General features: G+C 47.5%; 50 protein-coding genes, 1 tRNA gene and 2 pseudogenes (1 of these 53 only partly in view). 16 read left to right on the forward strand and 37 right to left on the reverse strand.

The window, feature by feature from the left end; genetic code table 11:
* From TES5_RS15305 to TES5_RS00570, 15 genes are all read right to left on the reverse strand, one after another.
* A partial coding sequence (locus tag TES5_RS15305; RefSeq protein ID WP_198143274.1) for a hypothetical protein occupies positions 1-974 on the reverse strand: 974 nt, incomplete at its 3' end.
* An 835-nt stretch (positions 975-1809) separates the two neighbouring features.
* The gene (locus tag TES5_RS00505) at positions 1810-2988 is read right to left on the reverse strand and encodes a CapA family protein (RefSeq protein WP_068559305.1); all 1179 of its coding nucleotides are present in this window, start codon (positions 2986-2988) and stop codon (positions 1810-1812) included.
* A gap of 335 nt (positions 2989-3323) precedes the next feature.
* Entirely contained in the window at positions 3324-4451 is a 1128-nt protein-coding gene (gene nspC, locus TES5_RS00510) for a carboxynorspermidine decarboxylase (RefSeq protein ID WP_198143280.1), read from the reverse strand.
* Between the two features lie 21 nt (positions 4452-4472).
* On the reverse strand, positions 4473-5684 hold the full coding sequence (locus TES5_RS00515) for a saccharopine dehydrogenase family protein (RefSeq protein ID WP_068558668.1): 1212 nt from the start codon (positions 5682-5684) through the stop codon (positions 4473-4475).
* Between the two features lie 648 nt (positions 5685-6332).
* The gene (gene leuD / locus TES5_RS00520) at positions 6333-6920 is read right to left on the reverse strand and encodes a 3-isopropylmalate dehydratase small subunit (RefSeq protein ID WP_068558670.1); all 588 of its coding nucleotides are present in this window, start codon (positions 6918-6920) and stop codon (positions 6333-6335) included.
* Complete coding sequence (gene leuC / locus TES5_RS00525; protein WP_068558672.1) at positions 6907-8295, reverse strand: 3-isopropylmalate dehydratase large subunit; 1389 nt, start codon at positions 8293-8295, stop codon at positions 6907-6909. Before leuC ends, leuD begins: the two co-directional genes overlap by 14 nt.
* Before the next feature lie 15 nt (positions 8296-8310).
* Positions 8311-9357, reverse strand: a complete 1047-nt coding sequence (gene leuB, locus TES5_RS00530; protein WP_068558674.1) for a 3-isopropylmalate dehydrogenase — start codon at positions 9355-9357, stop codon at positions 8311-8313.
* Between the two features lie 18 nt (positions 9358-9375).
* Positions 9376-10932, reverse strand: coding sequence for a 2-isopropylmalate synthase (locus TES5_RS00535; protein WP_068559307.1), 1557 nt, complete (start codon positions 10930-10932; stop codon positions 9376-9378).
* A gap of 542 nt (positions 10933-11474) precedes the next feature.
* A complete protein-coding gene (locus TES5_RS00540) occupies positions 11475-12473 on the reverse strand; it encodes an ABC transporter substrate-binding protein (RefSeq protein ID WP_068559308.1) in 999 nt (332 codons plus the stop codon).
* A 270-nt stretch (positions 12474-12743) separates the two neighbouring features.
* A complete protein-coding gene (locus TES5_RS00545) occupies positions 12744-13319 on the reverse strand; it encodes an SOS response-associated peptidase (RefSeq protein ID WP_068558676.1) in 576 nt (191 codons plus the stop codon).
* A gap of 102 nt (positions 13320-13421) precedes the next feature.
* Positions 13422-14108 carry a DUF554 domain-containing protein gene (locus tag TES5_RS00550; RefSeq protein ID WP_198143275.1) on the reverse strand — a complete coding sequence of 229 codons (687 nt, stop codon included), beginning with the start codon at positions 14106-14108 and terminating at the stop codon, positions 13422-13424.
* A gap of 202 nt (positions 14109-14310) precedes the next feature.
* Positions 14311-14868 (reverse strand): NADPH-dependent FMN reductase, encoded by a 558-nt coding sequence (locus TES5_RS00555; protein ID WP_232309250.1) that lies wholly within the window; start codon positions 14866-14868, stop codon positions 14311-14313.
* Between the two features lie 303 nt (positions 14869-15171).
* Positions 15172-15699 (reverse strand): biotin transporter BioY, encoded by a 528-nt coding sequence (locus TES5_RS00560; protein ID WP_068558678.1) that lies wholly within the window; start codon positions 15697-15699, stop codon positions 15172-15174.
* 1 nt (position 15700) lies between these two features.
* A complete protein-coding gene (locus TES5_RS00565) occupies positions 15701-16693 on the reverse strand; it encodes a biotin--[acetyl-CoA-carboxylase] ligase (protein ID WP_068558680.1) in 993 nt (330 codons plus the stop codon).
* A gap of 137 nt (positions 16694-16830) precedes the next feature.
* A complete protein-coding gene (locus TES5_RS00570) occupies positions 16831-17661 on the reverse strand; it encodes an aminotransferase class IV (RefSeq protein WP_068559314.1) in 831 nt (276 codons plus the stop codon).
* Positions 17662-17898: 237 nt separating this feature from the next.
* On the opposite strand from TES5_RS00570, the gene TES5_RS00575 reads away from it, so the two are divergent.
* Positions 17899-18429: an HD domain-containing protein gene (locus tag TES5_RS00575; protein WP_068559317.1), complete on the forward strand. Its 531-nt coding sequence runs from the start codon at positions 17899-17901 to the stop codon at positions 18427-18429.
* A 191-nt stretch (positions 18430-18620) separates the two neighbouring features.
* On the opposite strand, the gene TES5_RS00580 is transcribed toward TES5_RS00575, so the two are convergent.
* Entirely contained in the window at positions 18621-19415 is a 795-nt protein-coding gene (locus tag TES5_RS00580) for a cell wall hydrolase (RefSeq protein WP_068558682.1), read from the reverse strand.
* Positions 19416-20034: 619 nt separating this feature from the next.
* Between TES5_RS00580 and TES5_RS00585 the strand changes: the two genes are divergently transcribed.
* Entirely contained in the window at positions 20035-20535 is a 501-nt protein-coding gene (locus TES5_RS00585) for a DUF305 domain-containing protein (RefSeq protein WP_255356027.1), read from the forward strand.
* Positions 20536-20722: 187 nt separating this feature from the next.
* Here the strand turns inward: TES5_RS00585 and TES5_RS00590 are convergent.
* The 6 genes and pseudogenes from TES5_RS00590 to TES5_RS00615 form a co-directional block, all read right to left on the reverse strand.
* Positions 20723-20793: transfer RNA gene (locus TES5_RS00590), tRNA-Gly, on the reverse strand.
* Positions 20794-20938: 145 nt separating this feature from the next.
* Positions 20939-21148 (reverse strand): heavy-metal-associated domain-containing protein, encoded by a 210-nt coding sequence (locus TES5_RS00595; protein WP_068558687.1) that lies wholly within the window; start codon positions 21146-21148, stop codon positions 20939-20941.
* Between the two features lie 34 nt (positions 21149-21182).
* Positions 21183-23647 (reverse strand): annotated as a pseudogene (locus TES5_RS00600) (heavy metal translocating P-type ATPase).
* On the reverse strand, positions 23637-24113 hold the full coding sequence (locus tag TES5_RS00605; protein WP_068558688.1) for a CopY/TcrY family copper transport repressor: 477 nt from the start codon (positions 24111-24113) through the stop codon (positions 23637-23639). The pseudogene TES5_RS00600 and the gene TES5_RS00605 overlap by 11 nt, the downstream one beginning before the upstream one ends.
* A gap of 163 nt (positions 24114-24276) precedes the next feature.
* A complete protein-coding gene (locus TES5_RS00610; RefSeq protein ID WP_068558690.1) occupies positions 24277-24867 on the reverse strand; it encodes an Ada metal-binding domain-containing protein in 591 nt (196 codons plus the stop codon).
* A 174-nt stretch (positions 24868-25041) separates the two neighbouring features.
* Positions 25042-25716, reverse strand: coding sequence for a deoxynucleoside kinase (locus TES5_RS00615; RefSeq protein WP_232309258.1), 675 nt, complete (start codon positions 25714-25716; stop codon positions 25042-25044).
* A gap of 238 nt (positions 25717-25954) precedes the next feature.
* Between TES5_RS00615 and TES5_RS00620 the strand changes: the two genes are divergently transcribed.
* Together TES5_RS00620 and TES5_RS00625 are read left to right on the forward strand one after the other, a co-directional pair.
* Positions 25955-26926: an aromatic acid exporter family protein gene (locus TES5_RS00620; protein ID WP_068558692.1), complete on the forward strand. Its 972-nt coding sequence runs from the start codon at positions 25955-25957 to the stop codon at positions 26924-26926.
* Positions 26927-27337: 411 nt separating this feature from the next.
* A complete protein-coding gene (locus tag TES5_RS00625; RefSeq protein WP_068558694.1) occupies positions 27338-28438 on the forward strand; it encodes a 5-methyltetrahydropteroyltriglutamate--homocysteine S-methyltransferase in 1101 nt (366 codons plus the stop codon).
* A gap of 272 nt (positions 28439-28710) precedes the next feature.
* Here the strand turns inward: TES5_RS00625 and TES5_RS00630 are convergent, their stop codons facing one another.
* The 3 genes from TES5_RS00630 to TES5_RS00640 form a co-directional block, all read right to left on the reverse strand.
* Complete coding sequence (locus TES5_RS00630; protein WP_178137778.1) at positions 28711-29625, reverse strand: patatin-like phospholipase family protein; 915 nt, start codon at positions 29623-29625, stop codon at positions 28711-28713.
* Between the two features lie 314 nt (positions 29626-29939).
* Complete coding sequence (locus tag TES5_RS00635; RefSeq protein ID WP_068558698.1) at positions 29940-30833, reverse strand: GRP family sugar transporter; 894 nt, start codon at positions 30831-30833, stop codon at positions 29940-29942.
* A 224-nt stretch (positions 30834-31057) separates the two neighbouring features.
* Complete coding sequence (locus TES5_RS00640; protein ID WP_068558700.1) at positions 31058-31558, reverse strand: GNAT family N-acetyltransferase; 501 nt, start codon at positions 31556-31558, stop codon at positions 31058-31060.
* Between the two features lie 213 nt (positions 31559-31771).
* Here TES5_RS00640 and TES5_RS00645 point away from each other — a divergent pair, with 213 nt between their 5' ends.
* The 7 genes and pseudogenes from TES5_RS00645 (at position 31772) to TES5_RS00680 (ending at position 39646) form a co-directional block, all read left to right on the forward strand.
* Positions 31772-32473 carry a response regulator transcription factor gene (locus TES5_RS00645; protein ID WP_068559323.1) on the forward strand — a complete coding sequence of 234 codons (702 nt, stop codon included), beginning with the start codon at positions 31772-31774 and terminating at the stop codon, positions 32471-32473.
* Positions 32470-33894, forward strand: coding sequence for a sensor histidine kinase (locus tag TES5_RS00650; protein WP_083546385.1), 1425 nt, complete (start codon positions 32470-32472; stop codon positions 33892-33894). Before TES5_RS00645 ends, TES5_RS00650 begins: the two co-directional genes overlap by 4 nt.
* Positions 33895-34327: 433 nt before the next feature.
* On the forward strand, positions 34328-35014 hold the full coding sequence (locus TES5_RS00655) for a polyphosphate polymerase domain-containing protein (RefSeq protein ID WP_068558705.1): 687 nt from the start codon (positions 34328-34330) through the stop codon (positions 35012-35014).
* Between the two features lie 175 nt (positions 35015-35189).
* Positions 35190-35864 carry a DUF4956 domain-containing protein gene (locus TES5_RS00660; protein WP_068558707.1) on the forward strand — a complete coding sequence of 225 codons (675 nt, stop codon included), beginning with the start codon at positions 35190-35192 and terminating at the stop codon, positions 35862-35864.
* Positions 35865-35984: 120 nt separating this feature from the next.
* Positions 35985-37796, forward strand: a pseudogene (locus tag TES5_RS15745) (carbohydrate-binding domain-containing protein).
* A gap of 32 nt (positions 37797-37828) precedes the next feature.
* Positions 37829-38797: a serine hydrolase gene (locus TES5_RS00675; protein WP_083546384.1), complete on the forward strand. Its 969-nt coding sequence runs from the start codon at positions 37829-37831 to the stop codon at positions 38795-38797.
* 252 nt (positions 38798-39049) lie between these two features.
* Positions 39050-39646, forward strand: a complete 597-nt coding sequence (locus TES5_RS00680) for a 50S ribosomal protein L25 (protein ID WP_068558715.1) — start codon at positions 39050-39052, stop codon at positions 39644-39646.
* 98 nt (positions 39647-39744) lie between these two features.
* On the opposite strand, the gene TES5_RS00685 is transcribed toward TES5_RS00680, so the two are convergent.
* The 5 genes from TES5_RS00685 to TES5_RS00705 all read right to left on the reverse strand — a co-directional run bounded on the left by TES5_RS00685 (position 39745) and on the right by TES5_RS00705 (position 43854).
* Positions 39745-40266 (reverse strand): NAD(+) diphosphatase, encoded by a 522-nt coding sequence (locus tag TES5_RS00685; RefSeq protein WP_068558717.1) that lies wholly within the window; start codon positions 40264-40266, stop codon positions 39745-39747.
* A 213-nt stretch (positions 40267-40479) separates the two neighbouring features.
* Positions 40480-40740 (reverse strand): hypothetical protein, encoded by a 261-nt coding sequence (locus TES5_RS00690; RefSeq protein ID WP_068558719.1) that lies wholly within the window; start codon positions 40738-40740, stop codon positions 40480-40482.
* Positions 40741-40758: 18 nt separating this feature from the next.
* Positions 40759-42888, reverse strand: coding sequence for a ferrous iron transport protein B (feoB, locus tag TES5_RS00695; RefSeq protein ID WP_068558721.1), 2130 nt, complete (start codon positions 42886-42888; stop codon positions 40759-40761).
* A complete protein-coding gene (locus TES5_RS00700) occupies positions 42888-43106 on the reverse strand; it encodes a FeoA family protein (RefSeq protein WP_369813478.1) in 219 nt (72 codons plus the stop codon). The genes feoB and TES5_RS00700 overlap by 1 nt, the downstream gene beginning before the upstream one ends.
* Positions 43107-43356: 250 nt before the next feature.
* Positions 43357-43854, reverse strand: a complete 498-nt coding sequence (locus TES5_RS00705; RefSeq protein WP_232309252.1) for an AI-2E family transporter — start codon at positions 43852-43854, stop codon at positions 43357-43359.
* A gap of 155 nt (positions 43855-44009) precedes the next feature.
* Between TES5_RS00705 and TES5_RS00710 the strand changes: the two genes are divergently transcribed.
* Positions 44010-45353: a hydroxymethylglutaryl-CoA reductase, degradative gene (locus tag TES5_RS00710; RefSeq protein WP_255356028.1), complete on the forward strand. Its 1344-nt coding sequence runs from the start codon at positions 44010-44012 to the stop codon at positions 45351-45353.
* Between the two features lie 278 nt (positions 45354-45631).
* Here the strand turns inward: TES5_RS00710 and TES5_RS00715 are convergent, their stop codons facing one another.
* Positions 45632-46804, reverse strand: coding sequence for a hydroxymethylglutaryl-CoA synthase (locus tag TES5_RS00715; protein ID WP_068558727.1), 1173 nt, complete (start codon positions 46802-46804; stop codon positions 45632-45634).
* 259 nt (positions 46805-47063) lie between these two features.
* On the opposite strand from TES5_RS00715, the gene TES5_RS00720 reads away from it, so the two are divergent.
* From TES5_RS00720 to TES5_RS00735, 4 genes are all read left to right on the forward strand, one after another.
* The gene (locus TES5_RS00720; protein WP_068558730.1) at positions 47064-48245 is read left to right on the forward strand and encodes an acetyl-CoA C-acetyltransferase; all 1182 of its coding nucleotides are present in this window, start codon (positions 47064-47066) and stop codon (positions 48243-48245) included.
* A gap of 186 nt (positions 48246-48431) precedes the next feature.
* A complete protein-coding gene (gene thrC, locus TES5_RS00725) occupies positions 48432-49919 on the forward strand; it encodes a threonine synthase (RefSeq protein WP_068558732.1) in 1488 nt (495 codons plus the stop codon).
* A gap of 324 nt (positions 49920-50243) precedes the next feature.
* Complete coding sequence (locus tag TES5_RS00730) at positions 50244-50687, forward strand: YaiI/YqxD family protein (RefSeq protein WP_068558734.1); 444 nt, start codon at positions 50244-50246, stop codon at positions 50685-50687.
* Positions 50688-50722: 35 nt separating this feature from the next.
* Positions 50723-51346, forward strand: coding sequence for an HD domain-containing protein (locus TES5_RS00735; RefSeq protein WP_068558736.1), 624 nt, complete (start codon positions 50723-50725; stop codon positions 51344-51346).
* Between the two features lie 96 nt (positions 51347-51442).
* Here TES5_RS00735 and TES5_RS00740 read toward each other — a convergent pair whose 3' ends face one another.
* From TES5_RS00740 to TES5_RS00765, 6 genes are all read right to left on the reverse strand, one after another.
* Positions 51443-52414, reverse strand: coding sequence for an ROK family glucokinase (locus tag TES5_RS00740; protein WP_068558738.1), 972 nt, complete (start codon positions 52412-52414; stop codon positions 51443-51445).
* A gap of 91 nt (positions 52415-52505) precedes the next feature.
* Complete coding sequence (locus tag TES5_RS00745; RefSeq protein ID WP_068558740.1) at positions 52506-53573, reverse strand: Gfo/Idh/MocA family protein; 1068 nt, start codon at positions 53571-53573, stop codon at positions 52506-52508.
* Between the two features lie 15 nt (positions 53574-53588).
* Positions 53589-54557: a sugar phosphate isomerase/epimerase family protein gene (locus TES5_RS00750; RefSeq protein WP_068558741.1), complete on the reverse strand. Its 969-nt coding sequence runs from the start codon at positions 54555-54557 to the stop codon at positions 53589-53591.
* A 52-nt stretch (positions 54558-54609) separates the two neighbouring features.
* On the reverse strand, positions 54610-55341 hold the full coding sequence (locus TES5_RS00755; RefSeq protein WP_068558743.1) for a ThuA domain-containing protein: 732 nt from the start codon (positions 55339-55341) through the stop codon (positions 54610-54612).
* Positions 55342-55356: 15 nt separating this feature from the next.
* A complete protein-coding gene (locus TES5_RS00760) occupies positions 55357-56463 on the reverse strand; it encodes a Gfo/Idh/MocA family protein (RefSeq protein WP_068558745.1) in 1107 nt (368 codons plus the stop codon).
* Positions 56464-56710: 247 nt separating this feature from the next.
* Positions 56711-57671, reverse strand: the 3' portion of a protein-coding gene (locus TES5_RS00765; protein WP_068558747.1) for a LacI family DNA-binding transcriptional regulator. The gene runs 53 nt beyond the window's last position; 961 of the gene's 1014 nt are visible here — the last part of the coding sequence; its start codon lies off the right edge, out of view; its stop codon occupies positions 56711-56713.

Raw genomic sequence — 57671 nt, forward strand, 5'->3', positions numbered from 1 at the left:
GCTGCTGCTTCCGCTTCCGCCTGCGCTGCTGCTTCCGCTTCCGCCTGAGCTGCTGCTTCCGCTTCCGCCTGAGCTGCTGCTTCCGCTTCCGCCTGGGCTGCTGCTTCCGCTTCCGCCTGAGCTGCTGCTTCCGCTTCCGCCTGAGCTGCTGCTTCCGCTTCCGCCTGAGCTGCTGCTTCCGCTTCCGCCTGGGCTGCTGCTTCCGCTTCCGCCTGAGCTGCTGCTTCCGCTTCCGCCTGAGCTGCTGCTTCCGCTTCCGCCTGAGCTGCTGCTTCCGCTTCCGCCTGGGCTGCTGCTTCCGCTTCCGCCTGAGCTGCTGCTTCCGCTTCCGCCTGAGCTGCTGCTTCCGCTTCCGCCTGGGCTGCTGCTTCCGCTTCCGCCTGAGCTGCTGCTTCCGCTTCCGCCTGGGCTGCTGCTTCCGCTGCTGCTTGGGCGATTGGATTGACGAGAGATAATGTTCTTACGTTACCAGACATGAAGATGTCCACTGCCCCGGATTCCTCTTCGCTGAGCGTTCCTGCCAGTATTTTGAGGGAAATTGTTTCAGAAGAATGGTCTGTAATATCAGTAGTGAATGACATGGTGAGTGTTTCTGCGGCGGTGCTGTATGTGTATCCTTTTAAAACTGTCACCGCACCGATATCCGTACGATTGATTTGTTGAACATTCGTACTAATATTATACGGTGTACCTAGGCCGCTGCTGTATTCAAGTTCGAGTTTCGGAGCCCGTTTGTCCTCAGAATCAAATTTCGTTACGGTCACAACCCAATCAACAGCCGTTCCTGATCCGTTGACCGTTCCAGTTGCGCTCGCAGTCCCATCATCCATAGGTAAGGCCATCTGGACTGTTCCGATTTCTGCGGCTAATACATCGATTGCGGTATAGGCTGACAAAAAGGATGGCATCACTGTCATCAATGTTATCAGCAAAAAAACAATTCTGTTGAGCAGTAAAAAATACTTTTTTCTCATATTCCTCCATCTCCTCTTTATTTCGAAAGTGACGGTACAAGTGGCTGACGCATTGGCTTGAAGCTGCTGTGAATCACGCAAGTCAACAAATCCAAGAGCTGCGAAGGACCGATACAATGAAAAACGACAAACGCTTTTACTCAAAACGGATCTATCGAGAACAGAGAATAATCAAAGGGTGGGATACAAACGTGGGATTTTCGGAGAATGCATCAGAGAAAAACGGATAGCTTAAACATTGCTGGTAGCCGAGCATTCAAATACATACATCAAAATAAAGATTTTGGCATGCTAAATCAGTTTGTTGAAAAAACTTACCTATTATTAGTTCAACTGCGATTCAAGCATTCAACCACCTGTATGTTCAAAGGTTTATCGGCGTTCAAAATAAGCTGATTACTCCGTGTTATTTTCCATAGGATCTATTATAAAAATGGGTAAGCGAAGAATAAGATCGGGTATGTCTTGCTGGATGATTTTTGAGAGGATGTCAAAAAAGAACGTAAGTTTACTGGAATTACTTTTGTGTAAATCGAGGAAATCTAGTTGTGAAAGTATTTGGGTGGTTTGCTCATTTGTTTGAGCGGAGGGTGTATTTTTGGTGGTACGCTGACATGATCACTGATATTTCAATCGGGAGTTTTTCTGAGGTGGATAGAATATCGCGATAGGATTTTCCATCTGCCTACAATATAGTATAAATAAGCGGTTTCGTCAATCATTAGTATGCAATTTTCGGAAGGCTTCGGTTTCATGTTTGTTTCTTTTCAAGAAATGCTTGCTGTACCGCTGATTACCGATGCCTTCAAAAAAATGCATTATTGTATTTTTTCCGTTACTCCAACATTTCTGCAGGAATGACGTTCTTCACGAGGGAAAGATAATTATTCGGCGTTATTTCCAGGTCCTCATAACCGTTCAACCCATGCTCCAAGGCTAACTCTTCCGAGTAATTTTCCAACTTGTAAATTTTAAAATCCCGCCGTGAGTTCTCAACATTTCGCGGATCTGCCACATAGTGCGAAACAGTAGGCTCGAATTGGACGTTTTCGATACTCATCGTCTCATCATCAGCAACGACAAAATCAAAAGTCACCATGCCTCCGAGCGTATTATAATCCGTCAGCGAGTGGGCAATAAAATTCCCCAGAGAATAGACCACAAGGGTTTTATTTTGATTTACGCCGGTCACCCACTCAATCGGTTGCAGAATGTGTGGGTGGGTGCCGATGACGACATCGACCTCCAGATCTGCAAACAATTGTGCATAAGTACGTTGCATCTCGTTGACTTCCTGCGTATTTTCGTCACCCCAGTGCGCCGAAACGATGACAGCATCGCTGACGCTTTTGGCATTGGCAACATCCTGGCGAATCTGCTCTTCGTCAAAATAGGCTACCCGATAAGAGGTGTCCGGCTCAATACCGTTCGTGCCGTAAGTATAGGTCAAAAAAGCGAACGTGACGCCTTCTCTTTCGATTGTCCGGATTTCATCCCGATCCGCTTGACTCTCATAAATACCTGTGTAGATGACATCCTCCACTTCATTCCATACTGCCAGGGAATTGAGGGCGCCTGGGTAATCATAATCCAAGGCATGGTTCGTTGCGCCGTTGACCAAATCAAAGCCTAGGTCTTTCATATCCTGGGCGATTTCGGGCGGCGTATTGAACGCTGGGTAGCCCGAATAAGGATAATCTCCCCCCGCGCTGATCGTTTCTTGATTCAGAAAAGCGATATCCGCCTCTTCAATATCCTCTGCCACATTTTCGTAGATGAACTTGAAGTCATAGGTTCCGTCCGGCAATTCCGCATCCCGGAAAATGGAATCATGGATCAGATTATCCCCGACTCCGATGAAGGAAATGACTTTTTCCTCCTCGTTTTCGGAAACTGTATCATTTTGTTCAGAAGCGGTGTCCACGGATGCAACTTCAGGAACCGTATCCGCTTCATCCGCGCACCCCCATAATCCCAGCACAGCCAACGACATCACAAACGTTACTTTTCTCATTTTGTTCCCCTTTTCCGAAGGATTTTTCGCGATATTCGACAATTTGATTATACCGGACCCTATCGTCTTTGTCACTTGAGGCAAATTCTTCTTAGTCCTATTGTTTTTTATGGATATGCATATTTTAGCTGGAAAACTACAGTGCAAAATGTCCCGTTCCTCCGGCGAGGCTTCTTTCGCCGGAGCAGAATGGTAATATTTGGTCTCTTCTCCGAGGAGGCTTCTGCCCACAGGAGGAGACCATCAGAATGTGGTCCTCAACTCCGGCCAAGCGCCCCACGCCGGAGAACAGCAAAAAAGCTGTCTCATGAGAGACAGCTCCACTATTCAAAATTCTACAGTCGTGATTTGAAATCTTCGTATCCGAAGGTCTTGATGACTTTCGTGCCGTCTTTGACCGTATGGGCTGCGATGGCCGGCAGTTGGATGCCGTTGAAGGTCGTGTTCTTGACCATCGAATAGATGGCCATATCCGTGAAAATCAGGCGATTGCCGGGCTGAAGCGGCTCATCGAAAGAATAATCCCCGATGACGTCCCCTGCCAAGCAAGTCTGTCCACCTAAACGGTACGTGTGCGCCTTATCACCGGCTTCACCGGAACCGATGATGAACGGGCGGTAAGGCATTTCCAATACGTCAGGCATGTGGCAAGTCGCGGATGTATCCAGAATGGCCAAATTCATTTGGTTATAGGTCGTCTCCAACACACTCGCAACAAGGAATCCCGCATTCAATGCGATCGCTTCGCCAGGCTCAAGATAGACCTGCACAGCATATTTTTCTTTGATATAGTTGACGATCTTCACCAATTTGGCGATATCGTAACCTTCTTTGGTGATGTGGTGCCCACCGCCGAAGTTCACCCATTTCATACCGTGCAGATATTTCCCGAATTTTTCCTCGAATGCGACCAAAGTCGCTTCCAAAGCATCGGAACCTTGTTCGCAAAGGGTGTGGAAATGCAGTCCGTCCAAAAGTTCGACTTGGCCTTCGTCGAAATTGACGGCTGTCGTTCCCAAACGCGAAAACGGGCTGGCCGGGTCATAAAGCGCATGATCCTGCGTCGAAAGTTCTGGATTGACGCGCAAGCCAATTTCGATCGGACGCGGGCTGTTCTTCACCATTTCGGCGTACAGCTTCACTTGGTTAGGGGAATTGAAGACGATGTGATCCACGATCGGGAGCAACGCCTCCATTTCTTCCTTCTTGAAAGCCGGCGCAAAGACATGCGTCTCTTTGCCGAATTCCTCAAAACCCAGTTGTGCCTCATGGACGGAGCTGGCTGTCGTGCCGTCCAGATACTCGGCGATCAAAGGGTAGAAATGATACATTGAAAAAGCCTTTTGAGCCAACAAGATCTTGCAACCTGTCTGATCCTTGACCGATTTCAGGATTTCCAGATTGCGGCGCAATAAAGTTTCATCCACCACATAGCTGGGTGTCGGCAAGGATTGAAAATCGATTGTTGTGTCCATCCGTACCTCCTAGTCGACCAAGGTAGGATTGAAGTCCTCTTGCCAAGGCAAGCCGTAGACGTTCAATGCTTCCATGAATGGATCCGGATTGAATTCTTCGATATTGTACACACCTGGTTTTTTCCACTGTCCGGTCAAGACCATAGCTGCCCCGATCATCGCTGGGACACCGGTTGTGTATGAGACAGCTTGCGAGCCGACTTCTTTGTAGCATTCTTCATGGTCGCAGACGTTGTAGATGTAGTATGTCTTCTCTTTTCCGTCTTTGATTCCGGTGAAGATGTTACCGATGTTCGTTTTTCCTTTTGTGCGCGGTCCCAATGAAGCTGGATCAGGCAATACAGCTTTCAGGAATTGTAGCGGCACGATTTGTTTGCCTTCGAATTCGATCGGCTCGATGGAAGTCATGCCCACATTCTCCAACACTTTCAAATGCGTCAGGTAGCTTTCGCCGAATGTCATGAAGAAACGGATGCGTTTGATGCCTTTGATGTTCAAAGCCAAAGATTCGATTTCTTCGTGGTGCAGCAAATACATGTCCTTCTTGCCGACCTGATCGAAATTGTATTCGCGTTTGATTTCCATCGGTTCCGTTTCGATCCATTTACCATCTTCCCAATAGCTTCCGTTTGCGGTCACTTCGCGGATGTTGATCTCCGGATTGAAGTTGGTTGCGAAAGGATAACCATGATCGCCGCCGTTGCAGTCCAGGATATCGATCGTATGGATTTCATCGAAATGATGTTTTTGGGCATAGGCAGAGAATACGCTTGTTACGCCCGGGTCAAAGCCTGATCCCAACAACGCGGTGATGCCGGCTTTTTCGAAACGCTCGCGGTAATCCCATTGCCATTTGTATTCAAATTTAGCTGTATCTTCCGGTTCATAGTTCGCTGTGTCGACATAATTAGTTTTTGTTTCAAGACAGGCATCCATGATGGTCAAGTCTTGGTATGGCAAAGCCACATTAATCACGATATCCGGTTTGTATTCATTGATCAGCGCCACTAATTCAGGAACATTGTTCGCATCCACTTGGGCAGTCGTTATTTTTGAACGCCCAGCATAAATGCCGCTTTCGATCCGATCTTTGATTTCATCGCATTTTGACTTGGTACGACTGGCAATCATAAATTCTTCGAACACTTCTGAATTTTGGGCACATTTATGGCATACGACGTTGGAAACGCCACCGGCACCAATAATTAAAGCTCTACTCATCTTATTCATTCCTCCTGTAGGGAAAATTCATTCATCCATCCTGCGGGCCTTTTTCTGCAGATATCCTCAAATAGGGGCTTAACGACAGACAAGATATTATAACATAAAGCAGTTTAGGATAATGTTTTTTTAGCGACAACGACAACATATCGTCATATTTGCCAACCTTGGCACAACTCCATCTTACAACACTTCAAAAAAACAAGCGAGAAATCCCCTCCAATTGAAGGAAATTTCTCGCTTATCCTATTACAATTTTAAAAAATTTAAAATGCATCACCCTAGGTGTTTGAAGTACTCCCAAAGTGTTCCCCGCACCAATAATGATGGCTAGTTCCACGGATTAGCCCTTCGGAAAGGACAAAGGAACCCCTTGTCTCTACGAGCCAAGGATACTATTCGACTAACCTGCTGACGCAGGAAGTCTCTCAGCATATTGCGCTCTACGATGCTCAGTTGCATGGGAGTCTTTGGGATTCATCCCTTAGAGTCCCAGTACAAGGTGACCGTAGGGAACGTTGCGAGGACAGATTTCCTAAATTGTCATGACTCTTGCGATTTCAATCGCTTAGAGGCATGATACACTTGACCGATTAGGTCACAGTGTTTCCTTAATCAGGGCTGAACGAATCCGTTCCACTTTTATATCTATGCGTATATATTGTCCCATTTTGTTTCGTACGCATCAATCTCATCTTTATAGGCCATCGTTTCGGTGATGTCGTCGATGCCGTTTTCCAATTTATGCTTCCAAGTCGGATCGATGGCGAACGGATACTCGGCTGCGTTGGTTCTGACCACTTGATTCGACAAGTCGATCTGGATGGTTTCATCCGCCGGTAATTGCGCCAACGCATCACGTTGCTCTTGCGGCAATTCGATCAGCAATAGACCATTCTTCAAGGAATTCATATAGAAGATATCGCTGTAACTGCCGGCGATAATGACTCGGAAGCGGTAATCCTTCAATGCCCATGCGGCATGTTCACGGGAAGAGCCACAGCCGAAATTATCTCCCGTTACGAGGATTGTCGCTTCTTGGCGGTCGGCATCGTTCAAAGGGAACTCCGGATTCGGATCGCCATTTTTCAAGAAACGCCATTCATCAAAAACGAAAGCGCCGAAACCCGTTTTTTCGATCCGTTTCAGGAATACTTTCGGAATGATTTGGTCGGTATCGATGTTGTTGTTCATCAAAGCAACGGTCTTACCGTTATGTACTTTAATTGGCTCCATAAGTCACTGCTTCCTTTCTGATATCCACAAATTTACCGTTCACTGCGGCAGCTCCTGCCATTGCCGGGCTGACCAAGTGCGTCCGCGAACCTTTGCCTTGACGGCCTTCAAAGTTACGGTTGGAAGTCGAAGCACAGTGTACGCCAGCAGGCACTTTATCCGGGTTCATCCCCAAGCAAGCCGAGCATCCTGGCTCGCGCCATTCAAATCCCGCATCGATGAAGATTTTGTCCAATCCCAATTCCGCGGCCGCATCGCGGACGGTCCGGCTGCCCGGTACAACCATCGCTTGGATATGGGCAGGTACTTGTCCGCCTTTGACATACTTCGCCGCTTCGATCAGATCGGACAGGCGGGCATTTGTACAAGAGCCGATGAAGACAAAGCCCAATGGAATATCTTCCGCCGTTTGACCAGGTTTCAGATCCATGTAGTTATAGGCACGCTCATCATTTTTGTCCTGGATTTCCGGGAATTTTTCTCCGAACTGCACACCCATACCTGGATTGGTTCCCCAAGTTACATAAGGAGCCAAGTCGGAAACATCGATAGCGATGTCAGTGTCATAGACAGCATCCGGATCGCTCTTCAGCGTCTCCCAATCGGCAATGGCTTTCTCCATGTTTTCCGGTGCATAACGGCGACCGCGCAAGTAATCGTAAGTAGTCTGGTCCGGTGCCATCATGCCGATTTTTGCACCGAACTCGATGGACATATTACAGATTGTCATCCGTTCTTCCATCGTCAAAGCTTCCACTGTATCTCCGTAAAATTCAATCGCATAACCACTTCCGAAGGCTGCTCCGTAAGTCGCAATCAAATGTAGGATGATATCTTTCGCGTAGACGCCCGCAGGCAATTTGCCGGTGATTTTTACGCCCATCGATTTCGGTTTTTTCTGCCAGATTGATTGCGTTGCAAAAACATGCTCCACTTCCGAGCTGCCGATACCGAATGCCATCGCTCCGAAGGCCCCATGCGTAGCCGTATGTGAATCTCCGCAGACGACAATCTTACCAGGTTGGGTTGCGCCCAATTCCGGTCCTACCATGTGCACAATCCCTTGATTGGCTGTTCCGATATCCATTAATAGAATGTTGAATTCTGCGCAATTCTTTTGCAGCGCTTCAATCTGTTTCTTAGAAATCAGGTCTTTAATATTGTAGATGTCTTCCGTCGGCACATTATGGTCGACCGTTGCGATCGTTTTGTCAGGACGTCGGACTGGGCGGTTGGTTTCGCGCAAGCCATCAAAGCCTTGTGGCGAAGTGACTTCATGGATCAGGTGCAGGTCCACGTACAACAATTGTGGTTCACCTTCTGGTCCTGTAATGACGTGTCTGTCCCATAGTTTATCAAAAAGCGTTCTGCTCATACTATCTACTCCCCTTCACTTTTCCAAAATGGCTTTCACTTGTTCAGTAAATGCTGTCGTTGTCGTCGTGCCGCCCAGATCGGCCGTCAGGAACCCGGCATCCATCACCTCGGAGGCCGCTTTTTCAAGCGCAGCAGCCTCTTCATGCAGCTGGAAGCTTTGGCGCAACATCATGGCTACGGATAGGATCATCGACATCGGGTTGGCGATGTTTTTACCGGCGATATCCGGTGCGGATCCATGGATCGGTTCATATAACGAAGGACCGGATACCGCATGGCTTCCGGAAGGCAACATCCCCAGTGAGCCTGTGATGACGGATGCTTCGTCGCTCAGGATGTCCCCGAACATGTTTTCCGTCACGATGACATCGAATGAGGTCGGATCTTGGATAATTTTCATCGAAGCCGCATCGACATACAAGTGATCCACGGTCACTTCCGGATATTCTGTCGCGATTTCATTCACGGTTTTGCGCCATAATTTGCTGCTGGCCAATACGTTGGCTTTATCGACGGAAGTCAGTTTTTTGCCGCGCGTCATCGCGATGTCAAAAGCCTGGCGGACAATCCGATCGATTTCGCTCTTTTTATAGAATAAAGTATCAGTCGCTTCCTCATCGTTCCAATGCTTCGGCTGGCCGAAGTACAGGCCGCCAGTCAATTCACGGACCACGATGAAGTCTGTGCCTTTTACCCGCTCCGTCTTCAAAGGGGAGAGGTGGGCGATGCTGTCGCTGACGGCAATCGGACGGATGTTCGAGAAAAGTCCCAATGTCTTACGTAATTGCAACAGGCCATCTTCCGGTGTTTTCTCGGCTGTTTCCCATTTTGGGCCACCGATTGCGGCCAAAAGAATCGCATCAGCTTCTGAACAGCCTTTGATTGTTTGTGGCGGAATCGGATCACCGGTTTCATCGATACCGGCTCCTCCGAATGGGTAAACTGTTACGTTGAATTCATGCTGAAATTTTTTGCCGAGCGTTTCCAGCAAGGTCAAGCCGCTTTCCATTATTTCTGGTCCAATGCCATCTCCGGGCAATGCTGCAATCGTATAATTCATCTTACTTTTTCCCCCTCATCAGAAATGTGCTGATACTTTTTCTATTGTCTGTTTATTTTTTGCTTTTCCGCTGGCTTGGATGTACGCTTTCGCGGATGCCGTCAGAACGTCGAAGTCGATACCTGTTCCGTTATAGCTCTTGCCGTCCTCATCCTCCACGACCACGTGCACTTCTGCTTGCGCATCTTTCCCGCCTGTGATGGCTTCGATGTTGTATTCCTTCAGAATGATTTCTTGCTCCATAATGCGGTTGATGGTATTGTAGATCGCTTCGATGCTTCCCGATCCGGTTGCGGAATCCTGCATCTTCGCTTCTTTATTGCCCTTATCCTGGATGCCGACGATCGCCGCTTGGATGCCATCTTTCACAAACTGCACTTGCAGTCGTTTCAACTCGTAAGCCGATTCATCTTCGATCGACTTACCGACCATCAGCGCATGGATGTCCTCTTCGGTCACGTTCTTCTTCTTGTCAGCCAGTTCTTTGAAGCGGGCGAACAATATTTTGATTTCAGCGGGATCGCTGATTTCATAGCCCATTTGCGCAATCCGATCCACAAAGGCGTGACGGCCGGACAGCTTGCCAAGCGGCAATGAGTTATGCTCCACACCGACCAATTGCGGTGTGATGATTTCGTAGGTTTCCGGGTTCTTCAGCACACCATCCTGATGGATCCCGGACTCGTGTGCGTAGGCATTACCGCCGATGACGGCTTTGTTGCGCGGAACCGGCATGCCGGAAAGGCGGCTGACCAAATCGCTTGTGCGCTTCGTTTCCTTCAGTACCATACCCATTTCTTTCTCATAATAATTTTTGCGGATGTGGAGCGCAACTGCAACTTCCTCAAGTGCCGTATTTCCTGCACGCTCTCCGATGCCGTTGATGGTGCCCTCTACCCGAAGCGCGCCATTTTCGACTGCAGCCAAAGCGTTCGCCGTTGCCATGCCCAAATCGTCGTGGCAATGTGAGGAGAAGATGACGTCATCAAAGCGGGTTACATTTTGCTTCAGGTATTTGAACAGATTTCCGAATTCAGTCGGATTGGTATAGCCAACGGTATCAGGAATGTTGATGACCGTTGCGCCCTTTTCGATAGCCAGATTGACGACTTCAACCAAGAAATCCCAATCGCTTCTGGTCGCATCCTCAGGGGAGAACTGAACTTTCTCAAATTTTGATTTGGCGTATGCCACATGGTGTGCAACAGACGCCAACACTTCTGCTTTGCTCATCTTCAGCTTGAATTCCATATGGACAGGGCTCGTCGCAATAAAAATATGGATTTGTGGATCTGCCGCATCCTTCAAGGCTTCATAAGCTGCATCGATGTCCTTTTCGTTGCAACGCGCAAGTCCTGCTACTGTCATGTTTTTGACAGCGCCGGCGATCGCTTTTACCGCCTCGAAGTCGCCTTCTGAAGAAATCGGGAAACCCGCCTCGATAACATCGATCCCCCATTTTTCCATCTGCAAGGCAATCTGTACTTTTTCCTTCGTATTGAAGTTCACACCAGGTGTCTGTTCCCCATCGCGCAGAGTCGTATCAAAGAATTGAATGTACTGTTTTTCGGTCATGGTCTTTTCCTCCGGTTCATTTTTCATTTATTGGTTTCATTAAAGATTCATAAGAGTAAATTTCGAAAAAAAATGCATCCACAAATAATGGATGCATTTCGAAGGTCAATAAATAATCGCTTCAGCCCCATTATTTGTCAATGCCAAGCAGGGCTCAAACGACTGATATTCCAGTGTCCAAGCCCTGCTATAATAATAAGCCGTTGAAAGAAGGGGTAGTCCCCATGATTACATTAGCCGATACGTTTGCATCTTCCATGACGATCCCCTCCTTTCCTTTTTTTGTAGCCTTCTAATTTTTAACTAAGTTTTATTATCGTATTCTCATTTTATGCAATGTGCCTTCTTTTGTCAACCCCTTTTGCTGTTTCCTTACAAAATCGTGTAACACATCGCTTAAGCCGAGGGGAAACGCAGAAGATTGTGTCCACAACTCCGGCGAGGCCTCCGTCGCCGGAGCAGAACAATATACGCTCGGGTACGCCACAAAAAAACGAGGCTGCCACACTTTAGTGAGGCAATCTCGTTTTAAAATGAATAACTTATTCTGGCATTTTGATGCTGTCTGGATCAATTCCCAATGCTTCAGCCATCTCTTCATTGATGACCAATTGCAGCGTCTCAGGGAATTGTACCGGCAGTTCGGAAGGAAGTTTACCTTCTTCCAAAATTTGCAAGGCCATTTCGCCTGTCTGACGCCCTAATTCCTTGAAGTCGATTCCGTAAGTTGCCAATCCGCCCACTTCCACCATATCAGTGGCGCCAGGAATGACAGGGATTTTGGCTTCCATCGCGATTTGGCCAACGGTAGCCATTGTGCTGGATAAGGTATTGTCTGTCGGAATATAGATCGCGTCCACTTTTTGTACCAACGATTCCATCACTTGTTGGACATCGTTTGTCGAAGTAACGGTCATGATTTCGACGTTCACGCCTGCTGCTTCCAGCAACGCTTTCGCTTGATCACTTTGGACAACGGAATTCATTTCACTGGAGTTAAAGATGATCCCTACCGTTTCTGCAGTAGGTACAATCGACAACAACAGTTCAATCTGCTTGTCCATTGGTGCTTGGTCGCTTGTTCCGGTGATGTTCGCTCCCGGTTCTTCCGCGCTTGCCACCAGTCCGGCATCTATTGGATCGGTTACGGCAGTGAACAGAACTGCATTTTCTTTTTCTGCGTTTGCTATCGCTTGTGAAGCCGGGGTCGATATCGATAAAATAAGGTCATTATTGCCTGCTAAGCGCTCAGCCATACTCTGCAGGTTGGCTTGGTCACCCTGGGCATTCTGGTAATCTACGACCAGATTGTCGCCTTCGACGTACCCAGCTTCCTCCAGCACTTCCAAGAACCCTGTGCGGGCAGCCGATAAGGACTCGTGCTCAAGAATCTGCAGAATACCGATATGCACAGCATCATCTGAAACTGTCGAACTTGCTGCGGAAGAATCCGTCGCTTCTTCTGTACCGCCGGCGCATGCCCCAAGCAACAAAGCTGAAGTCAGTGCCAATGTTGTCGCTACTTTCTTTTTCCAATCCATTCCAATCATTTCATTTCCCCCTATTTTTAGTTTGTGCGAGAACTGCTTCGGCAATCAACCGCTTGTCCCTAGTACGAAAAAGCCCATTCAGATAGAATTATCCAAATGGGCTTTTCTGATGATGGGACTGCGACACCTTTGTTTGCGTTTGCATTAATCCTTCTAGCACATTAGTTATTTGCCTTCAGTTTATAAGAATCAGATAAGGATGTCAACGATTAAATTAAATTAAGATGAGCGTATTCTCATTTATAAACAATTAACGATTACTCATTCGATCAGCAGGCGCTGTTCTGTAGGTTTCAGCAACTTCCAAACCAATTTCGGATCAGCCTTCTGATCTAGATAGAAGGCTTCATCTTCAGGTTCCAGTATCACAGGCATGCGATCGTGGATAGCACGCATCTGATCATTGGCGGCCGTGGTGATGATGGAGAAAACAGTAAAAGGATTTCCGCTTTCATCCTGATAAGTCTTGAGGATACCGGCCATCGAAAAAATCGGGATATCTGCTACGGCAATTTTTCGTTTCAACTTTTCGTCGCCGACTTTCTCCCATTCAAAAAATGCAGTCGCCGGCACGAGACAACGCGCTGTCCGAAAGGGTTGGCTGAATGTCGGCTTTTCGAGTATTGTCTCTGCTCGGGCATTGATCAGAGGACGCTTAGCGAAAGGCTCAACAAACCCCCATTTGTGGTGAACAAGCTCGTTGCCCGGCATTATCAGTGGTGTGTAGTTGGTCGGAAATATTTCCGCGCGCTCTTCGACATCCTCTTTCATTTCCCCCAAAAGGTACCTTTCCCATAATTCACTCTTTGTCGCTTCCAGCGCATAACGTCCGCACATAGTTCTGTCCCCTTTTCGCTGACTTTCTTTGCTACCGATTATAACGGCAACGGAGTCGTTAATCAAAAAAGACGTCCGCTGGGGATCGTCTTCTTTCTGTCGTTACATAAAATATCCGAAAAGGATAGGAAAAAAAACAGCAGGCGCATAATTCATAATTTTCAGATTCGTCAATTTCAGCATGTTCAAAGCCAGACCAACAATCAGCAATGAGCCGACACAGGTCATTTCGTTGATTACAGAATCAGTCAAAAGCGGCGCTAGGACATTCGCAAAGAGTGTAATTCCGCCTTCATAAACGAGAATCAGACCTGCTGAAAGCAGTACCCCAATCCCTAGACTGGATGCCATCACGATGGCCGCGATGCCATCAATCAGTGACTTCGCAAATAACGTGTCATGATTTCCGGTCAAACCGCTCTGCAGAGCTCCGACAATCGCCATCGCGCCGACACAGAACAATAGACTTGCTGTGACGAACCCATTAGAAACAGAATGTTCCTTATTTTCAGAAGATACCCGGCTTTCTATTTCATCGCCCAACTGATTGATTTTTTTATCCAGATCGATCCATTCGCCGACCAAAGTCCCAAACACCATCGATAGGATGGTGATCAAAATATTTTCGCCCTTCAACATGCCACTCACGCCTATGTAAAGGACACATAACGCCAAAGCGTTCATCACTGCGCTGGCAATCCTATCCGATAAACCTTTCTTCAAAGCCAGACCGATACTGCCTCCCAAAATAATGGCCGCACTGTTGACCAAACTTCCCAACAAAACCACTTAATCCCCTCCGATTGTTTTCCCATGTATGCTGATCACTTGATTCGAATGCTTGCTTGCAAACTCAGTACGTTTCAGTATAGGTGTTCACTTTCAGAAAATCAATGGAGAAAATATAAAAGGAACCTGTCTTCGAAAAGAAATGATCGCCAGGACTCCCTGACGATCACAATCATCTATTCATTTCAATATTTAACGCTCATTAACGGATAGTTTTCAAAGCTCCGGACCATTTGATCAATTCATCGAACATTGCGGTTGCATTGCTTGCGTGATAATCGTTCGGCACAAAATTGCTCATGTTTTCGAAATCAGTCATCAATGAGAAATTCACTGTTGTGTGCACAGTTGCTACGCTCAACTCGCCAAGGATGACGCGCATATTTTCGTGTGCGCGGGCCCCGCCCAAACTTCCGTATCCAACAAATCCGGCTGCTTTATCCGCAACTTCAGGTTTCAGGAAATCCAATGCATTTTTCAAAGCGCCACCGACTGCATGGTTGTATTCAGGTGTCACAAATACATATCCATCAAATGAAGCCATTTTTTCTGACCAAGCTTGAATTGCTGCACCTGCTGCCGCTTGACGGTCTTCTGGTAATTTAGCGCCCAACAAAGGCAAGTCATAGTCTGCTAAAGCTACGATTTCGTATTCGATGCCGCCATCATTGCGTTTTTTGGCAAATTCATGGATCCATTCCGATACTGCCGCTGAGTTTCTTCCTTCACGTACGCTTCCAGAGATAATTCCGATTTTCATAATTGTTTTCCCCTTTTCATCTGTTTTTTTTGTATTTTTATTTCCAAATAAAGCATTACTAATACGAGATATCATAGATGTGTTTCCCAATTATTTTCCTCCATGCACTTGTTTTTCAATGAAGGGCTCACCCTCACCTCTCTTACATTTCGTAAGCTTGATATCATTATGCCACATCCCGGAATGTATTTCAAGTTATATATTCACGAATTCGAGATATTTTTCAAAATAAAAGCATCCAACCCCTTCCTACACCGGTCTGGATGCTTTATCTTGAATTATTTATGTTTTCAAAATCTAAATTCAGTGTTGGAAGGCACGAACATGCCCTTTTAAACGATCCGCCAGAATGATCGCCAATACAGCTTTAGCGATATCCCCCGGAATGAAAAGCAACATGCCCATCTGGAAAATCGCAGCCAAGTCGAATTGATTGCCCATGACAACATTCAGGATCATCGCCATGTAAGGCAAACCGATTGCGTACATGACGATTGTGCCGGCAACGGCTGCAATGCCATAATTCAAAAAGATTCCTTCTTTATTATGCACGAGATAGGAAATCAAAGTAGCAGCTGCAATAAATCCAAACACAAACCCAAAACTAGGAGTCAAAAAGGCTTGGAATCCGCCAAGCAATAATTTCAATAGCAAAGGCAGCAGTTGCGCAAAAAAGGCAGCTTTTGGACGCAGGAAGAAGCCGGTCAGCAGTACCATGAGTGTCTGCAAAGTGATCGGAACGGGGCCGACAGGGATGCTCAGGAAACCACTGACGAATGTCAAAGCCGCGAATATGCTGATTTGAGTCAAATCTCTTGTTGATAATTTCATATTATTTTCCTTCTCTCTTTTTGATTTTGATGCTGATTTCGCCAAAGGTCAGGGTTTTCGTTTCCCCATTCGGCAATGCCACCACAAGCCCGCCGTCATTGTCTATTGCAATCGCTTTGGCTTCGATTGTTTCGTCTCCTTGCGGGAAAGTCACCTGTTCGCCCAAGACGAAACAACGTTTGCGGTACTCATCCAGATAGGAACGTTTAGCCAAATCAGGATAAAGTAGATAAAAGCGATTAAGGATTTCGGCGACCATTTGATTCCGGGTCACCGCGGCATTTTTTTTATCGAACAACGTGCCGGCGATCGACTGGACCTCATCGGGAAAATCCGTTTCAGGCTCCCGGAAGTTCAAGCCGATTCCCAAAATGATCGTTCCGATTGTCCGCGATTCCATATCCATGATTCCTTCCGTCAGGATGCCGCAGACTTTCCTGCCATCCAGAAAGATGTCGTTCACCCATTTTATCTGCGGTTTTTTTCCCGTCAGCGTTTCGATCGCTTGGCAAACGGCTACGGCTGCGGCTGTTGTGATCAAGGTGGCGTTATCAAGATCAGCAACCGGCCTCAAAACCAAACTCATGTACAGGCCTGATTCGCTCGGAGAGTAGAAAACTCTTCCCAAACGGCCTCTGCCCTTTGTCTGTTCTTCCGATAAAATCACACCTTCGAAAGTCGGATCTTCGTTGACGATCCGTTTGGCCTCGAGGTTTGTCGAATCGATTGTTTTATGTGCAATGACTCGGTGGCCTTTCAGCGCTTCCGACAGCAACGGCACAATGGCCGCCTCAGACAACAGATCGGTATCGATGGATAACTGATACCCTTTATTCGTAGTTGCTTCTATTTGATAACCTTCTTTTTTTAGGCTATTGATCGCTTTCCACACGGATGTTCTGGAAACTTCCAATTTATCAGCCAAGTCTTGGCCGGAAATGCTTTCGCCTTTATGCTGCTCCAAATATTGTAATACTTTCTCTTTTGTGGACATCCTTTACCCCCGTTCTCTTACTTAGAAGATTAAAAAACCACCGCTTGAACCGAAGCGATGGTCTCAATGCTGTATTCAGTTTAAACGCAGGACATCTGTTTGTCAACCTTTTTAAAAACGTGGTTAACAATGTTTTTTTAGTGTTTATTTTCTTCTTTATACATCCTGACCAGTTCGGCATAATCTGCCATGATTGCCTGCACAACTGGATTCTCCATCGTAGGAATAAAATGATCTCCGATTTTGGATATCGGCAACACATTATTGCCGGTGCCGGAAACGAAGGCACCTTCAGCCTCCTTGACCCACTCCACCGGAATTGCCGTTTCATTGATCGGTATTTGTCGTTTTGCACAGATTTCGAACACTTTCTTACGAACGATTCCCAGCAGTACCGCTTGTGCCGGAGGCGTATACAGTTCGTTACCCTTCACAAAAAAGACATTCGTGCGGCTGCCTTCGGTGATCTGCTCATTTCCATCAACCAGTAAAAGTTCATAAACTCCTTTGTCGGCACGCTCCTGCAGTACCGCTTTCTGGTAATCAGATCGGACAAGCTTGATGTTCGGATCCAATCTTTCGATTCGGAAGAGGCTCGTAGCGATGCCCTCTTCATAATATTTTTTTGAAGGATAAATGCTCTGGGTGAAAAAAATCCACAACACACTCTCGCCTTCTGACGTTTTACCAAGGATAAACTTAAGGTTCTGCTCCTCAACCTGATTGGCAGCTATCAGGCGATAGACGCGGTCCTCGATGGACTCTGCCGTAGCAGGCAGTGGCAGGTCCAGATAAGCTGCGGACCGGAAAAAACGTTCCAGATGATCCTCCAAAAAAATCGCAATCCCATCCTGGACACGGATGAATTCATATACGGTCCGTCCTTCGAATTCCGGATGTTTTCTGTCGTCCTCATTTTTGATGATGTCATCATTCAATAGGTAAAAAGGTCCTTCCACTTTCTCCACATTCATCGCCCCTTCCTGATCTTATATTCCCTATTCTACTCCGGAATCCCAAAAAGTACACGCCCATTCTCAAAAACGCGGATGTGACAGCAAAATGACAAACATTTTAAATATTGGTAAAAGTGAAGAAAAACACAACGAGTCTCTTCTTTTTTTCTGCTGTGGGTGTATAGTATGGGCATCATGAAAAATACAAATACAACTACTTACATAAAGGATGATAGAATAAGCATGCAGATGCAACAATCCCATTGGAAAAATGATGCTGAATATGTCGCTTTGGTCGAAGATCTGATCTATCACGAAGAATTATTGCATATGGAGACCATTACCCACCACCACTTCACCAATCGTTTGGAGCATTCGATTCGCGTATCCTATAAAAGTTACCAACTTGCAAAAAAATGGAAGCTGGATGCTCGAGCTACTGCACGTGCCGGTTTGCTGCATGACTTCTTCCATGAAGACCGCGATGCTGTCGCCCAGCTGAATCTCGGTTCCCATGCCGATGCTCATCCAAAAATTGCTTGTGAAAATGCTTGCCGTATCACTGAAATCAGCTCCTTGGAGCGCGACATCATTCTTAAGCATATGTTTTTGGTAAGCCGTTGTGGCCTGCCGCGCTACAAAGAAAGTTTTGTCGTAACTTACGTGGACAAATATGTCGCGATCAGAGAGGTCGTCGAGCCTATCAAAGAACTCGCAGGCGCTCGCCTACGCGGTCTTGTTTCGAAATTGAGCCCAGTGAACCTGAACATCAACATTTAATTGTGCATTTTATAAAGAAACGACCGTCTCTTCCGATACGGTCGTTTTTGTATATAGTTTCCAGGATGTCCGATTCTTTCCCGGTATCGGACATCCTGCAATCCTACCGGACGGATCCGCTCGCATCAAAAAAGCTGAACCCGAAATGGGTCCAGCTTTTTGCTTTGTACTATCGGTGCTATTTATATTTTTTAGAAGAACACGTTTGTTACGCCATCGCCTGAAGCGCGGAAGCTTTGTGCCGATGTTGAACGGTAACCATTCAATACTTCGTTAACTGCTTGAATTGTTTCAGCAGAAGGCACTTGTGCTGCAGCAGCTCCGTTAGCAACTACTGAGAACTGACCTGATGCATATAACACGGCATCGATTGTCGTACCACCCCAGATTCCGGAATCGACACGGTTCATGATAACAGAAGCAACGTTCAATTTTTCTTGGTAGCTTGGGCCTGCTTCAGCTTGGACTACTTGATACAAGAAGTAGCTTGCTTGGTAAGTCGTTGATGGTGCTTGAGCTACTGGAGTTTGCTCAACATATGTTTCTTCAGCTGGTGCAGCTGCCTGCACTTCTTCAACTGCTTCAACTGGTGTTTCGACTTCAACTGCTTCTTCGGAGCTGATATCGTAGCTCTTCACTTCTGAGTCTTGTTCAACAGTCACGATTTTATGATCAGCTGACAATACAATCGCGTTACCGGCGATAATCATATCTGCATTTCCGATGCTGTTGACATCAACCAAGGCGTTCACTGATACGTCAGTAGCTACTGCAATTGCTGATAAAGTGTCGCCCCATTGGAAAGTATATTTGCTGCCGCTTTCCAAGTTTTGGATATCCGCTTTGATTTGATCTGCCGTACGTGCTGTCCAAGTGGATGAAGTATATTCTGTTGCGTTTGCTTGTATAGGGTTCGCTGTTGCCATAAAACCAATGGCTGCTAAAGTTGCGCTCGTTACGAATAATCTAGATTTGAAGTTTTTCATGTGTGTTTTTTCCCTTTCTTCTCTTCGCAATGTTTTCGTATTGCAATTTATACTCTTCATGACCTTTTTTATTTGATAAATGAAGTATTTATCCAGGTCTCGATCGGAGTTCTTTCAACAGAGACAATCCTATCATGAATCAAACCGACAAAGTTAAAAATACATTCTTTGTTATTCCGTCTTAACTTCACTGTCTCAATAAAGTGTTTATCTTACAAACATAAGTCAAATATTACACTGTCGTAATATAGAAAATCAACTTGTAACAATCGGCGTGACAGCTGTCTTTTTTCACAAACTCCTTGCCAAAAAATAGATACATCATTGATTTAACAACCATTTCAGCTGTAACATTTGTTTTAATGCCTGTCATTTCTCAAGCGGACCGGACCCATTATCCTTATGCTGATTAAAAATCATTACAAAACATTTGCTTATTGTAAACATAAATAAAAAGTGGTTGGGACAAAACCCAACTGAATGATAAAAACAGGCGTGAACTTACCTAATTTGAGTGAGCTCGCGCCTATTTTTTTATCCACCTAGGGAGGTTGCTGGTAAACAAAAAGGATATCTATAAAAATGGTATTTTTTGACCCGTCAGCCGCGTATGGCTATAATGGAGGTAAGATGTGTAAGGAGTCATTACAGTCAGGAGGAGATTGTTATGAAAAAGTATGTACGCTTTGGAATTATGATTCTGGTCTCTACGGTAATTATGTATTTCTTGATGTTCTTGAATGTATTTCAGCTAAATCATATTTACTTCAGTGAGATGAGGCTCTTGATGACGTTGATTATGGGATCTGTGATGGCGGTTGTGATGCTGTCGTTTATGTGGAAGATGTATGATAATAAGAAGTGGAACATTATCATACTGGGAGCGAGTTTTCTAATCTTCGGCGTTTCGTTATGGTTGGTGCGCAGTCAGGCGACGATAGACGATGTGGATTACATGCAGGCGATGATTCCACACCATTCCATTGCCATCTTGGCTAGTGAGCGGGCAAAGATAGAAGACGAGCGTGTCCGAAAGTTGGCAGATGAGATCATAGATGCGCAGGAGCGGGAGATTGCGGAGATGAGAAGCTTGATTGAGGAGATTCAGCAAGAAAAGTAAGATTTTGATAGAGATGAATTGGCAGTGAACGTGAGAAAATACACTGCCCATGAAGCCCATCATGGGAGGGAAACTGCACCAAAATCCTCAAAAAAAGGTTCCAACCACCACAATTTGGTGATTGGAACCTTTTTTCATTCATTTCAGCTAGCTATGTCCCAGCCTTAAGCTATATTCATTATAAGTAAGCGGGCGACGGGAATCGGACCCGCGACATGACCTTGGGAAGGTCGCATTTTACCACTAAACTACGCCCGCATGCTGGTCTGTTCGACCGGACTGCATGTTCCATTCTACTCCTAAATTGTGCTCACTACAATAGCCAAACAGATAAAATGTACAAATTTGTGCGAAAAAAGCTCCCTCTGCAATTGCCGAGGGAGCCTGTGCCATTATTTTTTGCTTATTTGCTGCCGGTTACTTTAAACTTCGTGCCGGACAACGCTTCATTGAAAGTCGTTTCGGAAATGTCTTGGTTCATTTTGACCGTTGCTGTTTTTTCTTCAAGATCAACGATTACCTCTTCCACACCTGCAATCGCAGAGAATTTCTCTTTGACCGTCGCTACGCAACCATCGCATTTCATTCCTTCAAGTAGTAATTCTTTTTTCATCATTATTTCCTCTTTTCTTCTATTTATTGATCCTTTACCGTTTTGAGACGGAAGGTTTGAATCCTTTCAGACGTAATGCATTCAACACAACCGACACCGAGCTGAAACTCATCGCTGCTCCGGCGATCATCGGATTCAACAAAGGTCCTCCGAAGACATGCAGGATTCCCATCGCGACAGGAATACCCAGGACATTATAGGCGAATGCCCAGAACAGATTCTCCTTGATGTTTTTGATGGTGGCTTTGCTGAGTTCGACGGCCGTGGCAACCGCCATCAGGTCGCTCTTCATCAGTACGATATCTGCTGATTCGATGGCAACATCAGTCCCTGATCCGATGGCGATGCCGATGTCGGCTTGAGCCAATGCCGGTGCATCATTGACACCGTCTCCGACCATGGCGACTTTGCGGCCGCCCTGTTGCAGCTTCTTGACTTCTTCCGCTTTGTCTTCAGGCAATACTTCACTCAAGACCCGGTCGATGCCCACCTGGTTGGCGATGGCTTGCGCCGTACGTTTATTGTCACCGGTGATCATCGCGATTTCGATGCCCATATCACGGAGTTTTTTGATTGCGGTCGCACTGCTTGCTTTCACCGTATCGGCAACGGCGATGATGCCGGCCAATTCCCCATCCATTGCAATGTACATCGGTGTTTTGCCTTGTTCCGCCAGCGTGTGGGAGGTTTCGGCAAATGAACCGAGTCCGATTGCATGGTTCAGCATCAACTTTTCATTTCCCAACAGAAGCTCTTTCCCATCGATTGTAACAGCGATACCGAAGCCAGGCAACGCATTGAAGGCGGATGGTTTCAAGAAAGACAGCTGTTTCTCCTCGGCATCGCGGACGATGGCTTCCCCGAGCGGATGCTCTGACCCTTTTTCGGCCGATGCTGCCAACAGCAACAGTTCATTCGGATCCAGCCCTTCACGGACCAGAACATCCGTCACTTTCGGCTTACCTTCCGTGATCGTCCCCGTCTTGTCGAAAATGATAGTCTGAATTTTATGCGTTACCTCCAGAGCCGTCCCGCTTTTGATCAGCACACCGTTCTCGGCGCCCTTACCGGTACCCACCATGATGGCGGTCGGAGTCGCCAAGCCCAACGCGCAAGGACAAGCGATGACCAATACGGAAATCGTGATGGTCAGTGCAAAAATCCAGGATTCTTGTCCCATGAAGTACCACGCCAGCCCGGCCAGAACAGCGAGCACGATGACGATCGGAACGAAGTAGCCCGAAATCGTATCGGCCAGTTTTGCGATCGGTGCTTTTGAACCTTGGGCATCTTCCACCAACTTGATGATCTGCGCAAGCGCCGTATCTTTCCCGACTTTTTCGGCACGGTATTGGATCGTTCCGTTTTTATTGATGCTGCCGCCGATGATGGCATCGCCCGCTTTTTTCTCCACCGGTATACTCTCGCCTGTCAGCATCGATTCATCGACGGATGTCAGGCCTTCCGTGACTTTCCCATCGACAGCCATTTTTCGCCGGGACGGACAACCAGAATGTCCCCAACCATAACGACATCCAGCTTAATTTCCTGCTCATTGCCGTCACGGATGACGCGGGCTGTCTTAGGCGCCAAGCCCATCAGTTTTTTGATGGCCTCCGACGTCTTGCCTTTTGAAACGGCCTCGAAGTACTTGCCGAGCGTAATCAGCGTCAAAATGACGGCTGCTGATTCGTAGTACAAGTTCATGACAAGCTCGTTGTTCCCACCGATTGCCGCAACTGTGCCATACAGGCTATACAGAAAGGCTGCGCTTGTTCCCAAAGCCACGAGCGAATCCATATTCGGGTGGCCTTTGAACAAGGACTTGAAGCCGACTGTGAAAAATTTCGTCCCGAGCAGCATCACCGGGATCGTCAACACGAGCTGTGTGAGCGCGAATGTGACGGGATGCATTTCCGGATGGAGGCTCATCGGCAACGGCAATCCCAACATGTGACCCATCGCGAGATACAGAAGTGGAATCGTGAATACCGCCGAGAGCCAAAAGCGCCGCCACATATTTTTGATGTGTTGTTCTTTCTTCGCTTGATTTTGATCGCTTTCTTCTATAGTACTGCTCTCTTCAATCGCCTTATAGCCCGCTTCGGCCACAACTCTTTAGATATCTCCTGGATGAAGCATTGTCGGATCATAAGAGACGAACATTTTTTCGGTAGCCAAGTTCACGGACGCATCCGACACGCCAGCCACTGCCCGGGTCACTTTTTCCACGGTTTGGGAGCACGAGGCGCAACTCATGCCTTCGATCAGAAACGTCTTTTCTTTCTTGTTTGCCACCAACACATAACCTGCTGCATCGACTGCATTCTTCAGAAGATTTTCGGAAAACTGGCTCTCATCGACAGTAACCGTCAATTTCTCGGTCGCCAAATTGACGGTGGCTTCCTTTACGCCTGCGACTTTAGCTGCCGCTTTTTCCACGGCTTGGGAGCACGATGCACAACTCATGCCTTCTATATCATAACTTTTATTTTCCATCTGGTGATTCCTCCTTGTGTACGCAACCGGTTTGTTTGCAGTTGCATTGTCCTGGCGTGCACATACACTTTACTTCATCGACTGCCGTCCGTTTTTTGATGGCGATCGCCTTTTCCAATATCGCCACATCTGCGTGACTCAATGTTGCTCTATCAATCAGTTCCGCTATCGTGCGGCCGACTTTTTTCGTGCAGACGTGTGCCAAAAGGTCTTCGGTAGCACCGCCGACGCTTTCCTGCTCGGATACGTTTGCGCTGTAGATGAATTTATTTCCGATAGGTTCCGTTGCCAACAAGCCTTTGTCGACGAGTCTTCCGATCAACGTTTTGATGGTGGCTTGTTTCCAATCCATTTTTTCCTGCAGAACCGAAATGATTTCCCGGCTGGTTGCTTTTCCGTTCGTCCAGACAACGCGCATGACTTCCCATTCAGCGTCGGTGATTTTCTTCTGTGCCAGTTCGGTCATTTTTTTCACCCTTCTGTTGTTTATTCTTACTTATGAATTCAAGTTTACACTTGTAAACGATTTGTGTCAAATGATTTCATCGGAAAATAAAAAAACAGCTGGTTACCATTGATCGGTCAACCTGCTGTTTAGCTCTACATTTTTTTATTTGTGCTGTAACTCTTCAGGAGTGTTGGTCTGTGTCAAGCTTACGCGCACGTTTACGGTATTCTGTCGGAGCCACGCCTTCCTTTTCCTTGAATTTGCGGGAAAATTCCGCCGCGGAGGGCATCCCGATCAGTTCGGCTATTTGCTTTATGAAGCGTCCCGAGTGAATCAGCAAGTAGCGTGCTTGATCCATCCGGACACGATCCAAGTAGTCCATCAACGAAACCCCGTAGATGCGGATGAAGATCTGCTGCAGTTCCGATGAGGGGCCATGACAAGCTTCGGCAATACGATTCACGCTCAAAGGGTTTTGATAATGGCTGTGGATAAAGCGCTCGGCTTGGTTGGCCCATTCCAGATCCGTAACGGCATTCCCGTTCGGTCTGCAGCTGCGGCAAGGACTGTAGCCATTCGCCTCCGCAGCCTCAGCTGAAGTAAAGACGCAGATAAAGTTGAATTTCGGAAGCCGGGAAGGACAGGACGGCTTGCAGTACAGTTGCGTATCCCTGTTTGCATAATAGAATTCTCCATCAAAACGCTGATCCCGTTCATTGATTGCTTGCCATTGCTCCACATTCACTGCTTGTTCTGCCCTATCCGCCGCCATCGTCTGGTTCCGTCCTCTACAACTGTCATTTATGTCTGTTTCCTAATTATAGTATATAAACCAAGGATATGCTTCAGTCCGTCGCGAAAAATTTAGGCCTACTCACCAAAAAAAACAGCAGTCGCACCGAATGGCACTGCTGCTGTTTGATGACGACCTGAACGGATCTGTCACTTATACGATATTGCTTCCGGCATAAGTCAATTCGGCCTCTTCGCCGCGGACTTCCAAGAGCGCTTTTTCGATGATGGCCATGACCTGCTCTTCGTCACCGCTGTTATTGACGATGTCGAACGAATCAATGTTGATCTTGATTTTTGGACTTTGATCGTACTCCTGATACCATTGCTCATAATTTTTGAAAAGTAATTCATAGTAGGATAATAACTCGGAATCGTCCTCGATCTGCTCAAATTCACGGCCGCGCTTGCGGATGTGATCCAAAATCGTCTCGAATGAACCATCCAGATAGATCAGCAAATCCGGCGCTTTTTTGGGCATGCCTTCCAGTTCTTCCATCATATTGGCCAACAGGTCGTTGTAGATATCCATCTCTTCTTGGGAAATGTTGCCTTGCAAATGATTGACCCTCGTGAACAGCGCGTCTTCATATATGGAACGGTCCAAGACATTATTATCATCAGTCAAAGCAGCTTTGATGCTGCGGAACCGCGTATTCAAGAAATATATTTGAAGACTGAATGCCCATTTTTGCGGATTATCATAAAATTTGTCCAAGATCGGGTTGTAATCGACGCTTTCGAAAAAGGCCTCCGTACCCAATCTTCTTGAAATCATTTCAGTATAAGTCGACTTCCCAGCACCTATCATTCCTGCCATTACCAGCACGCTCAATCATATCCCTTCCTTTGGTGTTATCTGATTATTTCCGTAATTTAATGTAATTTCCGATCCGCTGGTTCGCGGAACAACATCTAGTATCATACCATGCCAGCAAAACGAGATATAGTATTTTTTTGATTAGAAAATCCACTTCCAGACCGAAAAAGACGCACTCTTACTATATCCGAAAACACTGGTCAATCGAACTGAAATGCACTATGCTAGAAATATAGGAGGGAAGCCCATGACATTGAGCCACCGCACCATCAAAATTGCATTTGCGACTGTCATTGCGATTCTGATTGCGCAATTACTAAATTTGAATTATTCCGTTTCAGCTGGGATCATCGCGATCCTTAGTGTGCTGGACACCAAAAAATCATCCGTTCTGACAGCCTTGCAGCGGATTGCTTCCACAGTGCTGGCGTTGACGATCGCAACGGTCCTGTTCCGGATTTTTGGATTCCACATCATCGTGTTCGGAGTTTATCTGCTTTTCTATGTACCATTGGCCTACCGCTTCACTCTTCAATCCGGGATCGCGCCTTGTTCGGTGCTTGTGACGCATCTATTACTGGAAAAGCAAACAAGCCTTCCTTGGATTCTGAACGAATTAGCCTTGATGATGATCGGAGCCGGCGTGGCGATTCTGTTCAATCTCTATATGCCATCCAAAGCGAGCCAGATCATCTTGCTTCGCGAACAAGTCGAGACGCAGATGAAGGAAGTGCTGCACAGTTTCAGCGTCACTCTTCGTGAGGGAGATGACCGCAATCAAAAGCGGTTGTTGAATGAGTTGGATGATCAATTGGAAAAATACAGGCAAGTTGTCTATGCCGAATTCGATAATCAGTTGCTGGACCAATCGACCTATAACATCCGCTACTTCGATATGCGCAGCGAGCAGGTCACCATCCTGAAATATATGGCCACCAATCTCGGCTTGTGCGCGCTGCCGACAAGCGAAAACAAGATTTTGGCCGGGCTGTTCTTCCTGACTGCCGCTCAGCTGCACGAACAGAACACCGGAATCTATCTGATGGAGGACATCGATTCATTGCTGCAAGCATTCCGTGAGAGCGAGTTGCCGGCCACCCGGGCGGAGTTCGAAAATCGCGCCATTTTGTTTCAGTTGCTGAACGACTTCAGACGGTTCATCCAGACTAAAAAAATATTCTACGAGGAATACGCAGCGGAAATCAAAACAAGTAAATGAATTTATCGTGAGAAAATATTTGACACTTACTAATCATATTGTTATTATATATATAAATTCAAACAACCTCACGGTGAAAAGAAGAGTATGGATAACGGAAATGCACAGAGAACCTCGGCAGCTGAGAAGAGGACAGGAAAGTCATCCAGAAAATGGTCTTAGAGTGATTGGTTTTGTGAACGCCATCCGGCCTCAGCGAGCCACGTCCGCATACGTTACAATGCCGCAGTATAACAAGACTATCGATCGTCTTGCGTACTGACTGAGGGGGCATGCGTGAGCGTACCCCGAACCAAGGTGGTATCACGATGAGCAATCATACGTCCTTGCACAGCAATGTGCAGGGACGTATTTTTTTTACTGCATTATCTTGTTTGATAAAAAAATAATAACGGAAAGAAGGAAAATAATATGACAACAGCACAAAAAACAACAACTTTACCATTCAGAGCCGATCACGTAGGGAGCTTTTTACGCACGGAACCATTGAAGGACGCGCGCTTGAAATTTGCAGCCGGTGAAATCGATGCTGCTGCTTTGGACCAAATCGAAACGGAAGAAATCACGAAACTGGTCAAAGATCAAAAGGAAAACGGATTGAAGGGATTCACGGATGGCGAATTCCGTCGCTCATGGTGGCATATCGATTTCATCGAAAACCTGAACGGATTTGAAGGCTATGTGCCGGAACACGGTTATGATTTCGGGGATGTGGAAGTCCGCAAGTACGCTTTCCGCAACGTCGGCAAAATCTCCTTCAATCCGAACCACCCTTTCCTGGCTGCTTTCAAATCATTAAATGAAATCGTCGGAGACCAAGGCGTAGCGAAGTTCACAATCCCTAGCCCGAACGAAGTTTTCTACCCAGGCTATCGCAACGAAGAAATCTACCCTTCGGTTGAAGCGTACCAAGCGGACGTGCAACAAGCCTACATCGACACTGTCCAAGCTTTATACAACTTGGGCTGTCGCTATCTGCAATTGGACGATGTACACTGGGGCTTCCTTTGCAACTTCGCGGATGATTCGGAAGAATACAAAGCTTCCAAACGCGTTGCAGCTGAGAACGTTCAAGCCATCATCGAAGCAAAACCTGCTGATCTTGTCTTGACGACACATGTCTGTCGCGGCAACTATAAATCTCACCACTCATTGGAAGGCGCTTATGATCCGATCGCAGAAGAGCTTTTCGGACAAACAAGCTTCGACGGTTATTTCCTGGAGTATGATACCGATCGTTCCGGCGGTTTCGAACCACTTGCCTACTTCAAAGGCAAAGGCCGTATCGTATTGGGCCTGGTTACTTCGAAAACGGCGGAGCTGGAAGACAAAGAAGAAATCAAAGCCCGTATCAAAGAAGCCAGTAAATATGTTCCTTTGGATCAATTGGCGTTGAGCACGCAATGCGGATTCGCCTCCACAGAAGAAGGCAACTTGCTGACGGAAGCAGAACAATGGGCTAAAGTACGCCATGTCGTGGAAATCGCCAAAGAAGTCTGGCCGGAAGACTAATCTCATTATGATGAAACGCACAATCAGCCGATTGTGCGTTTTTTTGGTGATTCAGCGGCAGCGGTCGGTCGGCAATCGGTAGCTTGAACTCCGATGAGAGCTTGTTCGCCGGAGTTCAGGCTGTTTTTCATCCGTGTTCTCCGGTGAGGCTTTGTTCGCCGGAGTTCAGGAGTTCTCACTATCCTGAACTCCGATAGGAGCTCTCTCGTCGGAGTTGCGGCCCTCTCATGCGCTCATGGGCTCATGGGCAAGTTGCGTACCTGCATCCAGCTTCACCCCTTTTGCCGATGCTTTTCCAGCAGATCGTAGTCAATCGGATTATTCCGCAGCATCTCATTGGCGATGGCGATGACTTCCGCACCGGCTCCCACCTTGAATACCAACTGTGGTTCAATCGGGAAGTTCACTTGGATATCCGCCTGCTTCGTCAATTGGCGATCCATCTGCCGTATCAAAATATCCAAACTTTGGATTGCAACATTGAACGGCGATTCCAGTTGCCGATCGACCGCATCATAGATCATCGACACGGACAGCAGCACGCTGAAGAGCGAACGGTCAAAAAGAGGGATAGGCAAATTCATCATCACCCCGCCATCGACCAACTGTCTCCCGTCTAAGGATGCGGTGGAGAAAATCATCGGAAACGCACAGGATGCCGCCACGGCCATCCCCAATTCGATATCATGCGGATAGATGAGCCAATCTCCGGTTGGACTCGTGAAAAACTCGGGTTTGTTGGTGAAAACAATCAGTTCGCTTGTATGGATGTCAACTGTCGTGATTGCGACAGGCAAACGGCAATCGGAAAGCATCCGGCAGCCTATTTTTTCGAATAATTGACAGGCCATCTGCTGCAGGTTCTGAAGTTCAACGAAACCGTTATTGTGTTCCCGAACATGCTGAAAGAGCAGATAGGCGGGCCTGCTGAAGACCCCGCGATCAGCAAATTCCCTTTCCTCTTCCAATAAGGTTTCCTCGATTTCGGATGCCGTTAGTCCGCTGGCCACCAAAGCCGCTATGACCGCTCCCATCGAAGTGCCTGCAACTGCGTCGATTTTCACATGATGCTTCTCCAGATCATGAAGGACGGCAAGCTGCGAAAAGGACTTCAAGCCTCCTCCAGCCAGACTGAGCCCAAACAATCCCTTCCCTTTTCCTCCTTGTTGCGGCGATTCCATATCCATATGCGTTCCCTTCCTTCGCGTTCTTTCACTTTTATTATCGCTTATTTCAGCGGAATCCACAAAAAGGAAGATTGTTGAAAGAACGCCACCTCCGGCGAACGTGTCTTTCGCAGGAGGTGGCGGGTTATATTCAGGTGGCTTCTCCGGCCAGATTACCGCTCCCCGTTGTTGAAGCCCAATCCTCATCCCGTCCTCCGACGAGGCCACCGCCCGCCGGAGGACGAGACCCCCTTTCCCCCTTGGTATAGAGAGCCGCCCACAGGTACATCGGCACAACGCAAAAAAGCGACATTCAGCCGCTTTTTTGCACAAAACTATTCGAAGCCTAAGATAAATATCCCTACCATGATCATTGCGATGACTGCGTATTGTTTTGCGGTCAGTTTTTCTTTCAGGAAGATCCGCGAAAGGATGACGGACACCATACTATAGGAAGAAATCAGCGGGGCAACGATGACTGCATTCGCGCTGATTGCAAAAACATAGAAGAACTGCCCCAACGTTTCGAAGATGGCTGCCAAACCGCGGTCTTTCTGATCGCGCAAAGCGAAGGTTTCCTTCTTGATCCAGACAAGATAAATCCAAGCCACAACGGCAACGATCAGCCAGGTCAATTCATAGGAAATGTTCGCCTGCATTTCGTCCATCCCTCTGTCGAAGACCCACGCATCCGCGAATGTCCCCAGCGAATCGATCAACGCATAACCCAGCGGGAACAACAAGGCGATTGCGCCGTACTTATATTTCCGGTCAACCATTTCCTTGTTCTCTTTCCGTTCCGCCTCTGCAAACCGTTGTTCGAATACCGACAGCAGAATGACTCCGACCGTGATCAGTCCCACCGCAAAAAACTGGAGACCGGTCATGGACTGACCCAAGAAAATGAAAGTCAACAAGCCGGATACCGCTCCGGACGAGTTCTGTACTGGTGAAGAAATCGACAATTCCAGAAAACGCAATCCGGCGTAGCCAACTGCCATCGATAAAATGTATAAAGCCGACACAGGCAAGTACGTAATCATGTTGCTGGGATCGTAGACCACTCCCGAAGTCAGCATGACATAGACCGCATGGATCCCCATGACCGCGCCTACCATGATGACGATCTTCAGATAACTGTATTTATCTTTAGGGTCACTCCCCTTTTTATAAAACAAATCCGCTGTGCCCCAAGCCAAAACGGAAACTATCGCAAATAAAAACCACATGCTACATCCATCCTTTATAAAATAATTTCTAAAACTTGCTTACTTATTATACTAAAAGGATGGAGGCTGCAATAAAAATAACGTAATGTTAACAATATATCAACAGAACTATCATAAGCGACCCTCAGTATATTCGCCTATGATAGATAACTGACGCGAGTTTCTGTACCTGCAAAACGGAAACCGCAAAAGTCATTCAATCCCCAATGCTGCCGCTTCGAGAGTCAGTCGCGCACTCTTTTGCCCATGTAGACGAGGTCACGTTCGATGCCGTCGAGTTCGGCTACTCTCGGTAAATATCCCCATTGTTCGAAACCGAATTTTTTCATCAGCCCGATGCTTGGTGCATTGTGGCCGAAGATGAGGCAGACCAGATTCGTGATATCCAGCTCTTCGCAGGCAGCCAATACTGTTTCCATAATCTGCGTGCCCATTTTTTTACCGCGGTAGCCTTCATGGATATAAATGCTCAATTCTGCTGTCTTATCGTAGGCGGCACGCTCGTGGAAAGCCTGAAAGCTCACCCAAGCACAGATTTTCCCATCCTCTTCAAAAACCCAGATCGGTCTGTAGCTGGGCGAATGGTCCAGGAACCAGCCCATTTTTTGTTTGACGGTCACCGGTTCCAGATCGGCCGTCACCATCCGGCTGGGGATTGTCTGATTGTAGATAGCGACGATGTCTTCCACATCGTCCAAAGTTGCATTTCTATGTGTAAGGGTCATTTTTATTCCTCCAAAAATCAAAAATTCACAGCCCAACTTCTTGAAGGACTATACGCTATTTTACCAGTTTGGCCAGGGGAAATGCCATCTATTTTCAAAAGAGAGCACAAATACTATTTTCCCTTCCCAATTTCTGCAGGATTGCCGCAATTTTTCGTAATCTTCCCAATGAAAATCGGTTATACTGGATACAAGAATGGGGTGGACAACATTATGAATGAAGAAATATATATCGCAGAAGATGAAGATGGCATCCGTTTGACGGTGAAGACGTTTCTGGAGAGCGAGGGCTATGCGGTCTCCGACTTTCCCAATGGCGACTTGCTTTACGATGCTTTCCTGGATAAACAACCGGACCTGGTCATCCTGGATGTGATGATGCCGGGATCTAGTGGTTTCGAAATCACCAAAAAAATACGCGACATCAGTTCGGTGCCGATCATCATCCTGACCGCAAAAGACAGCGACATGGATTACGCGACGGGCATCAACTTGGGCAGTGATGATTACTTCACGAAGCCCTTCAGTGCCATCGCCCTGAATATGCGCGTAAAAGCGATGCTTCGCCGCATCAAGATGGATCAGGAACGCCTGCCGGCCCGTCAGGAAGAAGCGACGCTGCGGATCGGTGATATCGAAATCGATCTGGCCGCCATGTCCGTCAAACAAAATGGGGTCTCCCTCAACCTGACACCAAATGAATACAATGTTTTCGTTTATCTAATCGAAAACAAAAACCGTGCCGTTTCCAGGGACGAGCTTTTGGATTCGATCTGGGGATACGGCAAGGACATCGAGACGCGGGCCTGCGATGATACAGTCAGACGGCTGCGCAAAAAACTTGCCGGCTCCACAGTCGAGATCGAGACCGTTTGGGGATTCGGCTTCACCGTGAAGGAGTCGTCTGAAGGATGAGGATGAAGACATCGAAAAAAAGTTTGAAGATCCGGCTTCTGACGACCGTCACCTTGTTGTTGGCGGCCATCTTTACCTTGATTTATCTGGTGTTCAATTTTTTCTTTACCCAGTACATCGAAACAGCCGCGACCTCGCTGCTTTCCGAAGCGAGACAAGATTACATCGAGCGTCCCTTCGACGAGGACAAAAAATTGGAACCGGAGCCCGCAGCATCGGATGGGACCCTTGTGGATGAGCCAAGGGACAAGAATAAAGAACCTCACACAGCCTTCGCATCCAGCGTCAAAAAGACGATCATTTCCGAAGATTTCGAAATCCTCTTCCCGCAGATCCAGGACACAGGGTTCAGCGATGACGATTCGTTGACGAATTTCGTTTCCGGACTGGAAAGTTCCGATATCACACTGGCATTGACGGCTGATGGGAAATTGGAGTTGGAGGATAATCTCTACTACTATTCCATCGCCCCCAACGCCGAAAAGGAAGGGACCTATGCGGTATTCTTCCTGAATATGTCCGATTTGTTCGTCTTCGAGCAGAACCTGAATCAGATCCTTTTGATCATTATGGTAGTCGGGCTGGTGACCATCGCCACCATCACCTACCTGCTCGTTTCAAGGATCACGAAACCGTTGCAGACGTTGGCTTTGTTCGCCAAAGAGATCGGTGAAGGGAACTATCAGACGATCGATGAGGAATTCGTCGACTTGGAGCTCCATGAACTGAAGACGACCATGAACGAGACCACAAAAAAACTCAAGCTGTACGACGCAGATCAGCGCACATTCTTCCAGAACGCTTCCCATGAATTGCGGACACCGTTACAGATCATCAAGACAAACGCGGAAGGTATCGAGATCGGCATCATCGATGATAAAAAAGGCGCTATCGCAATCAAGAACGAGACCGACAAACTGGGCACGCTTGTTGAGGATATCCTTTACCTGTCGCGACTGGAAACCCGTTCAGCGGATCGATTGACCGCCACCAACGATATCCGTGAGACATTGGCCTATACCGTCGAACGCTACGCCAGTGTCAGTGATCAAAAAAATCTGCATGTGCTGTTCGACTTCCAGAAGGATCCTGTCCTGTTCCATTATGATGAACGGGATTTTGAACGGGCCTTTCAGAATCTTATCTCCAACGCCCTGCGTTACGCAAAAGGCATCATCCGTCTGGGCTGCAAGGAGATAGACAACCGGATCATGATCACCATCTACAATGATGGCGAACCGATTTCTAAGACTGACTTGCCGCATATTTTCGACCGTTTCTACAAAGGCAACAAAGGCGTGCACGGCATCGGGCTATCCATCGTCCAATCGATCGTGCAGACCTACGGCGGACGCATAGAAGTCATGTCCTCCGCCAAAGGGACAACTTTCACGATCATACTGCCGCAACAAAACAAATAAGCAGAAAAGCGGAACGGGTTCGTTCAGCCCTGAAAGAAATTTAGGAAATCTGGCCCTGAATGAGCATCGTAGAGCGCAATGGGTCAGATTTGTCTAATTTCCGAAGGGCTAACCCGTGAAGCTAGCCAACTATTTTAATTGCATGAGACCTTGTGCAAATTTGTGAAACACACATAGTGAAACGCTCATTAATGAAAAACCCAATTAATTACTACAGTTTTATAACAAGGACCGAAACGCTGACCGCCCCCATAGGCTAGCGTATCGGCCCCTTTTTTTTGCATTGGGATTCGGCGCTCTTTCAACTTTACGCATCTTTCCGCTCACTTTGCTCCATTTTTGCAACAACTCTCTGCCCTGTTTACGGAGAATTGTTTCCCGGATCGGCCTAGAATAAGGACATCAAGAGAAACAAGAAACGAGGTTGAGCGTTATGAGCGAAATATGCTACCGCAACGAATTCAAACACGAAATTTCCCAAAAAAACAAAGTCATCCTCACAAGTCGGCTGAGAAAATTCCTGAAACATGACGAGAATTCAATAGGCAACAGCTATAGCATCCGAAGTCTCTATTTTGACACGATTTATGACGATGCTTATTGGGACAAAGAGGATGGCCGCAGCTATCGCGAAAAATTCCGGATCCGTTATTACAACAATGACGCTTCCTTTATCCGCCTGGAAAAGAAAGTCAAGGACGGAGCAGTCGGTTACAAACAGAGCGCCTGTATCACGAAAGACATGGCCGACCAGCTTATCCAAAAAAAATATGATTGCCTTGCCGATGCGAACCATCCACTGCTCCAGGAATTCTATGTCAAGTGCAAAAGCCAATGCATGGAGCCGAAAGTGATCATCACCTACGAACGGGAAGCCTTCGCCTATGGACCCGGGAACACCCGCATCACGCTGGATTTTGATATGCACGCCAGCACACAAGTAACTTCTTTCTTCCATGATGGCCGGATCGGAATAAGGGAACCCGGGATTGACTGCGTACTGGAAGTCAAATTCGACAATTACCTGCCGGATTGGATCCAAAGTCTGGTGCAGACAGAAGAAATAACCAGCACCTCGCACTCAAAATACGTCATCGGAAGACACCTAAACCAAATTTGAGAAAAGCGGAACGGGTTCGTTCAGCCCTGAAAGAATTTTAGGAAATCGTGCCGACTGAGCATCGCAGAGCGCAATAGGTACGATTTATCTAAATTCCGAGGGGCTAACCCGTGAAGCTAGCCATCATTCTAGAAGCGGGTAATATTATTTACAACATACCAGGAGGAATATTGAAATGACAACATTTACAGATATCTTAAAAAACAGTTTTTTGGAGGAAACGGCCGATTTTTCCATCGCGGCGGCTTCCGTTTCCCTTCTATCGGCGCTCTTCATCGGCCTGTTCATCTTCTTCATCTATAAAAAGACCTACGCCGGTGTCATGTATTCGAAACCCTTCAACACATCGCTGGTCCTATTATCTGTCTTGACCACTTTCGTCATCTTGGCCGTAACCTCCAACGTTGTTCTTTCCCTAGGGATGGTCGGTGCCCTTTCCATCGTCCGCTTCCGTACCGCCATCAAGGAACCGCTTGACCTGGTCTTCCTTTTCTGGTCGATCAGCGTCGGCATCATCCTCGGAGCTGGGTTGTATTCTCTGGCTTTTCTCGGATCTGCATTCATTACGGTCATCCTGCTCGTTTTGACAGGAAAAGTCGATTCTTCAGCCCCTTACATTTTGATGCTGCAGCTGGAGAATGAGAATGCTGAATTGCAGGCGACCGAAATCATCAAAAACCGTTTCGGAAAAATCATCGTAAAATCCAAGAGCATAACGGATGGTCAACCGGAATTGATCTATGAAGTAAAAGTCAAGAACAACGAAACAAGCTTCATGAATGAATTGAGCGCCATTGAAGGCGTTCAGAGCGCCACTTTGGTCAGCTACAACGGCAACCAAGCAGGCTAAGAAAAGCTAACCAGTGTAGCTAGACATTAACACCAATTACCAACTAAAAAACATACCCGACAGGAGAACTAACCCATGAAAAGTACTATAATGAATCTAAAGAATAAACCTCTAACTCAAATGCTCGCTCTGACAGGTACCCTTGCCTTATTGACCGCTTGCTCCACTGAAGCGAGCACCACAACAGCAGCCAGCGACGTCTCGACCACGGAGGCGACAGTTGAATCTACTCTTATATCTGACTCCAGTTATTCAGAAAGCAACAGCACAGCCATCAGTTTTTCCGACCAAACAATCACAGTCGACGGATCCGGAGCTGCTGCTGACGGTTCCATTCTGACCATCACGCAACCAGGTACGTATATCCTCAGCGGAACCCTGAGCGAAGGCCAGGTCCGTGTCGAAACAGTCGATGAAGCCGATGTCCAGATCGTTCTCGACGGGGCTACTATCACGAATTCCACCGGAGCCGCCATCTACGTGAAAAGCGCCAACTCCGCGACCATCACTTTGGCTGAAGGAACGACCAATACTTTAAGCGACGGAGAAACGTACACCTTCGAAGACAGTGAGGATGAGCCGGATGCTACCCTGTTCAGCAAATCCGACCTCATCCTGAACGGAACGGGAACGTTGATTGTCGATGCCAATTATGCTCATGCCATCAAAGGTAAAGATGATGTGACCATCGCAGAAGGAACCTATGAGATCACTTCTGTCGGCGACGCCATCAAAGGGAGCGATTCGCTCTTCATCAGCTCGGGTACCTTCACGATCGATGCGGGCGGCGACGGACTGTAGTCCACAAATGAGGAAGAAGAAGGCAAAGGAACCTTGACTATTGAATCAGGCACTTTCGCGATTACGGCAGCCTCTGACGGCATCCAAGCCGCAACCAATCTGCAGATACTTGGTGGCGACTTTACGATCACAACCGGCGGCGGCAGCGCGAACAGCAGTACAGCGAGCGAGGCTTGGGGAACATGGGCAGCACCTTCTGAAGCAGCAGCCACAACTACCACCGAGGAAACAACTAGCGCCAAAGGTTTGAAAGCGACAGGCTCATTAGCGATCTCCGGCGGCACCTTCGTATTGGACACATCCGATGACTCCATCCATACCAATGATGCGATCCAAATAACGGGCGGAGACTTCACGATTGCTTCTGGTGATGATGGTATCCATGCCGATAACACCTTGACAATCGATGACGGAACCATTAACATCAATCAAAGTTATGAAGGTATCGAAGCAACCGAAATCACGCTGAATGGCGGAGACATCACTTTGACATCAACGGATGACGGTGTAAACACAGCCGGCGGAAATGATGCGTCAGCCGTCAGCGGACGCCCTGGTGAAAACACGTTCACCTCGACTGCCGAAGGAGCAGGACTCTTGACCGTCAACGGCGGAACGCTTGTGGTAAACGCGAGCGGCGATGGACTCGACAGTAACGGAAGCATCGAGATGAACGATGGCACCGTAATCGTCAACGGCCCGACCGACAGCATGAACGGTACGTTGGATTACGACAGCACGTTCAACATGAACGGCGGTACGCTTATTGGGGTCGGCAGCTCCGGAATGGCGATGAGCCCTTCTTCGACCTCAGCACAAAGCTTCCTGTTCACATCCTCTATCCCATTGGTTGCGGATGAAGCCATCCAAATCACTGGACCGGACGGAGAAGTGATCATGACCTTCGAGGCTTCCACAACGGCTCAGTCGCTTGTATTCTCCAGCCCTGATCTCGTCAACGGTTCTGCGTACACTATCACAACCGGCGGAACAGTATCCGGCGACTCCGCTACCGGCATCTACGAAGATACGTCCTTCAGCGGCGGTTCATCAACCGTTGAGGTCAGCGCAACAACCGAATCTAGCGGCGGACAAATGGGCGGCATGCCTTCTGGTGGCTTCGCTAAATAATAAAATGATTATCCGGAGTAGGTGTACTTGATATGAAAAAAAGAAAAAGATTAAAAAAGAAATATTCGTTTCTCCTTACTACCCTCTTCCTTGTGGGCTGTGTCACGTTCCTTTTGTGGGACTTAGCCAACTCTCAAGAAGGAGAAAGTGCTGCATCAGCCCAGACCCTGATGACCGATGTGGCGTATGAGGCTGATGAAATGCAGGAGGCGGATGAGACCAGCATTGCGGAAGCGAATGCTATTCTCCAGAGCAGCACCATTTTATCCGCTTCAGGCGAGGATTTGGCAGCGGATTTGGATGAGTTGAATGCAACTTATCCTGATCAGCTTGGTTTTGTCCTCATCAATGAGCAGACCGGAGAAGCCATTACGACCAATGAATCCCGCACCTTCACAAGCGCGAGCCTCTACAAATTGTTTCTGACGTACGCCATCCTTGACCAGGTCGATGCCGGTGTACTTTCCTTGCAGGACCAGATGGCAGACGGGGCGACAATCGATGATTATCTGACCAGTACCATCACAGTTTCAGCAAATGAACCCGCAAAAGAACTTGCACACCTGATTGGCTGGGAGAACATCGAAACCTTCATCCATGAGCAAGGATTCGTTTCCACAAGTTTTAACCCTTACCTGGAGTATGACGGCATTTATTACAACGGGGACCTAGAAACAACTCCAGCCGAAGTAGCCTTCCTGTTGGAGCGCCTATTGGAAGGTGAATTGCTTTCAGAAGCCAGCACTAAATATTTTCTTGGACTCTTGGGCAACCAACAACTCGTCTACGCACTGAACACTGGTCTTAGCTCGGATGTGACTTTTGCACACAAAACCGGCTTGTTGGATGACGTATCCCACGATGCAGGCATCCTGTCAATGGACGGCCAGAATTATATCGTAGCCGTCCTGACAGATGGTTGGCTAAACGCGACCGATGACGCAACTCCAGTATTTGAGGAAATCGGATCGGCCGTAATGACTTACTTGTATGCACAATAGTCATAAAAACTGATAAAGTTTGTCTGTCCGGAAATCATCTCCGTACATACAAACTTTCTCTATATAGCAACGTTTTCGTGGGATGGGTCCTTACGTGATGAACCACGGTCCGGACAAGTCATAAGGCTTATCGTTAGCTATCTCAGTGGATTTGCGGTAAGGTATAGAAGTACTATCTATTTGCTGACGTTATATTTTTTATAGCCAGCTCAAATCCAAGCCAGTACAGGTATACTTCCAGGAGGAAAACATATGAAATTACAAGTAGAGAAACGCGACAAGGTTGGCTCATCTGCAGCAAAGCGTGCACGATCGGACAAGAAACTCACTGCAGTCATCTATGGTAAAGATGTTGAAGCCACTCCAGTATTACTTGATGCAAAAGAATTTGACGAAGTGCTCAAGCAATTAGGTAAAAATGCGATCTTCGAAGTCAGTATGTCTGATGGAAAAACGATGCAAGTCATCGTGAAGGATATCCAACAAGCTGCCCTCAAGAACCAAATCCAAAACGTTGCACTACAGGCTCTTACAAAAGGTCAAAAATTGACGATGACTGTTGCGATCCATTTAGTCGGCAGCGAAGACCTCAAAGAAGGCGTCCTGACCCAAACTTTGAACGAATTGGAGATTGAAACGGACGCTGCCCATGTCCCTACCGAATTCCAAATCGCTGTTAATGAAATGAACATCGGTGATACCCTGACGGTTGCCGATATCAAAGTCGATGCCGGTATTTCGGTCCTTACGGATCCAGAAGCAGCAGTCGCCATCTTGGCAGCACCTGCCACAGAAACAGTAGACGAGGACGAAGCTTCAGCAGAAGCAACTGAAAAAGCCGCTGAATAATCACCAAATCAAAATTTACCTATAGACAAAAAAGATTCGGCTTTGAATGTCAAAGCCGAATCTTTTTTTGTTTCAAATTATTTGCTGGACTATTCTGATCAGAACGCCTTCAAAGCTGTGACCAACTCCAGTCCATTACTTTTTTCCAAGTAGTTTTCCAGGAAGCGCTGAGCCAAACTGCCTTTTTTGATGTTGGCTTTTGCAGCTTCGATGGAAAACCATTCCGCCTGATCCACTTCATCCGTCATACCATCGAGGCTTTCGCTCGCGACGATACAGGAAAAATTCAGCATCAGTGTGTTGTTTTTTTCAAAATATTCGCTTTTGTTGTAGCGCAATCCGACCGTTTGTAGTCCGAGTTCTTCGGCGATTTCACGAGCCGCTGTCTGCTCCGCATCTTCGCCCTTATTGACGTATCCCGCACAGAGAATATAATCTGCCCCACCGTACTGCTTGATCAACAAAATTTTATTCTGTTCCTTGTTCAAAATGACCATGCTGACAGCCGTGTTGAACACAGGGAATCGATATCCCTCGCAACTGTTGCAATAAGGGATGTTCCCTTCATTTTCCAGATGTTTCGCTTCCAGTTCTGTTCCGCATTCCATGCAATGATGCATCTATTTTGTACTCCTTTTCCGATTCCGTTCGTTTCCTCATGAAGCCTTTATCCACAACAAAAAGCTTAGGATAATATGAAATATTATAACATGCCATCTTTTTGATTGAAATCTGTTGATGGAGGATGAGATTCCACTCTTTTCTCCAGATAAAAAGTCGGTGACTCAATCAAAAATAATTGAGTCACCGACTTTTTTTGCTGTTCATTTATATTATTTGATGATTTGGGAGGTCGGGCAGTGCTTTTCTGCCGACGCGCTCTCTTTCACAACACCAAATTGTGCCAGCATTGTGGTGCCGGCAATGCAATCCGCTTCCGATTCTACCGGAGCAGGCTCATTCATCGGGCAAACCGTTACCGTGCAGGCATTGCACTTCTTTCTGCCGCTCGCGATCAAACGGATTTGACGGAATAAGATGTACCCCATCAAGGTCATAAACAACAACAAAACGATCCAAGATTGAACATTCATCACTTACGCCTCCTCTTCCTATTTGACCATCGGTTTCGCCAAGCTGCCCCACATCGGCGAAGCTTTTTTCGGTGCAGGTCTGACGACCAAGAACACCAATATTGCCGTTGCTGCAGCCGCTATGCTGGCTCCCGCCCCAAAAGGTGCACCCAACACGATGACGGATCCGAGCTGATTGATGATGAAGGCCAAGACATAAGCCAAAGTAGTTTGATACAAGACGCCGAAAAGCGTCCATTTGGCGCTGCCGAATTCGGTGCGCATCGCTCCGACAGCCGCGAAACAAGGCATGCAGATCATATTGAACACAAGGAAGGCTACTGCGCTCACCGGGTTGAACAGTGTGCTGAATGCGGCAGCTACCTCCGCCTCCGAACCGGTTGTGTTCATTAATACACCAAATGTGCTGACAACATTTTCCTTCGCGATCAATCCTTGGATGGTCGCCACCGTCGCTTGCCAAGAGCCGAAGCCCAACGGCGCGAAGAATATAGCTACTGCACTGCCGATTTTGGCCAGGATGCTTTGGTCACTTTCAACCGTCATTCGAAGCTGCCAGTTGAAGGAAGATAAAAACCAAATGAAGCTAGAGCTGAGGAAGATGACAGTTCCTGCATTTTTGACGAAGGCCAGGCAACGGGCTCCTACCGCGCGGAAAATGCTTTTCCATTGCGGCCAGTGGTACATCGGCAACTCCATGACGAATGGCGATGCTTCCCCTGAAAAGATCGCTGTCTTACGCAGCAGCACACCGGAGAAGATGACAGTCGCGATCCCCAGCAGGTACATCGACAAGGCAACCCAGGATGCGCCGCCGAAGATGGCGTTGGCGATCAGGGCGATGACCGGAAGTTTCGCGCCACAGGGAATGAAGGAAGTTGTCAGGATCGTCATACGGCGGTCCTGTAGATTTTCGATTGTGCGGGAAGCCTGGATGCCCGGAACAGAGCAACCGGAACCGATCAGCAAGGGAATGAACGATTTACCCGAAAGCCCGAAGCCGCGGAAAACCCTGTCCATCACGAAGGCGACGCGGGCCATATACCCGCTGTCCTCCAGCAAGGTCAAGCAGAGGAACAAGGCGGCCATCTGCGGCAGGAAGCCAAGAACTGCACCCACCCCTCCGATGGCGCCGTCGATCACAAGGCTGCTGACTGCGGGATGGATGGCGATGCTGTCGAAGAACGTTTGCACAGCCTCGGGAACGATGCTTCCGAACAACACATCGTTTACCCAGTCAGTCCCCCACGTCCCCACAGTTGTGATGGCGAAGTAGTAGACCGCATACATAATCAGGACGAAAATGGGCAACCCAAGCCAGCGGTTCGTTACGATATGATCGATCACGACTGAGAAGGAGGCTTTTTCGCTATTTTTCACGAGCACTTGGCGCGTAATTTTCGTCACAAATTTATAGCGTTCGTTAATCAGGATTGCTTCGGAGTCGTCGTCCAATTCCTTTTCATAACGGCTGAGCAGACCTTCCATGACAGCTTGGCCTTCTTCGGGAATCGTAAGTTTTCCAGCAGTTTGTCTGTCCCTTTCGAAAAGCTTGATGCTGTAGTAGCAACGTAATTTTTTCGGAACCAATGGCGCAAGAATTTCTTCGATCGTATCAAGGATGCTTTCCACAACGATACTGTATGTAATCGGTTCTGCTACTGATATAGGTTCAGCGATGGCCTTGAACAACTCTTCCAATCCGCTTTCCTTCAGTGCCGAAATCGTTACGAACGGCAATCCGAATGCGCGCGACAAACCGGCGACGTCGAGCTGATCGCCCCGTTTCTCGACGATGTCCATCATATTGAGAACAACGACAATCGGGAGATGCAATTCCATCAATTGGGTAGTCAGGTAAAGATTCCGCTCCAGATTGGAGGCATCGACGATATTGATGATCAGATCCGGTGCATCCAGCGTCAGATAATCGCGCGTGACGATTTCCTCGATTGTGTACGGGGAAAGCGAATAGATGCCCGGCAGATCGATGACCTGCGTTTCGCCGTCATGCAGTAGCGTGCCGGCCTTCTGTTCGACGGTAACCCCTGGCCAGTTGCCGACACGTTGGGTGGACCCTGTCAAATGGTTGAATAGAGTCGTTTTCCCGCTGTTGGGATTTCCGACCAGCGCTATGGTTTTCCCCATCATTTTCCCTCCCCGAACGTAACTTCGATCATCTCGGCATCTTTTTTGCGTATCGATAATTCATATCCGCGCACCATCACTTGGATCGGATCGCCCAATGGAGCGACTTTTCTGACATAAATGGCAGTGCCTTTCGTGATGCCCATATCCATCAATCTTCTGCGGGTAGCGCCTTGTCCTGTTATCTTGTTCACAATCGCGCTTACGCCGATCGGCAAGTCCCTTACATTCGTCAAAATCGTCCCCTCCATTCTTTAAGTAATAATAATTTTCCGACACTAATTGAGAACCGTTCTCATTAATTCATAGCTTAAGGCATAGACTCCTTCGGGTCAAGATAATTCGTGCATTTTTACTTATTTTTTTTCATCAGAAATGCGTGGATGCATCAGGCTCATAAGGGTTTGAAAAAATAAAAAGGCACGGAAGAAGTCAACTTCTCCCGTGCTTGTGAAATGTTGTCTTTTTTCAGCGACGATGTTTGTCATAATTGTTTCGGCTGACACTCGAGACTTCCAAAACGGCCTTGATCACGACCGCGACCACTGCTCCCAGAACGGCTCCGATTGGTCCGAACAAGAGGATACAAACGACTGTCGCCAGAAACGTGTACAGCGGCCGGATGCCGAGTTCCTTGCCGGTAATGAACGGCTCCGCAATCTGACGAACAACCACAAGAATGATGTACAGCAGTCCGATTTGCCAAGCCAACGTTGTGTTCCCGAGCAGCAGATGGATCACCGCCCAAGGGATCATTACCATCCCGCTCCCCAGAATCGGGATGAGATCGAAAACCGCGATTCCCAAAGCCTTCAGGAACCAAAAATCGATGCCGAAGTACACGAATCCCAGACACAACAGGACAAAACTGATTGTAGCAAGCTTGATCGCCGATATGATGTATCCCTTCAAGCCCTTTCCGGTTGCGTTGATGATTTCTTTGATATAATAGCTGATCGTATCCAATGCGACCCCTCGCTTTCTCTTGATAAATCCAGTATACACGTCTTTGCACCAACCAAGCATCGGTCATTGGACGGTTTCTTTCCCATTAGCATTCGGCTCAATGAACGGTTGATGCCATCAGGATGGTTCTATGATAAGATTATAGGAAACAGACACTGAATACACGTGAAAACACTTGGGAAAAGGAGCATAAAATGGAATCCAACTATCTTCAGAAATTTTACGACAAAACACCACCCGAAAGAATCTCTGCCTTGCACGCGGCCGGCCTCCTGAATGAAGAAGCGACAGCCAAGCTTCATTCAGGATTAAGCTTGCCGCAGGAAATCGCCGACAACATGATCGAAAATCAATTGAGCACCTATGATTTGCCTTACGGTGTCGCCTTGAACTTTTTGATTGACGGAAAAGACTATGCCGTCCCGATGGCCATTGAAGAGCCTTCCGTCATCGCTGCGGCCAGCGCAGGCGCGAAAATCATCGCCAAGGCGGGCGGATTCCGGACGACAATCCAGAAACGGGTCATGATCGGCCAGGTTGCCTTAAAAAATGTCCCCGCCAGTGATGCTGCTGAACAACTTATCCTTTCGCATCAAGATGAAATCCTGGAGACGGCCAATGCTGCCCACCCTTCCATCGTGAAACGTGGTGGCGGTGCCCGTCGCGTCAGCGTAAGGTGTTTGGCCGCCGTTCCCGATGAAGGGATTCCGGCGTTTCTTGTCGTCCATCTCCATGTCGAGACGTTGGAGGCGATGGGGGCCAACATCATCAATACGATGATGGAAGGCGTCATCCCTTACTTGGAGCGTTTGACCGGCGGCGAAGCTTTGATGGGAATCCTGACCAATTACGCGACCGACTGCTTGGCGACCGCCGAATGCCGGATACCTTCAAGACTCTTGGGCAGAGGGAGCCTTTCCGGTGATGAAGTGCGCGACCGACTGATTGAAGCCTATCAGTTTGCCTACGTTGATCCTTATCGCGCCGTCACCAATAACAAAGGCATCATGAACGGCATCGACGCCATCGTGCTGGCATCCGGAAACGACTGGCGCGCCATTTCTGCAGGAGCGCATGCCTATGCCTCCCGCAGCGGACAGTATCGTTCGCTGACAACCTGGAAAAAAGCCGAAAACGGGGATCTGATTGGAAGTCTGACGTTGCCGCTGCCGATCGGAGCTGTGGGCGGATCCATCAACTTCCACCCTGCTGCGAAAATGACGAAAGAAATTCTCGGCTACCGTTCGGCATCCGAACTGGAGTCCATCATCGCATCGGTCGGACTGGCGCAAAATTTCTCCGCCATCAAAGCGCTCGTTACGGAAGGCATCCAAAAAGGACATATGGGTCTGCATTCGCGTTCCTTGGCAATCAGCGCTGGCGCGGTCGGTAAAGAAATCGAACAGCTTTCAGAGCGGCTTAAAGGCGAAAAAAATATGAATTTGGCGACAGCACAGACACTTTTGGCGCAAATCCGCGGTGCGGATGCAGTCGATTGAGTCACAACAAGATCGGTGGCGGAGGGTTCCAGTGCGAGCTGCCGGGCTGAATTCCAGTTTTTCCTCCGGTGAGGCGAGCCTTGCCGGAGTAGAGGTACCGGATTTTGTTTTTTCTCCGGTAGCGGCGGCTTCGCCGGAGTATAGTGGCTGAAATTTGTTTCTTCTCCGGCCAAGGCCGGCTTGGCCGGAGAAGCCGGCCCCCGGAACCATTAAAAATCAAAAAAAGCACGCCGTCCACCAATTATCTGGCTGACGGCGTGCTGTCTTCATTCGTGCGATCATCTGATTTTGTTCAGATAGATGCGTTTGTTGTAGTCCATTCCTTCGATGCAGATGGTTGCAGGATCTGCGTCCACATCCAATTCGATGCTTGAACCATCAATCGGCAAAACACGAGAAAAAATCTCTTCGTATTCTTTGACGCTCACTTCTGTCCGTCCCGCGAACATTTTCCCGTGCTCAGCGGCAGCTAAAGCTTCTTTGAATCCGTCCTGCAGTGTGGCTGAGAAGAACTCACCGACCGCTCCGGAGCCGTAACTGAAGAGACCGATTTTATCGCCCGCCTTCAGGTCATCGGAAAGTTCCAGCAAGGACAGCAGACTCAGATACAAGGATCCAGTATAGATATTACCGACGATTTTGTTGTAGACAGTGCTTGTCCGGTAATGCGCTGAAAGACGTTCGCTGTCTGCTTCGGAACCTTGGTCCAGCACTTCCCGTAGAGCTTTCATGCCCATTTTCGTGTAAGGCAGATGGAAACAGATGGCTTCGAAGTCAGCCAATGTGGCTCCGTATTTCGCTTTGAAGTCTTCCCAAACGTTCACGAAGAACGAAATGTACTGCTCATTTGAATATTTACCATCGACAAAAGCCGTTTCCGAGTAGATGGGTCTCCAAAAATCCATCACATCAGCGGTCAGATAGCTGCTTTCGTTCTCCAGCGCAAGGATGCGCGGTTCCGCGCTGATGATCATAGCGACTGCACCAGCACCTTGCGTCACTTCACCAGCCGTACCGATTCCATAGCGGGAAATGTCCGAACCGAGCACCAATACACGGCTTTCCGGATTCAAAGCAATGTGTCCTTTCGCCAGTTGGATGCCGGCAGTCGCTCCGTAGCACGCCTGCTTCAATTCGATGCAACGAGCGTGTTCCTGGATCCCAAGCAGATCATGCACGTAGACGGCACCTGATTTCGAATTGTCGATGCCCGATTCCGTCCCGAAAATGACCAAGTCGATTTTCTCCAGATCCTCTTTATCAATGATGCGCAATGCGGCATTAGCGGCTAACGTAACGGCATCCTGCGTGATGGGCGCGACAGCCATCTTTTCTTGCCCGATGCCGATAGTGTACTTGGCCGGATCGACCCCCCTGGCCTCCGCCAATTTTTCCATATCCACAAAGAAGTGCGGCGCATAAAAGCCAATCTTATCTATCCCAATCTTCACATCAATTACCCCTTATTGTTCATATATATAACATTTTTGATGCCTGTCATCCCAAATGATAGACCAGACCGCACAAAAAAACAACCTCGGGCCATCCAAATTAAGGATATCTTAGAAATCTGTTATTCGAAAATTGCGTTCTGTTTGTAATTCTTTACTAATTCTTATATGCTAAAGTGCACTGATTATCGTAAAATAAGAGATACACCTTGTGGAGGAACAGCTTTCCACATCAATGAACGCAAAAAGGAGACATTCAATGGAAGAAGTCGTAATTGTCAGTGCTGCCAGAACCCCCATCGGTTCATTCGGAGGCAGCCTCAAAAATTGTAACGCAGTGGAGCTGGGGAAAACGGCCACAGAAGCTGCGTTGAATCGCGCTGGCTTGTCCCACGATGAAGTGGATTCAGTCATTTTCGGGAACGTCCTGCAGGCAGGCATCGGCCAGAACACGGCACGGCAAATCGCTGTTGCTGCCGGGATCCCTTATGAAAAAACAGCCATGACGATAAACGAAGTCTGCGGCTCCGGATTGAAAGCAATCATCCTGGCGAGCCAAGCTATCCGACTCGGCGATGCCAGAACAGTGGTCGTCGGAGGAACCGAAAGCATGTCGCAGGCCCCTTATCTCTTACCGAACCAACGTTGGGGCAGCAAACTCGGCGACATCAACACCATCGACAGCCTCGTGCACGACGGTCTGACGGATGCTTTTGGTCAACAGCATATGGGCATCACGGCCGAAACGGTGGCGGAAAGATTCCAAGTGAGCCGCGAAGAGCAGGACGCTTTCGCGCTGCATTCGCAACAAAAAGCGGCTGCTGCTCAAACAGCCGGCCATTTCAAGCAAGAGATTGCGCCCATCATCCTCACGGACCGCAAGAACAAACAGACGGTCGTGGCCGAGGATGAATATATCCGCAAAGATACCACCATGGAGAGCTTGGGCAAATTAAGACCAGCCTTCCAAAAGAATGGCACGGTGACTGCCGGGAACGCATCCGGAATCAATGACGGAGCAGCTGCCTTGGTGCTGATGCCGAAGTCGGAAGCCGAAGCGAAAGGTGTCCCTTATCTGGCCACAATAAAAGGCTATTCCGAAACCGGAATCGATCCTGCCATCATGGGCTACGCGCCTTACTATGCCATCAAGCACGTATTGGCCAAAACCGGGTTACATGCAGAGGACATCGACCTTTTCGAATTGAACGAAGCGTTCGCATCGCAGAGCATCGCCGTCATCAGGGATTTGGGCTTGCCTGAGGAAAAAATCAACATCAGCGGCGGCGCCATCTCCTTGGGACATCCCATCGGCGCATCCGGATCGCGGATTCTGGTGACTCTGTTGCATGCGCTGGAACGGACTGATACGAAGCTCGGTCTCGCCTCCCTTTGCATCGGTGGCGGAATGGGCATCGCTATGATCGTTGAGCGTCCTTAATCATATCTGTGACCGCACACAATCACTCCCCGTCATTTGATTTGACAGGGGAGTTTTTTTCATGAATATGTGCATCAGGAAAATGCGCATTTCGATATGTTATTGAGTTTTCAACAAAAATGTGGCATACTCTTTATGAGAAATTTTTAATTTAAAAATGAGAATAATGTAGAGGAGACTGAATCCGTGACGACCTATCATAGCACACGAAATGCAGAAAAAACACTGACGGCTTCACAAGCAATATTACAAGGGATAGCGCCAGACGGCGGATTGTACGTACCCGATCACATTCCGGCTTTGGACATCGCATTGGATGGCCTGCCCGACATGACTTATCAAGAATTAGCTTACGAAGTGATGAAGAAATTTTTCGACGACTTCACTGAGGAAGAATTGAAACATTGCGTCAATGCAGCCTACGATGACAAATTTGATAACTCCAGCATCGTTCCGTTGGTGAAAGCCGGCGGAAACCACTATCTGGAATTGTTCCACGGACCGACTATCGCTTTCAAAGACATGGCCCTTTCGATCCTGCCTTACTTGATGACGACTTCCGCCATAAAGAACGGCAGCACGAAAGAAATCGTGATCCTGACAGCGACTTCCGGTGACACCGGAAAAGCAGCGCTTGATGGATTCGCTGATGTGCCTAACACACGCATCATCGTGTTCTATCCTAAGAACGGCGTCAGCGCCATCCAGGAAAAACAGATGGTGACGCAAAAAGGCGACAACACCGCTGTCGTGGCCATCGACGGAAACTTCGATGATGCACAGACAAACGTCAAAAACATGTTCGGAAACGCAGATTTGGCAACACGTTTGGATGCAGCAGGATTCCAATTCTCCTCTGCGAACTCCATCAACATCGGCCGTCTGATTCCGCAAGTGGTCTATTACGTCTATGCTTACGGCCAAATGGTGAAACAAGGCGCCATCGCTGCCGGAGAGCCTATGAACGTCGTTGTCCCTACCGGTAACTTCGGGAACATCTTGGCTGCCTACTTCGCTAAGCAAATGGGCTTGCCGATCCAAAAACTGATCATCGCTTCAAACGAGAACAAAGTCTTGGTCGATTTCTTCGATACCGGCGCATATGATCGCAACCGCGACTTCATTTTGACGACTTCCCCATCCATGGATATCCTGGTCTCCAGCAACTTGGAGCGTCTGTTGTACCTGATGGCCGACGAAAGTACGGAAGCAGTCCAAACTTTCATGGATCAATTGAAGGAAATCGGCCGCTATGAAGTGACGGAAGCAATGAAGGAAAAAGCAAAAGATTTCTATGCAGACTACGCGACTGAAGAAGAAGTAGCGGCACAGATTGCTGCTCTTTATCACGCTGATGGCTACGTCATCGACCCGCATACAGCTGTGGCGGCGCATGTAGCCAACACTTATGTAGCCGAAACCGATGACCAGACACCGATCATCATCGCATCGACTGCCAGCCCGTATAAATTCCCGCAGGCCGTCCTGAATGCCATCGATCCTGAGTTTTCGGATGATTCCATGGAAGAAATGTTGGACCGCCTGAAAGAATTGAGCGGCGTCGCCTTCCCAGCAGCCATCGAAGAATTATTGCATGCGGAAGTTCGCCACAACACCGTTGTCGCTTCCGACGACATGCAGAAGAGCGTCGAGTCCATCCTGGGCTTGAACTGATTCAGATATGTTTAAACGCCTAGCCGACGGTCCGGAATGTTTCCGGACTGCCGGCTTTTTTGCGCGCTCGGTTGGCGTTGGTTCTGTCCTCCGGTGAGACAAGTCTTCGCCGTAGCTGAGGATGTAAAGGTTTCTCCTCCTCCGGCCAGCCCCCACTAAGCGGAGCTGGCCGCTATATTTTACCCTTAAGTCCGGTAAACAGCGCTTGGCCGGAGTTGCCGGTAACATTTCTTTCAATTTTACGACCAGACACACACATCATAGCGAATTCCGCGCCGTTTTTTGGTAAAATGGAATCAGAAAGAAACAGAATCGAGGCGCCATATGAATATACTAATCGACGGGGATGCTTGTCCCGTAAAAGACATCATCATCGAAGAAGCCATCAAACGCGAAATACCGGTCACAATCGTCACCAGCTTTGCCCACTTTTCCAATGCGCCCCAACCGTCCGGAGTGAAGACGGTCTACGTCGATTCCGGTGCGGACGCAGCCGACTTCAAAATCATCCAGCTCGCAAAAAGAGGCGATCTGCTGGTAACGCAGGACTACGGTTTGGCCTCCCTTGCTTTGCCGAAGGGGCTCATCGTCCTCCATCACAAGGGGTTCGCCTACGACAACAGCAATATGGAACGGCTGCTTGAGGACCGCTATATGAGCGCCATGGTCCGCAAAAGCGGCAAACGCACAAAAGGCCCGAAGCCATTTACGGACGCTGATCGGCACAAATTCCGGAAACTGCTCATTTCCAAGCTGCAAGAAATCTAACGGACTTATTAGACCTAAGAAAGAGGTGCATTGTTATGCGCAATGAAATCATTATCGAAGATGTGAAACACATCGTCGCGGACAAGCTGAGGAACGAAGCAACGGGGCATGATTGGTGGCATACATTGCGGGTCTACAACACTTCCATGGACATCGCTGCAGCGGAGGGAAAAGGCGATCGGCTCATCATCGGCTTGGCGGCACTTCTCCATGACGTCGCCGACCATAAATTCGGCTATACTGACGCCGACCGCGAAGCCATCATCACCGACATCCTCACACCTTTCGAGCTGAGCGACTCCGTCATCGAGCAGGTCATCTACATCGTGAACAACCTTTCCTTCAAGCAAGGGAAAAACAAGCACGTGCTGGAAACGATCGAAGGCCGGATCGTGCAGGATGCTGATCGCCTGGATGCGATCGGCGCAATCGGCATCGCACGCGCTTTTGCATATGGCGGGCATAAAGACCGGCCTCTCTATGATCCCGAGCACAGTGAGGATCCGGACAGCGATACGATTGGCCACTTCCACGAAAAACTGCTCCTGCTGAAGGACGGCATGCACACAGAAGCCGGCAAACAAAAGGCGGTCGCCCGCCACACTCGGATGGAACAGTTCCTCAAGGACTTCCATTCCGAATGGGACGGCCACCAGTAGCAACACAAATAAGAGTGGCTCCAAATCAGTTTGAATGATTTGGAGCCACTCTTTTCCATTAAAATGGCATTTCTAATCTGAAAATAAAGCAAGTTATTAATTCTTACTCGCATGAGCCACTGCTAAATAACAGGCCCCGATAACGCCAGCATCGTTCCCCAACTCAGCAAGCTTCAATTTTGTTGATTGCTGTACATTCGGGAAAGCAAATCCCAAATAGTATTTATTGACTTTTTCAAGCAAAAATTCCCCTGCAGCAGAAACGCCGCCACCGATGATGATGGAAGCCGGATTCAACAGATTACCGATATGGCTGCATGCCAGACCTAAAAAATAGGCAAAGCGATCCACGATGATAACCGCCAGTGCATCGCCATCTTTGGCGAAATCAAAAATTATTTTTGAAGTGATTTCCTGGCCATCATCAATCAGTTTTTTTAAAAGTGAATCACCCGCATATTCCTCTGCGTGTTTACGTGCTAGCTTGACGACCCCGGTAGCGCTGGCAACGGTCTCCAAACAGCCCCTTTTCCCGCAAGTGCAGTCAAAACCATCAGGATCAACCGTCATATGCCCGATTTCTCCGCCCGAACCGGCTGTTCCGTGGATCAGTTGGCCCTCAGCAATGATCCCTCCGCCGACGCCTGTCCCTAAGGTGATAAAAACGACATCCTGATTGTCCTCGCCCGCACCACGCCATTTTTCTCCCAGCGCAGCTACATTGGCATCATTGTCGATGATAAATGGTATGCCCGTTTCTTGTTCCATTGTCTCCCTTACCGGTTGCAAATCTCTCCAATTCAGGTTAAATGCTCCCGTAACGGTCCCTTCGCTTCTGTTGACTGCACCAGGAGAACCCATGCCTATGCCCAAAAAGTCTTCAGAAGTGAGTCGGTATAAGTCCAAATGATGTTTGATGGATTCGATAATTCCCGGCACGATTTTAACCCCGCCGTCACTGTTGTCTGTCGGGATACTCCATTTCTGGAGCACGTCCCCTTCTTTGGATAATATGGCCAACTTCACTGAAGTTCCACCCAAATCTATTCCCAATACTTTTTTCTGCATCTCGTATTGCCTCCAAATCAAAACTTTTTCACCGTTTACGATGCTTAATTGCTCACATTTTCAAAATATGAATGCAACGGTCCAGCTGTTTTTAACGGCTGTAGCTGTGTTCCCGTACGTCAATAACTTGTCCTGTCTCCGCTGCCTCAAAAATGGATTCAATGATTTTCATCAATTGAAGAACTTCTTCATTTTTGACGATAGGTTCCGACTCGCCTCTGACGACTTTAGCGAAATTCGTATAGAACGGATCCATTTGAATTGCCACTTTTTCAAATTTTTCTTTTATGATCGCCTCTTCGGAAGGCGGAGCCATCGTTTTGGTCAGCCCTTGGCCAGCTTTTATCGGTTTGGGTGCTGCCACAAGTTCAATTCCACTCTGCTTCACGATTTTTCCTTTTAGATCCCAATCTTCTATCACCGCTGATCCTTTTGTCCCTTTTATGTACCAACGCGGGAGTTTGATATAATTGGTCGTCCCGACTTCTACAAGGGCGGTTACGCCATTTTCGAAAGTCAGATAGCTGATGAAGCCGTCGTCCACTTCATCGCCCAATATGTAACTCAAATCTGCAGCAACTTTCGCCAACGGGCTGTCGATCATATACAAAAGCTGATCCAACAAATGAACCCCCCAATCCAAGAGCATCCCGCCGCCGTGCGCTTTCAGATGGCGCCAGTCACCCGGTATACCATTGGCTCCATGAACACGGGATTCGATGTGGAATACCTCTCCGATTTTTCGGTTCTCGTACAAATCCTTGACCATCTGAAAATCACTGTCCCAACGGCGATTTTGATGGACCATAAATACGCGCCCCTGTTCCTTTGCGGTATGCATTATTTCCGACAGTTCTTCGCTGTTCAGTGTCACGGGCTTTTCACAAATGACATGTTTTCCTGCCTCCAACGCCTGGACTGCGATCTCTTTGTGTACATCATTCGGCGTTGCGATCAATATGGCATCTGCAGAAGCATCATTCAAAGCTTCTTCCAGGCTAGCATAGGCGCTATACCCATCTGCTTCGCCAGCCTGTTGCCGACTTTCTGAAATATCAAATATCCCATGCACTTCTACTTCCGGATTTGCCTGAATCAGCTTAGCGTGAAAGCTGCCCATGCCTCCGTAACCAATGATCGTGACTTTTAATTTCTTCATCGTTAATCCTCTTTTCTACGCCCACCACATAGCGTGTGGGGTCTCTTTAATCAATACAGATTGCAGATTCGTAACAGCTCTGTTCAATCCTTCATCGATGGACATCAAAGGGTCTTCATGTTCAATGCTGACCACATAATCATAACCGTACATCCGCAACGCACTCATCATATCTGACCATACTTTTACATCGTGACCGCAGCCAACCGATCGGAACGTCCATGCTCTCGTTTTGACATCTCCATACGGTTGCATATCCAACAGACCATACATATTGATGTTGTCCTGATCGAGATAGGTGTCTTTCGCATGGAAATGATGGATCGCTCCGGCTTCACCCAGAATCTTAATGGCGCCGACCGGATCAATCCCTTGCCACCATAAATGACTGGGATCGAGGTTCACACCGATTGCATCGCAGGTATTTTCGCGCAATTTCAAAAGCGTATACGGTGTGTGGCATAGGAAACCGCCGTGCAATTCGATGCCGATCTTGACGCCATATTCGCTGGCCATTTCTCCGATTTCTTTCCAGTAAGGAATTAACTTATTTTCCCATTGCCATTTATAAATATCGGTGTAGACTTCTGGCCACGGAATGACCGGCCAATTCGGTGCTGTTGCCTCTTCGCTGTCGCCTGCCGTTCCGGAAAAAGTGTTGACGACAGGTACCCCCATCAACGCAGCCAATCTGATGGTTTTTCTCAATATTTCATCGCCTGCCTTTGCCTCTACAGGATCTGGTGAAATCGGGTTGCTGTGACAACTGAATGCACTGATGGTTAAGTTCCTTTTTTTCAGTTCAGCCAAGTAAGCTGCTCGCTTCTCTTCACTTTCCAGTAGTTCATCTGTCGGACAGTGATGGTTCCCGGGATTCCCACCGGTTCCGATCTCCACTGCGTTCAAACCTGCGCGCTGGACTTTATCCAACATGTCTTCAAAACTTAAATTTGCAAATAAGGGGGTGAATACACCTAGTTTCATATCGATTCCTCGCTCTCTTCATTTCATGATTTACCAGCATTGATCCTCTTTTTTATACGGGTTGCTGCCCATTTTTTATTTCTTCCAACGCTTGGCTGTTTCCATAAGCAGGATACGCCCGCTTTGACGGTCTACACCAATCGATCCCGTTTATGATGACTTGTTGGATATCTTTATTGTAGTAAGTCGGGTACGTCTCATGCCCCGGCTGAAAATAAAATATCTTCCCGTTACCGCGTCTGTAAGTCATCCCGCTGCGGAAAACATTTCCGCCTTCATACCATCCGACAAAAATCAATTCATCCGGTGTCGGCACATCAAAGTGCTCGCCGTACATCTCTTCTTTTTCGAGTTCGATGTATTCGCCGATCCCCTCAGCGATTGGATGGCTTGGATTCACTACCCAAATCCGTTCCTTTTCTTCGGCTTCACGCCATTTCAGGTCGCAGCTTGTGCCCATCAATTTCATAAAAATTTTGGACATATGCGCCGAGTGCAAAACAACCAGCCCCATCCCTTTCAGGACATGTTCATGGACGCGGTTGACTACTTCATCCGTTACTTCGTTATGGGCAATGTGTCCCCACCAGACAAGCACATCGGTTTCTGCTAAGACCGCTTCCGTCAAGCCGTGCTCCGGTTCGTCCAGTGTAGCTGTCTTTACATCCAAACCTGCTTCCTTCAAGAAACTTTCGATTTGCCCGTGTATTCCCTTGGGATAGACTTTTGCTACAGCCTCATCCGTTTTTTCATGCCGATACTCGTTCCATACCGTTACTTTCATTCGATTATCCCCTCTTCAGACCAGTATTTTTCCCAACTCTTCTTTATGTTGATTGATGTATACCGGCGCTCCGGTCTTGGCAGATTGATAAATAGCTTCCAGTATTTGGGTCACGACCAATGCCTGTTCAGGTAACACAACCGGTTCTGTATCGTTTTGGATGCTCTCAATCCATTGTTTCGCTTCCAGATAGGCCGGATCATCTCCCGATCCGTCGTAGAAGTCTACTCCACCAGGCTCCAGCACCATTGTTTTATCGTACATCATGCCATCAGATTCTCCGTTGATGCGCAAGCCATCCTTCATATCAGCCCCGCCCTGAGTCCCGTGCAGTGTCGTTTTAGCTTCGCCTACCTCCAAAGTGTTCAAAGCCCAACTGGATTCCAGGTAAATGGTCGCTCCGTTCTCCATTACGATAAAGCCAAAAGCGGAATCCTCAACGGTAAATTCAGCTGGATTCCAAGGACCGAAAGCATTTGCGGCATTTTCTGTCCCCGCCAATTTATGATAGGTATTCCCCACAACATACTTTGGTTTATAGTTATTCATCATCCACAACGTTAAATCAAGCGCGTGCGTTCCGATATCAATCAAAGGGCCGCCACCTTGCGCTTCTTCATCAAGAAATACGCCCCAAGTAGGAACCGCCCGTCTCCTGATCGCATGCGCTTTCGCGTTATAAATATCTCCCAATTCTCCCTTTTGACAGATTTTGTGCAAATAGGAAGAATCTTTTCTGAATCGATTCTGATAACCGATCGTCAGCTTTTTACCGGTCCGATTCATCGCGGCTATCATAGCTTCCGCTTCTTCCGAAGTTTTAGCCATCGGTTTTTCACACATCACATGTTTACCGGATTCCATCGCTGCGATTGAGATTTCAGCATGAGAAATATTTGGTGTGCAGACATGGATAACATCAATTTCTTCATTTTTTAAAAGCTCCATATAGTCCGTATAGACATTTGCAGCATCTGTTCCAAATTCCTCTCTTGCTTTGCTTGCCCGTTCCTCGATAATGTCACAAAATGCCACCATTTCAACAGTTTCCACTTTAGCCAAAGCTGGCATATGTTTGTTGTTTGCAATTCCTCCACAACCGATAATTCCAATTTTGATCATATTATTGACTCTCCTTCTATTATTCTCATTTTAACGGGATAGACCCGTCCTTTTTGATAGGATTGGTGATAATAATACATTCGTGTCATCCAATACACACACGCATCATCATTTCTTCGCAACATAAACGTTTACGTTGATACTAAACAGGAACAACACGCTTCGCTACGTAAACGTTTACGTTATGGTCAAAAACTAAATTTCCCGTGTCGTTCCAGGTAAACTTTTACGTCAATCGGGAAATTTGTTACTTTATTTTTTTCACACTGTCTCTTTCAATGATTTGATATGGCATGATAATCGAATGCACATCGTCAGCCTTCTTATTTATAATTTTGAATAATATTTCAGTTGCCTTCTCTGCCATTTTCACCAATGGTTGAGCAGTTGTTGTCAGCGGCGGCACTGACATCTCGGATATTTTCAAATTATCATAGCCCATAATAGAGACATCTTCCGGTATTTTGATACCTAATCTGTACGCAGCAGAAATCGCTCCGATAGCCATTTCATCACTCACACAAAATATCGCTGACAAATCAGGATATTGCTTCATTAATTGAATGAATTTATCTCTTCCATCATCGAATCCGAACCCATTTCCTGATACTATTTGTTTTTCTTCAACTTCCATGTGAAGATTATCTGATATTGCTTTTTTGTAACCTTCAATTCGAGGGTTCCCTGCAATTGGATCTGCAGAACTTCCACTGATTAAGCCAATTTTTTTATGCCCCATCTTGATCAAATAGTTGGTAGCTGCATAAGATGCATCGTAATCATCAACTTTTACATATGGGACACTCGCATATTCAGCTGATTTCGTAGACAGCAATACACAAGGGATATTATTTCTTTTTATATAGTCATAATATTCCTTTCGCAGGATTTCACTGACTAATATAATGCCATCCACTCGCTTCTCGTGAAGCATCTTTAGATTCTCTTCTGTGCTTACAATATTCGATTTCGTATAGGTGACAATTAAGTTTGAACTTTCTTGCTTGGCTATAGCATCAATTCCATTAATAAATTCTGAACTTAACAGACTTGAAATCTCAGGTATGATAACCCCTATCGTATTCGTTTTTTTATTTATTAGGCTTCTGGCGACTTCGTTTGGTTCATAACCCAATTCTTGAGCTATTCTCATAACTTTTTTTCTTGTTTCATCCGAACATCCAGGCTGATTATTTAAGGCTCTGGAG

Origin of the sequence: Trichococcus sp. ES5 (assembly GCF_900067165.1) — a bacterium.
GTDB lineage: Bacteria > Bacillota > Bacilli > Lactobacillales > Aerococcaceae > Trichococcus > Trichococcus flocculiformis.

Excerpts from the sequence above, each read along its gene's own strand:
- TES5_RS00630 (WP_178137778.1), bottom strand. The coding sequence starts at position 29,625 with ATGGATATGGAATCGCCGCAACAAGGAGGAAAAGGGAAGGGATTGTTT.
- TES5_RS00685 (WP_068558717.1), bottom strand. The coding sequence starts at position 40,266 with ATGCATCATTGCATGGAATGCGGAACAGAACTGGAAGCGAAACATCTG.
- TES5_RS00610 (WP_068558690.1), bottom strand. The coding sequence starts at position 24,867 with ATGGCGGCGGATAGGGCAGAACAAGCAGTGAATGTGGAGCAATGGCAA.
- TES5_RS00675 (WP_083546384.1), top strand. The coding sequence starts at position 37,829 with ATGAAAAAAAGAAAAAGATTAAAAAAGAAATATTCGTTTCTCCTTACT.
- TES5_RS00750 (WP_068558741.1), bottom strand. The coding sequence starts at position 54,557 with ATGAAACTAGGTGTATTCACCCCCTTATTTGCAAATTTAAGTTTTGAA.
- TES5_RS00595 (WP_068558687.1), bottom strand. The coding sequence starts at position 21,148 with ATGAAAAAAGAATTACTACTTGAAGGAATGAAATGCGATGGTTGCGTA.
- leuB (WP_068558674.1), bottom strand. The coding sequence starts at position 9,357 with ATGAATTATACGATTGCAGCATTGCCCGGAGATGGCATTGGACCAGAA.
- TES5_RS00735 (WP_068558736.1), top strand. The coding sequence starts at position 50,723 with ATGCGCAATGAAATCATTATCGAAGATGTGAAACACATCGTCGCGGAC.
- TES5_RS00755 (WP_068558743.1), bottom strand. The coding sequence starts at position 55,341 with ATGAAAGTAACGGTATGGAACGAGTATCGGCATGAAAAAACGGATGAG.
- TES5_RS00720 (WP_068558730.1), top strand. The coding sequence starts at position 47,064 with ATGGAAGAAGTCGTAATTGTCAGTGCTGCCAGAACCCCCATCGGTTCA.
- TES5_RS00760 (WP_068558745.1), bottom strand. The coding sequence starts at position 56,463 with ATGATCAAAATTGGAATTATCGGTTGTGGAGGAATTGCAAACAACAAA.
- TES5_RS00575 (WP_068559317.1), top strand. The coding sequence starts at position 17,899 with ATGCAACAATCCCATTGGAAAAATGATGCTGAATATGTCGCTTTGGTC.
- feoB (WP_068558721.1), bottom strand. The coding sequence starts at position 42,888 with ATGGGGAAAACCATAGCGCTGGTCGGAAATCCCAACAGCGGGAAAACG.
- TES5_RS00535 (WP_068559307.1), bottom strand. The coding sequence starts at position 10,932 with ATGACCGAAAAACAGTACATTCAATTCTTTGATACGACTCTGCGCGAT.
- TES5_RS00740 (WP_068558738.1), bottom strand. The coding sequence starts at position 52,414 with ATGCAGAAAAAAGTATTGGGAATAGATTTGGGTGGAACTTCAGTGAAG.
- TES5_RS00645 (WP_068559323.1), top strand. The coding sequence starts at position 31,772 with ATGAATGAAGAAATATATATCGCAGAAGATGAAGATGGCATCCGTTTG.
- TES5_RS00680 (WP_068558715.1), top strand. The coding sequence starts at position 39,050 with ATGAAATTACAAGTAGAGAAACGCGACAAGGTTGGCTCATCTGCAGCA.
- leuC (WP_068558672.1), bottom strand. The coding sequence starts at position 8,295 with ATGAGCAGAACGCTTTTTGATAAACTATGGGACAGACACGTCATTACA.
- TES5_RS00660 (WP_068558707.1), top strand. The coding sequence starts at position 35,190 with ATGACAACATTTACAGATATCTTAAAAAACAGTTTTTTGGAGGAAACG.
- TES5_RS00655 (WP_068558705.1), top strand. The coding sequence starts at position 34,328 with ATGAGCGAAATATGCTACCGCAACGAATTCAAACACGAAATTTCCCAA.
- TES5_RS00505 (WP_068559305.1), bottom strand. The coding sequence starts at position 2,988 with ATGAGAAAAGTAACGTTTGTGATGTCGTTGGCTGTGCTGGGATTATGG.
- TES5_RS00555 (WP_232309250.1), bottom strand. The coding sequence starts at position 14,868 with ATGAAAATCGGAATTATCTCTGGAAGCGTACGTGAAGGAAGAAACTCA.
- TES5_RS00545 (WP_068558676.1), bottom strand. The coding sequence starts at position 13,319 with ATGTGCGGACGTTATGCGCTGGAAGCGACAAAGAGTGAATTATGGGAA.
- TES5_RS00565 (WP_068558680.1), bottom strand. The coding sequence starts at position 16,693 with ATGTCCACAAAAGAGAAAGTATTACAATATTTGGAGCAGCATAAAGGC.
- TES5_RS00620 (WP_068558692.1), top strand. The coding sequence starts at position 25,955 with ATGACATTGAGCCACCGCACCATCAAAATTGCATTTGCGACTGTCATT.
- TES5_RS00625 (WP_068558694.1), top strand. The coding sequence starts at position 27,338 with ATGACAACAGCACAAAAAACAACAACTTTACCATTCAGAGCCGATCAC.
- TES5_RS00580 (WP_068558682.1), bottom strand. The coding sequence starts at position 19,415 with ATGAAAAACTTCAAATCTAGATTATTCGTAACGAGCGCAACTTTAGCA.
- TES5_RS00650 (WP_083546385.1), top strand. The coding sequence starts at position 32,470 with ATGAGGATGAAGACATCGAAAAAAAGTTTGAAGATCCGGCTTCTGACG.
- leuD (WP_068558670.1), bottom strand. The coding sequence starts at position 6,920 with ATGGAGCCAATTAAAGTACATAACGGTAAGACCGTTGCTTTGATGAAC.
- TES5_RS00635 (WP_068558698.1), bottom strand. The coding sequence starts at position 30,833 with ATGTGGTTTTTATTTGCGATAGTTTCCGTTTTGGCTTGGGGCACAGCG.
- TES5_RS00515 (WP_068558668.1), bottom strand. The coding sequence starts at position 5,684 with ATGAGTAGAGCTTTAATTATTGGTGCCGGTGGCGTTTCCAACGTCGTA.
- TES5_RS00540 (WP_068559308.1), bottom strand. The coding sequence starts at position 12,473 with ATGGATTGGAAAAAGAAAGTAGCGACAACATTGGCACTGACTTCAGCT.
- TES5_RS00560 (WP_068558678.1), bottom strand. The coding sequence starts at position 15,699 with ATGAAATTATCAACAAGAGATTTGACTCAAATCAGCATATTCGCGGCT.
- TES5_RS00745 (WP_068558740.1), bottom strand. The coding sequence starts at position 53,573 with ATGAAGAAATTAAAAGTCACGATCATTGGTTACGGAGGCATGGGCAGC.
- TES5_RS00605 (WP_068558688.1), bottom strand. The coding sequence starts at position 24,113 with ATGACCGAACTGGCACAGAAGAAAATCACCGACGCTGAATGGGAAGTC.
- TES5_RS00690 (WP_068558719.1), bottom strand. The coding sequence starts at position 40,740 with ATGAATGTTCAATCTTGGATCGTTTTGTTGTTGTTTATGACCTTGATG.
- TES5_RS00730 (WP_068558734.1), top strand. The coding sequence starts at position 50,244 with ATGAATATACTAATCGACGGGGATGCTTGTCCCGTAAAAGACATCATC.
- TES5_RS00585 (WP_255356027.1), top strand. The coding sequence starts at position 20,035 with ATGGAGGTAAGATGTGTAAGGAGTCATTACAGTCAGGAGGAGATTGTT.
- TES5_RS00640 (WP_068558700.1), bottom strand. The coding sequence starts at position 31,558 with ATGACCCTTACACATAGAAATGCAACTTTGGACGATGTGGAAGACATC.